The organism is Thermogemmata fonticola (assembly GCF_013694095.1).
In the GTDB taxonomy this organism is placed as follows: Bacteria; Planctomycetota; Planctomycetia; order Gemmatales; family Gemmataceae; genus Thermogemmata; species Thermogemmata fonticola.
This window is the reverse complement of record NZ_JACEFB010000005.1, coordinates 1-57,671: the sequence shown is the minus strand read 5'-3', so window position 1 is coordinate 57,671 and position 57,671 is coordinate 1. Positions and strand designations below refer to the sequence as shown.

Sequence of the window (57,671 nt, the reverse complement as noted above, 5' to 3'; positions counted from 1 at the left end):
AGGACACGGTGCAAAACATCCTCGTCTTTCGCTTTGCCAACACCCTCTTTGAGCCGCTGTGGAATTACCAGTACATTGATCACGTGCAGATCACCGTGGCGGAACGGGGGACGGTAGGCCGCCGGGGCGCCTATTACGACAAAGCCGGTGTTCTCCGGGACATGATGCAAAATCACATGCTGCAAATCCTGACGATGGTCGCCATTGAAGATCCGACCCGCTTTACCGCCGAGAACTTGCGCAACGAGAAGATGAAGGTCCTCGAAGCGATTGCTCCCTGGAGCGAGGCGAGGCTTTCCCAAGCCGTCGCTTTGGGCCAGTACCGGGGGTATCGCTGTGAACACGGTGTCCGTCCTGACAGCCGAACGCCCACCTACGCCGCGCTCCGGTTGGAGATCGAGAACCGGCGCTGGCGCGGGGTGCCCTTTTATCTGCGCTCCGGCAAAGGCCTCAAGAGCCGTTACAGCGAAGTGGTCATTCAATTCCGTTGCCCCTCGCACCTGATGTTTTCGCTGCCGCCGGGGGAAAAACTCCAGTGCAATCGGATTACCCTGGTGATTCAACCGAACGAGGGGATTCGCCTCAATTTTCAAACCAAAGTGCCGGATGTGGAAGGGGTGCGATTGCAACCGCGGGACTTGGCCTTCGACTATCGCCAAGCCTATGCCGATCGCACCATTCCGGAGGCCTACGAGCGATTGCTGCTCGATGCGTTGCAAGGGGATGCGGCCCTGTTCATGCGGGCGGATGAGATCGAACGGGCGTGGGAAATCCTGGACCCGATCATTGCCGCCGCGGAAGACCCCGAAGCGCCGCCGCCCGAAGAGTATCCCATCGGCTCGCAAGGTCCGACGGGGGCTGAGGCCCTTTTGCGGGCCGAAGGCCGGGAATGGACGCCGATTCCTTAGAGGGCCGTTTGACGCCGATCCTTGAGGAGGCGGTTCTCAGGGAGCGCCGATCTCCCGGAGCGGCGGCAGAGGAAAGGCGAAAGCGGCCTAACTCCGGCTTTTGCGCGCGCGGGAATCCGGCTTTCGCCCCGTGGTGTTTTGCACGCCTGTGGGGCAATCGCCGCGGAGGGGGCAGTGGCTGCATTGCGGATGATTTTCTACGCACCACTCGTGGGCCAGCAGGCTGATCAGGTCGGTGAACTCCGGCCCGCGCGCCTTGGTCACCACGTGTTCGACGGTGCCGCGGAGCGATTCCATTTGTTCGGGGTCGATCTCCTCTTCGAGGATGCCCAGCCGCTGAAGAACGCGCAGCGTGGCATCGTCCAGCGGGATGGCGTGGCCGTTGAGGAAGCGTTGAATCGCCCAGGCCACGGTATAGTCCGTCACGTCATTCTTGTAACGGGAGAGTTGCTTGGCGGCCTGTTTCAGCCCCTTTTTCTCCAGGTCTTCCAGGGAGAAGCTGTAGCGTTCCTCAAAGACTTTCTGCAACAGGCCGATGATCCGCCGTGCTCGGACTCCCGCCGCTGGCAAGGGATGCAGGGCTTCTGCCACTTCCGAGACTGTGCTGACGCGGACCTCGTTCCAGTCGATGAAAGATTTGACCAGCCGCTCGTAAGCGGCGGACGCTGCCGCGGGCGTCGTGTTTTCCCGGCAAATGGCATAAATCAGCTCTTCCAGCAAAGGCCGGCCCGACGGGCATTTCTCCACGGCGCTGGCAAACTTCTTGCGCAGAACGTTTTGGACATGCTGGAGCATCTGCTGTTTGTTTGTGATCACCGGCATGATGCACTCTCTCCCTTCCTCTGGGTATCATCCGTGCTTCCTGGGGTCGGACGGTCCGTGATTTTCTAGGCGGCGGCGTTGTCTTCGGCGTTCCCCCCTGGGGTTCGCTCCCGGTGGTGCAGCAGCGCTGGACAGTTAGCCTCTTGCCGCGGCGGAAGCCTCCCATGCGTCGGCACGGGTCCGGGATAAGGGACGGCGCGCATCAGGACGCTGGCGGGGGCAGCCGATCGGTGGCATCGCGTTCGGCCTTCGGTTCGTGGATTTCCTCGCGGGCTTCGAGGTCGTCGGGGGTCAGGGCTTCCTCATCGTTGGGGGCGGGCGGTTCCCCCTCTTGGCGCCGTTGACGTTCGGCTTGGAGCAACTGGGAGACGGCAATGCTGCGTTTGACTCCTTGGTCGAGGACGAAGTTGATCCGCGGAACATAGCGGGTGGTGAGTTGCTGGGCGACGCGGCTTTGGATGAAGCCGGTGGCGCTTTTGAGGCCGTGCATGGTCAGTTTCTGTTCCTTTTCGCTGCCCATGATGGAGACGTAGATTTTGGCGTGCTGGAGGTCGGCGGAGACTTCCACGCGTGTGACGGTGACATTTTTGACCCGTGGGTCTTTGAGTTCAAAGAGAATGGCTTTGGCAGCGGCTTCTCGGATGACTTCAGCGACGCGAGCGAGGCGGAAGGTTTTCATGGGTGCGGTCCTCCGCGGGAGGTCAGACGATCTCCGAGCCGACGCGGCTTTCCCCGCCGAGGTACTCTGCGACGGGATGGCGGCGGAGGGCTTCGGAAATTTGTTGCAGAACATGTTGCACTGCGGCCATGTCGAAGCCCACGGTGGCGAAGGCCAGGGTGGCGACTTTGACATCGTCGTGGGTGTCCACCTCGGCAGCGGAGACATTGAAGCCGTCCCGCAGGCGATCGAGGATGCTGCGCACCACTCGCCGCTTGTCCTTGAGAGTGCGAGATTCCCGGACCAGCAACCGCGCCTTGAGCGAACCGATAACCATAGCCGTGGCAAACCGAGGGAAGAGGCCCTGCCGCGGTGCTCGTGCCGTTTAGAGACTGCGTTGGCGGACCTCCACTTTGTAGGCTTCGATGACATCATCCACTTTGACGTCGTCGTAGCCGCTGATTTTCAAGCCGCATTCGAACCCTTCGCGGACTTCGCGCACATCGTCTTTGAACCGTTTGAGGCTTTCGAGGGTGGCGACTTTGTCGCTGGGGGGATAGACCACGACGCCATTGCGGATCACGCGGACGCGGGCATTGCGTTCGATCACGCCACTGGTGACGTAGCAGCCGGCCACGGTGCCGACTTTGCCCAGTTTGAACACTTGCCGGACCACGGCTCGGCCCAGGTGCACGATTTCTTCCACGGGCTTGAGGCGGCCTTCCAGAGCGGCTTTGACATCCTCGGTGAGCTTGTAGATGATGTCGTATTCGCGCAGGGCAATGCCGCGCTCTTCGGCGAGCTTGAGGGCGGCATCGTCGGCGGTGACGTTGAAGCCCAGCACCAGGGTATCGTGCGGGCTGGTCAGGGCCAGTTGCACATCGGTTTCGGTGATGGCGCCCACCGCGGCATGCAGGATGCGGACGCGGGCTTCTTCGTGCACCAGTTTTTCCAGTTCCTTGCGGATGGCTTCGATGGAGCCGCGGGCGTCGGCCTTCAAGATGACTTTCAGTTCGGTGATCTGGGCTTTGCTTTGGGCGGCGGTCAGTTCGCTCAGGTCTTTGGGGGCGACGAAGCGTGTCAAAGAGGCTTCGCGTTCTTTCTGTTCGCGGGCTTCGGCGATTTCGCGGGCTTCGGAGAGGTCTTCGGTGACGTAGAAGGGGTCATCGGCATTGGGCACGCGGTTGAGGCCGGTAATGCGGACGGGCATGCTGGGGCCGGCTTGCTGGATCGGCTGGCCCAGGTCGTTGTACATGGCACGGACCCGGCCGTAGGCGCTGCCGCAGAGCACAATGTCCCCGCGGTGGAGGGTCCCCTGTTGGATCAAGAGCGTGGCGAGGACTCCTTCATCGGCGCTCATGCAGGCTTCCAGGCAGGTCCCCGCTGCGGGCCGGTCCGGGTCCGCTTTCCACTCCTCGACCTCGGCCACGAGGATGATGGCATCGAGCAGGTCGCTGATGCCCTGGCCTGTGACGGCGCTGGTTTCGACGAAGATGACGTCGCCGCCCATGTTGTCAGGCACAAGCCCTTCCTGATAGAGTTGTCGGCGTGTGCGTTCCACATTGGCATTCGGCAGGTCGATCTTGTTGATCGCCACGATGATTTTGACGTTGGCGGCGCGCGCGTGGCTAATGGCTTCCTGGGTTTGCGGCATGACGCCATCGGTGGCGGCCACGACAATCACGGCGATGTCGGTGACATTGGCGCCGCGCGCCCGCATCTTGGTGAAGGCTTCGTGGCCCGGCGTATCCAGGAAGGTGATGTACCGCTCCTCTATGACCTCCTGGCCGTCTTTTTCGGTCAAGACTTCGCGTTTGACGGACCAGGCGCGCAGCACCTGGGTGATGCCGCCGGCTTCGCTCGCCGCCACGTCGGATTGCAGGCCGAACATCTGGCGGATCTTGTCCAGGAGGGTGGTTTTGCCGTGGTCCACGTGCCCCATGATGGTGACGATCGGCGGGCGGGGCTTGAGGCGGGCGGGATCGACGTTCTCCAGCATCTCCCGGTAGCGGCGGAGAAGCTGGTCTTCCTTGGTTTCCGGCTGTTTGGCGATGAGTTCAATATTCTTTTCCAGGGCGATGAGAGCCGCCGTATCGAAGTCCACAACAGCATTGGCGGCGTAAAGCCGTCCCGTTTCTTTGAGCAGGCGCTGGATCACCTCGTTGAGCTTCATTCCGATGGCTTCGGAGAAGCTGCGGACAGTGAGCGGCAGGGTGACTTCGACGGGTCCTTCGATTTTGCGCTGTTCTTGTTCACGGCGGGCTTTGAGAAGTCGGGCAGCCCGTGGACCGCGGCGCGACCCCCATCGTTCCTCGATGATGTCCACCTTGCCGCCGGGACCGACAATGATGGCGTGTTCGTCGATGTCGTGGCTGCGGTCTCCGCGGCCTTTCTGTCGGGCTTCCCGTCCGATGAGGCCGCCCGCTTTTTTGCGGCTGCGTTCCTCCTCGTCCTCATCCAGAAGAGCGGGTCCGCGGCCGCTGGGCCGGGAGGGCAGCCGGCCTGGCTCCGGGCGAGTCGGGGGTGCGGCGGGTTGCTGGCGGGCTAGCTCTTGCAGATTGACGCGCTGGCCGCGCGCGCTGGCCTCGCGCAGGCGGCGGATCATCTCCTCCGTCAGCTTCATCGGTTGGCCGGGACTCGGCTTGGGAGGCGCTGGAGGCCGGGACGTTCCAGGTCCGCTCCCTTTGCCCGCTGGCGGCGCAGCACCGGGTGTGCGCTGAGGGGCGATGATCTTCGGCGGCGGCGGTTGCGGGGGCCGGTTGAGCACTTCAGCCCGCCGGCTGGCTGGGGTGGTTCCCGAATCGGCTGTCGCCGGCGGGGAGGAAGTCGGCGAGACTCCCGGTGGTGCCGATTTCGGACCGCTCGGCGGCGCGGAAGAAGCGGGGGGCGAAACCGGCGGGGGAGCAGAGGGTGTGGGTCGCGGCGCTCCTGCTGGCCCACGTGTCTCCGGACCGCTGGGGGGTGCTCCTGAGTCGGTTCGTGCCGCGGACGGCCGGGGCGGGTGGAGGGTCGGAGGGCGCCCGCCGAGGGGCACATTCAGGTTGCGAATACCGCCGCTGGAAACAGAGAGGGGCGGAACCACGTTCGCCGGTATCTGTCCTGCGGCGGGCGGGGGTGTTGTGGCAACCGCTGGAGGTGGACTTGCCGTCTCACTGCCGCCGGTCGCCGAGGGGATTGAGCTGGCGGCGGGTGTGGGGCTGGGGGCGGCCGAAGCTCCCGGAGGGGAGCTGACACTGCTGGCCGCGGTCGTGGAAGCTGCCGGAGCGGAAATCTCGGAGGGGGCGGACGGCGGAGTCGTGGGGGCGGCTACGCTTCCTGCCACGGCTGCCGGAGGGGCCGGGGCTTGCCCTGCCGCCGCCGGAGCAGCCGCCGGTGCTTTCGGTGCTCCCGGAGCCGCGGGGGAAGGAGTTACGCCTCCGGGCGGAGCCGTCGCAGGAGCGGCCGTTGGAGGGGCGGCCGTGGAAGTTGCGGGAGGAGCTGAGGCGGCGGATGGACTCGGTACGGAGGGAGCTGCTGGAGCGGCGGGCGGCGCAGCCTGAGTGGAGGGAGTCGGCGGTTTCGGCCGCCGCAGCGTTGCGACTTTACCGCCTACCGGGGGGACTGTCGGAGGGATGGCCGGTTTCGGAGCCGCTGCGGGTGTGGGGATGGCGCTCGACGGGCGCTTCGGACCTTTTTTGACCCGTTCGCGCAAGGCTTCCGCCTGCTGAGGTTCCAAACCGCTCAATTGGTTCGTGATGCTCGTAAAGCCTAACTCGTGGCAAAAATCCAGCAAAGTCTTCGACTCCACGCCCAACTCCTTGGCGAGAGTGAAGACCCGAATCTTCGTCGTCTTTTCTTTGGCTTCTTTGGTGCCTTTGGTGTCTTTCTCTTTCGTTGGCGGGTTGGACAAGCGCATCTCCTTCGGGATCGAGAACCGGACGACCCCTTTTCCCTATTGTACCAGTTCCCTGTGTCCGGGTGGACACGGGTGCGTCGCCTCACACATGACAGCTTGGTAAGTGTGTAGTATTGTAATCGACCGTGCATCCTTGAAAAGGCCGGTTTGGACGGGGCGGCTCCGTTTTTACCCCGCCGCCCTCTTTTAGGAAGCCGGGAAGGCTCAGGATGCCGGTGGGGCTTCCGCCTCCTTCCGGGAAGTAACGGGTTCGGGGAGGTGGAACTCAGAGGAAACCGGCGGCCCGGTTTCACCCCCGCTGTCGCCATCTGAACCCGGAGAGGGTCCTCCGATTTCCGCATCGCTAGCCTGGGTCCGGGCGGAATCTGCCGCCGAGAGGAGGGAATCTGCCGCTTCCGCGAAGGTCTGCTCATCGGCTTCGGCCACACTCGGCGGGGTTGCCGTTTCCCCAACCGCGTATTCCCCCTCCTGCCCGGCCTCCTCTCCGGGGAGTGCAGGCGTCTCTTCGGCGTAGGATGGTGTTTCCTCAGATGTCACGGAGTCGTCAGCGGTATCGGCAGAGACCGTCGCAGGGGCGGATTGCTGTCCGTCAAGCGACACTTCCAGCGATGCGCTCGCTGGAGCTGGGAGTTGGCTTTCTCCGCCGGCGGACTCGACCGACACCGTCTCCTCCGCCCCTGCCGAGGCATAGGCCTGTTGTTCGGCGGCTTCTGTGGCGGCCCGCCGTTCCTCATCGACGCTACGCTCCATTTCCTCGGCGTACTCTTCCGCATACAGGACGACGTCTTCCGCTTGTTCGAGCGTCAGGCCGGTAAACTCGGCTAGCTCCTGGGCATCGATCAAGCTGATGTCGTTGTACGAGAGGAAGCCTTCCTCGATCAAAGCGGTGGTCAGTTCGGGGCTGGCGTGGGGGAGTTGGCCGAACCAGCGTTCGGCTCGTTCGAGGGTCTCGGCCAGTTCATCATGGGTCAGGATTTCGATGTCCCAGCCGACGAGTTTGGAAGCCAGGCGGACGTTCTGGCCGCGGCGCCCGATGGCCAGGGAAAGTTGGTCATCGGTGACCAGGACAATGGCCCGGCCCAAGCGGGGGTAGGTGAACACCTCCGAAATTTGCGCCGGTTGCAGTGCGTTGGGGATGAGGATTTGCAGCGATTCATTCCAGCGGACGATGTCGATCCGCTCGCCGTTGAGTTCATCGGTGATGTTCTTGATCCGGCTGCCGCGAACTCCAACACACGCCCCGACGCAGTCCACTTTCTGGTCGATGCTGACCACGGCCACTTTGGTGCGGTATCCTGCCTCGCGGGCAATTGCCTTGATGTCGATGATCCGTTCCTCAATCTCCGGGATTTCTTCGGTGAACAGGGCGCGGACGAAGTCCGGATGGGTGCGCGACAGGACGATTTTGACCCGCTGGCCTTGCTTGCGGACTTCCAGGATGACCGCTTTGATCCGTTCCCCCACGTGGTGGGTCTCGCCGGGGATCTGCTCGCTGCGGGGGAGGATCGCTTCCTGCTTGCCCAGGTTGACAATCGCGGTCCCGTCGTCGATCCGGGCGATTTGGCCGACCACCAGTTCCCCCTTTTTCATGGAGAATTCCTGGTAGATGGTGTCGGATTCCGCCTCCCGGATTTTCTGGATGATCATCTGCTTGGCCGATTGGGCAGCGATCCGGCCCAGGGTTTCGGGGTCGATCTCCTGGTCGCCTAAGCGCGCGATCAATTGGCCCGTGGCGGGATCGATTTGAACCAGGACGCCCTCTTCCACGCCGAAGTGGCGTTCGGCGGCCACTTGAATGGCGTGGCTGATGGCGTTGAGAATGGTCTCGCGGGGCACCTTGCGCTCGTCGTGAAGTTTCTCCACGAGTTCCAAAATTTCCCGCCCTGTGTCCCGGCGTTTGTTGGTCGTTGCCATGGGGAATGACCCTTTTTCTCGACTCGGCGGCCTTTCGGAGAACGATACTCCAACTCGTTCGCGGTATGGAAACAACAACCGGCCTGTTGACCCGCCACGCCTCGGCGTCTGGAAGCCTCCAGGGCTGGGGGGAAGCCGATTCCTCCGAGCCGCGGAAGCCTCCCGACATCCCGACGCGGCGGCGCACAGGCCGGAGCATCGTTCGGTCGTGGTGGTCTCTGAGGGTATTGTGGCTTCCCCTCGGAGAAAAAGCAAGAGGGCGCGGCTGCGCCCCCTGGAATCGCGCCTGGCGGACCGCGCAGAACCGGAACAGTTCCCCGGCGCTATCGTTTCGGCGGAGGAAGGCACGGGCTGGGCCAGCGTGCTCCTGCGCAGGGGACCGGCTCGGCCAGATTCTCCCTGCGGAGGAGGGGTGCGCCAAAGTCAATGGGCGGAGGCGGAGAAATGATCGGGAGGGCAGGGGCAGAACCGCTGCACCTGCGGAGCAGGACCTGCGGAGCAGGAAGCGGCCGCCGAGCGGTCCCACCCCGCAGAGCGAGCGATGACCAGCAGGTCTGGCGCTTGAGTTCAGGACGGGAAGTGGATGATCCGCCCGCTGGCCTGGCTTTCGTAGATGGCACAGATCAACTCGACGGAGCGTTTCCCTTCGCGCCCGTCCACCAAAGGCCGCTGCCCCTTGCGGACGGCTTCGATGAAGTCCGCCAACTGCCGCCGGTGCCCTTCGTGGCTGATGGCCTTCGGATCGGCGGCTCCGCCGCTGGCGCCGACTTTGACCGCAAAGCGGGCCTTGATCTGCCGGTCTTCCTCCGTCTCCGGGGTGAAATCCCAGCGCAACACATCATCCTGTTCGATGACGGCGGAGCCTCGGTCGCCGTGGATGGCGATCGTCTTCGGATAGCCCGGATGGACGCTGGTCGTGGCCTGGATGACCCCCAAAGCGCCGTTGCGGAAGCGGAGGATGGCCACCGCCGTGTCTTCCACTTCGATCCGCTCATGGGCCAAGGTCGCCGTGAAGCCGCAGACGCTTTCCACCGGTCCCATCAGCCACAGCAGCAGGTCGACATTGTGAATGGCTTGGTTCATCAAGGCGCCTCCGCCATCCCAGCGGCGGGTGCCTTTCCAGCCCCCCTCGTCATAGTACTGCTGCGAACGCCACCACTTGCAGGTGGTCTCCGCCAGAGTCAGGCGGCCAAATTTCTGCCTCTCCACCGCTTGCTTGAGCGCTCGATTGGCATCCCCGAAACGGGAAGGGAAGATGGTGCAGAGTTGCACCCCCGCTTGATCGCAGGCGTCGATGATCTGCTGGCAACGTTCCGGGGTAATTTCCAGCGGTTTTTCCACCACGACGTGCTTGCGGGCCTTAGCGGCACACACCGCCGGTTCCAAATGCGCGCCGCTGGCCGTGGTGACGATGACGGCATCGATCGGCTCCCGGGCGATCGCCTCTTCTAAATGGCTGTAAATCGGGCAGGGGGGAATCCCCGTCTCGGCGATCAACCGCTCCGCATTGCTGTGCTGCCGGCTCACCAGGGCGCTGATGCGGGTCTGCGGAATCTCCTGCAATGCACGAGTATGGAAGCGAGCAATCATTCCGCATCCGACAATGCAAAAGTTCATCACCTCGGACATGGCCTCCCTCCGCACAAGCTGATCGTGGTTCCGAACCGAGTCTCCATCACGCTACACACGGCGAACACCTCAGACAAGCAGGCCGCGGGGGTATTCCTCTTCCCGACAGTGCCGTTTCTCCCACTGTTGAGTCCCCGTCGGTTGCGTCAGTTGGTCTCGCTGCGCTGTTCCCGTCCCAGTCAGTCTGCCACCGGCGTCATCCGTCGTGGTTCAGGAGGCAGGGTTGCGGGTTTCCTTTGGGATTTGGGAGATACGGGGGTTTTAGCCGCCGGTTTTTCGGGGCGATTCTGGGGCGGGATCGACAGCCGAGTGGAGGGAGCAAGAGGAGTCCTGGGCGGCAGCCGAGATCGGCGGCAGGGGCTGGCGGGAGGTCACGACGGCCAAGCGTTGCCGGGTCGCAAGCGGCAGCAGTTCCTGGAGCCAGGCTTCGGCGGCGGCGCGATCCCATCCCCCATCGGCTCGGAAGGTCAACGCGGCGGTGTAAAAGGTGTGCCCGTCGAAGAGGCACCATTCCTGCACGCCGTTGCCCCAATCGATGCTCTCGCTGCGGTGGGCACTGGCCGCTTGCTCCACGACAGGCCAGCAGACCCGGATGTCGCCCGCAGGAGTGGTATGCCACTGGGCCGGCCCGCACGGCAGTGGCCGGTAATGCTCCAATTGTTGGGCCACAAAGGCGCGGGCAGCAAAGCCCCAAGACAGGGGAAAGGCAATTTCGACCAATTCGGTTTCCCGGTCAGAAGTATCCCGGAAGCGAAGAAGAACTTCGGGACGATCGACGAGCGGCTCCTGACGCAGAGCGAAACGTTGCTCTGGGGGAACGAGGCGGAGGCGAGCAATGAGGAACTCTCCCTCCACCACCCACAGGCGCTGATCCAACCGGGAACCCAGCAGGGCGGGCCAGGGGGTTGCCTCCGGGAGCCGACAGAGGCCTGGAACCGCTCCGTTCCCTTCCCAACAGCGAGAGGGAGGGGGGAGGATGTTCCCGATCAACAAATGGCGGCCCGGCAGGCTCATCGCCGGCCTCATCACGCTGTCTGGAATTTGCTCGCAGCTTTCGTAGATGAACCGATCCACACCTCCCGCCAGGCGGCGGAGTTGCTCCATATCTGGCCCCTCGCGGGCGGGGATCAGGAAGATCTGCACTTGCTCAAGCCGGTGCTGAAGGTGTTCCGCGGCCAGAGAGTCCGCCTCCCGCAACTGCCGCTGGACGTGGGCCAATTCCTGTTCCAGGTCAGGTCCCTCCGCCTGCGCCAGGGACAGATGCCGAATCAGGCGCTCGCGCTGGAGATGCAGGCGTTCATGCTCGGCGCGTTGACCGGCGAGCTGGTCTTGGATCACCTGGCGGCGACGGGACAGTTCCCGTTCCAGAAGCTGTTGGTATTCGGCCTGCCAAAGGGCGCGCAATTCCGCAAGCTCCTTCTCGGTGGCCTGCAATTCATCTTGCAAGGATGAGAAGCCGGTGGAGGCAGTCGCAAGAGGCGGGTGAGAGGGAGAAGGGGAGGCCTGGCCGGCGGAGGAAGAGGAGGAGGGGGAAGAGGAGCGGCCTAGCAGCCACTTTTTCAGCCGCGCGAACCAGCTTGTCTCCGGTCGGGGTGTGTTGGGATCAGCGGGATCCGAAGTTGCCAGGGATTGCTCCAGGCGGAGCTTCTCCTGAAGCTGGCACCGCCGCGCCTCGCACTCCTGGAGCCGTTGTTGGAGGGAGGTCAATTGGTCGTGGATCGTCTGGTACAGGGCGGAATGCTCATCCTCGGCTTCCGCTTGCAGGGTATGTTCCAGCGTGTCCAGGGTCGCGGCGAGTTCGGCCTGAAGGGTGTCGCATTGAACCAATTGCAAAGTGATCGCTTGCAGGTGCCGGAGCGATTGGAGCCGCTCTTGCAACGGGGCGCGTACTTGGGCGGTGATTTGGTTTTGTAATTCGCCCAAGGTTAGGATGTCGGGTGGGTTTTCCGCGGCTGGGGTCTGCCAGGCGTGGGTCCAGAGGAGGGGCCGCGGGGCGGACTTGGGCCATGCCCGGCCCAGTTCTAGAGCGCGGCGGAGGTCGGGCACGATGAGCCACCAGCGTTCCTGAGAACACCAGACGGCCAGGCGGCTGAGCAATTCCAGGCGCTGCGCGGCATCAGGGGCATGAATGGCGAAGACATCGGGACAGGGCCGAGCATGGCTGAAAGCGTAATAGACATCGGGCGGGAGCACCCACTCCTGCGGTAAGGGGTCAGGGGTGAAAGCCGGCCAATCGTCACCCAGCGGGTGCGAGGCGGTCTCGGAGCCGTGGCCGCCGTCTGCGCCAGCCTGAAAGGCCTCCGCGTTGTCAGGGGATGCCACGTCCGCCATCCGGATAGGGGCCAAGGATGGGGCAGACCGAGGCAGGGTCTCCATCGCATCCGCCGTTGGAGACTCCGGGACAAACGGGGGGGAATCGCTGCCATCCCAGGCCGGGGACTCCGGCTTGCGTGCGCTCATACCGGAACCCGCCGTAATTCCCCACTGGCCCAAAAACAATTCGGCTGCACGTCGCGGCGAATCGTTCCTGACCCTGCTTGAGGATCAACACCTCGGTCGGTTGGTCGGCTCATGGTGTGTTCTCACAGTCCTCGCGCGGTTGGCCCATCTCCTATGTCCAGCTTCCCGCCACCATCCTGACCAAATCCATCCCTCCTGGCTCAGTCCTGAATCCTTGACATGTAAATCATCTGTGTGGGTGTATGCCCTCGATCACGTGAACCCCTCTGCACGTCTTACAAGCTTGTGCCTGCCTCTCGTGTGGCGGCGTGTCCGCGCCCGGGCCGGAAGGGTTGGGATACCGAAACGCCCTGGTTATCCGGCACGGACCGCTCTCTTGCTGGAAAGATAACGGCTGGGGGAAACCTCCCTTGCGCGGTCCTGGCAAACAATCGGTTCACTCCTACCACTATAAACCTCGTAGAAGCCGTTTGCTATCTCTGTTGGCATTTTCCGCAAATTTTTCACAAGGGAATCGTCATTCATCCTAGCATGCAGAAGGAGTCTGTGGAGGCGGGAAGTTCGAGCCGTGGCGCGACAGGCGTCAGGGAGGGCGTGCCGAAGGGGGCGGGACTCTTGCCGGTGTAGAACTCTTCACGGCGGGGGCTTTGTCCGAGCGGCCATCCTTCAGGGGCGGACGCGCAGGATTTCCACCGCCGGGCGTGCGGTCAGAACGCGCAGGACGGGGAGCAAAGGGGCAAAGGACTTTTCCTCATGCCAGCTATCGTGGGTGATTTTGATGTGGCCGGGGCCGATCCCGCCTTCGCCTCGCGTGGCATCGAGAGGCACCCATTGCCCGGACACGTACACTTCAAACCACATGTGGTAGGCCAGGACCGGGTGTCCCTTTTTATCCGTGGCATAGATCACTCCCATGGCGGTGCGGGACGGAATGCCGACAGCGCGGCACATGGCCGCGGCCAGCATGGCGTATTCCGTGCAGTCGCCGGTCAAGTCTTTGGCGACATGGTCCGCGGTCGCCAGGGCCTGGGACAACTCGAACGCCTTCATGTTCTGGTGGACCCAACGCTCGATGGCACAGGCTTTGGTCCAAGCCTCGGCTTGGGCAGGAAGGCCGGCGGTGGCCTGAGCGGCTCGGCGCTTGACGTCGGCGTTATCCCAATTGAGGAAGAAGTTGCTTTCCAGGTATTCCTTCCCCGGCGGCGGTTCCTGGAGGTTCTCCTGCGGGCCGCGCCGCGCTTGAACGCGTAACTCAAAACTCTTCGTGACCGGATCGTAATTCTGGACCTGCTGGCGGCTGTCGCTCACAAACAGTGTTTCGGGTTCTTCCTCGCGCGGCACCTTGACCCGATAGACGATTTCCGCTTGCCCGTGCGGGTGGGGAACCGCCCGGTTCAGGGGAATGGACTGGAAGGCGAAAATTTCCACCGGCTGGGTGACGGGGGCCGTCGCCGCTTCGCGGGTGGTGCGGAGAAAGGTCAGGCGCCCGCCAAAAGCGGGGAAGTCGGTTTCCACCAGCAGGGGTTCTCGCGTCTGCGCATCGACCCAGGTGATGGACAGCGGCAATCGCACCTTGCCCAGCGGTTCCGGCTTGCTGACATAGCGGAGCAGGCGGCGCGGCGGGGTATTGGGCCAAAGGGCGCGGCTTTCTTCCCCTTCGAGAGTCACGGTGATGGTAACGACGCGGTTGACCGCCGGCAGATAACTCAGGTAACGGTGGGATTGGCCGGGCTGCAAGGAGAGGCGGCGGAATTGTTGCACTTCCCCCGCGATTCCGACGACGCCTTCCGGCCAGGGGGTATCCGTGGCACCGGCAGCCATTCCCGTGCCGCGCACTTTCAATGTCTTGCCTTCGACTGTTCCGCTGAGTGTCAGGGCCTGGTCCTTCCCCAGTCCTTGCCGCATCGAGGTCACCAGCACCTGGCCTTCCGGGGTTTCCACGCTGGATTCCTCACTCCACTGGGTCACCGTCTGGCCGAAGCGCGCGACCGTCAGCCGCAGATAGCGAGTGCCGATCAGAAATTCCTTCCCCTTGTGTTGCTGCCGTTGGACGGACCAATGAACATACCCCGCCCGTTGGCCCTCGATGGCCACCACAAACCAGTAATCCACGGGCCCGCTGTCGGCTTGAGCGGCGGTAGGGGGAGTTTGAACTGCACTGTCCTTCGGCGGAGCGGACGCGCCGGAAAGCCCGGCGGTTCCCGATGGCCGTGCTCCTGCCCCTGGGTCGGCCCCGGCTGTCTTCAGCGTGGCATTTCCCTTGTGCGGACGAATGATGATGAAGTCGCCGGGATTGAGAGACGGAGGCAGGGAAGGATCGGCCTTGGCTCCGCGACCGCCGGGAGAAATGATCAGTTTCCCTTCCACCGCGGGGGGAGCAGTCGGCACGCCAGAGGCGGGGGGAGATTGGCCCGGTGCGGGGCGGGGTGATGGACCGCCTGGTAAAGTTTGCCCGCCGGCCTCCGCGAGCCAGCAGGCCAGCCACAGACACAGCCCGCAACCTGTTATTCGGATCCCATGCGGTATCATGGCGGAGTTCCCTGCGAAGCAAGCAGCGGAGCGGCGAAATTCGCATGGCCCTGCCGACTTCTTCTCCCAGCTCCACGCAAAAAGCCGCAGCGCTATTGCTCCTCAATCCCGGCGCTCTCGTGCCGTCTTCCTCCCTTGACCATATCGGCCGCGCTACGGCTTCCACAAGAGCAACCTGGCCCGACGGCAGAGAAAAGTTCCCTCCCGGAAAAGATAGGAATGTATAAGGTAGGGATGTAGAAAGCTGGAGAGATGTAGAAGGCCTCCAAGATGCATCCCACAACCGAAGATACGTTGGGAAATGGCAAGGCGGTGAGCGACGGGCAGTAATGGTTCCTCCCTGGGGCCGAACGCCGGGGCGGCCCCCGCATGATTTCGGGAATCGCCGCTACATCGGAAAAACATCGGAACAATGCGAAAGGCAAGCGGCAGGCGAGGGTTTCGACGCCAGGCTGCCAGGAACCAGATTCGTCTGTAAGCTGGCCAGAGATTGTCCGGGGAACAATTCGGAGGTCCCACCATGACGGCGACGGACATCATTTCCCGGCTGGAGTCGGTTTTTGGACAGGCCATCATTGAGAAGAAGCTGGATGCGCTCGACCCGTATGTTGTGGTGGAGAGCCAGCACCTGGAGGCGGTGGCCCGCTATTTGCGGGATGATCCGGAGCTGCGGTTCGAGATGCTCAACGACATCACTGGGGTAGATTATCTGGAGCCAGATGCCAAGAAGGCGGCCAAGGCGGGTTTTGAGCCGCACATCGAGGTGGTCTACCATCTTTCCAGTTTTTCCTTCCCCGGCCGGCGTTTCACGCTCAAGGTGAAGCTGCCGCGTTGGAAGGACAACGTTCCCGGCCGGCTTCCTGAAGTGCCTAGCTTATGCCGCGTCTGGGCCACTGCTGACTGGCAGGAACGTGAAGTGTACGACCTCCTGGGCGTCCGCTTCCTGGGGCATCCGAACTTGTGCCGCATTCTGCTCGCGGAGGACTGGGTGGGACACCCCTTGCGCAAGGATTACGAGTACCCGTTGGAGTATCACGACATCCGCGGACGCTGACTGCTGGAAGAAACCCTTGCGATGGGTCCAGGATTATTGACCTATCATTGCCATTATCGCTGGATCAGGGGCAGATGATGCAGTCGGAAGGAGGGGCGGCACGACCCCAGGGCTTGAGCCTGGCTCCTGATTCTGGGCCGTGAGTGGCTATGATGGAGTCCTGACCGGGCAAAGCCGGGATCGGCCTGGTTCCGAGGCTAGGTTCCGAGGGGCAGAGCAGGGGGCGGTTTTTTTCCTCCAGTTCTCGCGGGAGCTTCCCATTCACATTTGGGGAAGAAACGGAGTTTACTCCTCGGCAGGGCTAGGGGTGATTCCTTGGCGCTGCCGCGGCATTACTTCCAGTCCTGGAGAGGGTGCTTGCGGTTTTTCAGGGGGAGTTCCACGAGTTGTTGGCGGCGGTGGGATTCGTAGACGGCCATGATCATTTCCAGGGCAGCACGGCCGTCGCGCAGGCTGTCTTTGGGGGGCCGGTCCTGTTCAATGGCGGCGATCAAGTCCTGGATGATCAGGATGTTGCCGTTTTCCAGGTCTTTGGTGGGGAAGGTTTCGGGCCGTCCGATGCCGTTGGTGCTGATGGGCGTCCACTTGGCCTTGGGGTGGCCGAAGATGCCGCTGGGGTCGTCGCAGAAGTAGGCGAAGGGCATGATGCCGTAACCCATGTGGATGGTGCCTTTGCTGCCGCGGATTTCCATCCAGTAGCGGGAGCCGACGCCATGCTGGGCGACGTGGGTGTAAAACTGGCCGACGGTGGGGGCCGAAAAGCCGAAGGTGGCGGTGATCTGGTCTCCGACGATTGGTCCCACCGGTTCGGTGCCCTGGCGGACATCGGCGGGGAGGGCTTTCCGCCCCTTCTGCTGAATGTAGGCAAAGGCCCAACGGGCCTCTCCGGCCAGGTGGCGCATCAGGTCGCAGGCGTGAGTGCCCAGAACCATCAGGTCCTCTCCTCCGCCGCGATGATCTTCCCGGCCATGACTGCGTAAGTACAGAATGTCTCCCAGTTGCCCCGAACGGATGAGGTCCTGGATGACCTGGAGTTTGGGGCTGTAAGCGGTCTGGTGGGCGACCGCCACATGGACGTGATGCTGGTCGCAGGCGGCGACCATCTCATCCGCTTGTTGCAAGTCTTGAGCCACCGGCTTTTCCAGGAACACATGGGCGCCGAAGCGAGCGCAAGCGATGACCATGTCCCGGTGGCAATCCGGCCAGCGCGGCGCGACGCTGACGATGTCCGGCCGCTCTTTCTCCAGCATCTGGCGGTAGTCCGCATAGGCGTTGCGCACCCGGAGGCGTTGAGCCGCGGCGGCCCGCCCCTGGTCATCCTCATCCGCCACGGCCACGATCTCCGCGCGCTCACACTTCAACCACGCCGTGTCCAGCGCGTGGCCGTAGTTGCCTTTGCCCGTCCGGCCAATGACGGCAACGCGATACTTCTTCATCGAATAGGCTCCTCTGCATCTGGGGAAAGCGGACCTGTTTCGGAAGGGAGTGCCCTGTCGATTATCGACTCTGTGCAACCGCCGGGCAAGCCATGATGACCGAACAAGCTATGAGAATCGAACAAGCTATGATGATCGAGGAAGCTATGATGAGATGAAGCTATGGTGAGATGACAGGAGGCAGCCGGAATCCGCGCCCACGACGGATCGCGGGCGGGGAGGGAGGAAGGCGGCGGTGTCGATTTCTACCTTGCGCTTACTCGTCGGGATATTTTTCCTCCTAGCGAGCGCTTTTCTGGCCCTGCGGTCCTGGATCGCCCCGGAATGGGCGGCCCGATATGATCCGCTGCGGATGAACCTGGGAGCGGCGTTTGCCCTGGTGTTTGGCTTGTTGAACCTCACGCGGTGGTATCTGAGTTGGTCCCAAAGGCGGATGCAGGCGATGCCCGTGCGCACTCCGTTGCAGCCGGACCCGTCGCTGGTGCGTCCCGAACTGCGACCGGAATTCGACTTCTCGCTCCCGCCATCCCAGACCGAGCCGCCGGATGCCGGAGACGGTCCCGATCCCACGCTGACACATCCCGCTCAGGTATCGGGACGTGCGGGGGATGCGATCAGTAACCCAGGAGGTGCCTCAGGGATCGCGGCGGATGCGGCGGATAGTACGGTGGACACATCAGCCAGACCTCGGGATGCGGCGGAGAAGCCGAAACCGACACCGGAGTCCTGATGAGCCGGGACGGCATAGGATTCCGGGGGCGATTTGACATGTTGCCCAGGGGGCGGCTTTTGGCGCTTACTGCTTGGCAGAGCCAGGGTTTGGGAAGTCAAACGGCGGTGGTCCGAGAATGAGGGCCAGGCGCGCCCCCGCCGCCGGTTCGATCTCCACCGCTTGGCCGGGTGTATGCACGCCCCAGCGGACATAGCCCAGGGCCAGGGGGGCTTGCAAGCGGGGGGAAAAGGTGCTGGACGTGAGGATGCCCACTTCCCGCTGCTGCTGAAGCAGGCGCGTGCCGGGCATCGGCGGCCCGCCTTGCAGCACCTTCACGCCCACGAACGTGCGGACCGGATGACCGGTGCGGTCCCGCGCCATGACAATCGGCTCCTGGCCGGGAAAGCAGCCTTTGGCATAACTGACCGCCTGCTCGAAATGGGGCAGGTCCAGCACGCTGCGCTCCCGGTCGTAATCGACGCCCCAGAGGGGAAACCCCGCTTCGATCCGCAGCGTCTCGAAAGCGGAAGAGGTGCCGGGTGCGGCGCCGAGGGTCTCCAGATAGCGCCGGACGGCCGCCTGGTGCTCCTGCAAGACGACGATGTCGTAGCCGGGGAATCCGAGCCGATCGAAGCGGCGGATGTGGACAGTGACGGAGCCGAGGGTCCGTTCCATGTGTCCCCACGGGGGCAAGGGCGGCACCTCGGCAGCGATGGCGGCGGCGAGAAGCGCCGTCGCTTGCGAGCCGGCCAGGTGGAATTGGGCAAAGCGGTGGGAAACATCCTGCATCTCGACCTGCTCGGCGATGAGGTAGCGATCGAGATGAGCGAGCAATTCCGGGGCGCAGCGGGGGGCGGTTTCCAGCCACAGGGCATGGCGGCCATCGCCTAAGCGGAGGTGATAAATCCACAGCGGAAAAAGGACCTTGGCGCGGGGATCGCACAAGTACGCCGGGCATCCCGCTCCCAAGGGCAAGTCCGCGACGGCATTGGTGCAGAGATTGTGCACGAATTGCGGGGCGTCGGGACCAGTCAGGAGCAATTTGCCCACAGTCGAGAGATCGAAAAGGGCCGCGTGGGACAAGACGGCGGTGTATGCGGGGTCGCCAGTTTCGGACATAAGCCGGGTCATCCTGTTCAAGTGCCGAGGCTCAAGTCTGCGAGCTAACCGTTACCATCAGTTTATGAGCGTCGGGAAGGAAGAGCACTTGGCCGCCGGCGTCCAGGAGGCGCTGGAGTTGCACAGGGGAATGCAAGGGCGTGGCGAAGAGTTCCTCGACGACCGCATCGGGGTATTGACTGGCCAGGAAGAGGCTGCAATGGAAGGCGGCCTGGGCCCAGAGTCGGCAGGCCGCCCAATCGTCGGGGCGGAGGCGTTCCAGTTGGCGTGGGGCCTGTTGGGGATCGTCGAGCGTCCGCAGGAGGCTGGCTCCCGCTCCGAGGTCCGGTGCCGCCTGAGTGAGGATGGCGATCCGTCCGCCTTTGCGGGCGACCCGCGCTGCGCTGGCCGCCGCCAGGGCCAGATCGGCGAATCGCAGCCGGCCCGTGGAACCTGTCACCGTGGCCACCACGGTATCCGCCTCCTCGGCGACGGCCGCACGCCACCGGGCATCCTGGCGGGCGATGCCTTCCTGGCAGCTTTCGGCCAAGCCCGCGATGACTTCCTGCACCTGATCGCCTTCGCCCTCGATCACCTGCACAAACAGGGGCAGGCCGAGCAGACCGACGACTTCCGCGGCTTCACTCCGCAGGGAGTCGGCTTCGGGCCGCGGCGCACTGGAACGGAAACGGCCGGCAAACGCGGAGCGGGTCTCGGCATCGGCTAAATCGGGGAAGATCGCCGTCTCGGCCCCCGCGTAGCCGGTCCGGGGATCGTAGCGCCGCCCGCTCAAAACGATCACGAAGTCGGCATCGATCAGCGTGCGGTTGAGATAGAGCCGCCGACCTCCCGCGGTGCTCGCCAAGTACGCCAGGCGGGAGCGATCCCCCGGATCATGCTGCTCCCGCTGGACCAAGCGGCAGCATTCCGGCAGGTCAGTCTGCCAATGAGTGGATGCCTGCGGCGGCGTCAGGATGGTGATCGCTTCCGAGGCGATCCCCGCCGAGTGTAAATGGCGGATCACCTCTTCCAGCAATTCCCCAATGGCGGGCAGGTCCGGGTCCAGCACGATGGCAATCCGGTCCCCCGGAGTTACGGCCTGGCGCAGAGGCACGAAGCGGCGCGGCTGCTCCAGAGCGGCGCGGATGAGTTCCGCAGGGGAACCGGCCGGCGGTGAGGGAATGGCCCGGCGCAACGGCACGCACCGCTCCGCGGCGATCTCCACACGCCAGAGCTGCTCCCCAATCCGCAATTCCACCGGCTGCCTTCCTTCGACCATGCCGCTTGCGCTCGCTGTTGCTTTCCCCCTCGGTTCGCCGATTGGGCGGGCGGAGGATCACTTGCCGTCATTATACGTATGCCTCCCGACGCCTGCGGCCCTCTTCTTTCTCTGAAGTTGTTTTGAGGACGAGGTCGGCGGCCCTCTTTTTCCCGCGATATTGTCTCATCAAGGGGCAAGGCCGCATCGGCGGCCGGACTTCGCGAGCATCGGCGAGAGCAAGCGGCCCCATTCAGGAAAAGCAGCCGTGGGGTAGAATGGAACAACCGGCGCTGGGTCAGGCGTTGTCCGGGTGAAAAGGTGCCGGTCGGGGAGGAAATAGCCATGGCGATGCTGCTACCACCGATTCATGGCAGGCTGTCGATTGCCGGGGAGTGGTCGCCGCCGCGGGACGATTTCGAGAGTCTCTCACCGGCAGATACGGCCCAGGTCGTGGGGCGCTTTCCGCAAGCCACGCCGGAGGAGGTGTCCGCCGCAGTCGCCGCGGCCCGTCAAGCCTATCCCGCCTGGCGCCGGACTAGCCGCATCCTCCGCGCCGAGTGCTTCGACCGCCTCGCTCAGCTCATCAAGCGGGACCAGGAGGCCATCGCCGAACTGATGGCCCGCGAATGCGGCAAAAACATCACGGAATGCCGGGCGGAAGTGATCGAAGGCTTGCACATGGTCCAGTACGTCTTCGGGGTCGGCCGACAAGGCATCTACGGGGATGTCGTCGCCAGTGAAATCGCAGAGAAGGATTCCTTCGTCCGCCGCAAACCCTGGGGGGTGGTCGCGGTGATCACGCCCTGGAACTTCCCCTTCGCCGTGCCGCTGTGGATGCTGGGTCCCAGCCTGCTCGAAGGGAACACGGCGGTGTTCAAGCCGAGCGAGGACACGCCCGCCGTCGGTCAGAAACTGGTGGAGTTGTTCCACGAGGCGGGCTTCCCTCCTGGTACGATCAATCTGGTCCACGGCGATGGCACGGTGGGCGAATTGCTGGTCAAAGACCCGCGCGTGCAGGTAGTCCTCTTCACAGGCAGCTACGAGGTCGGGCGGCGCATTCAGGAGCTGTCCGCGCCGCTGCCGGACCGGATCGTCGCCGCGGAAATGGGCGGCAAAAATGCCGTCATCGTCTGCCTGGATGCCCGCTTTGATCTGGCGGTCAATGCCGGGATTCTCAGCGCTTTCAAGACGACGGGGCAGCGCTGCGTGTCGGCCAGCCGCATCCTCGTTCACGAAAAACTGCTGGACCATTACGCCGAGGCTTTCGTCAGCACTGCCCGCCGCTTGCGCTTCGGCGATCCGCTCGATGAAAAAAACTTTGCCGGACCCGTCATCCATCGCGCCGCCCTGGAAAAAATCGAACGCTACAACGCGCAGGTCCGCAACACTCCCGGCGTGGAGGTCCTCCTCGACGGCGGCCCCGTCTCGCCCGCGCAAACCCCCGGATGCTACATGACCCCCTTCATCTACCGTACCCCCTGGCGCAGCGATCTCCCGGCCTTGCGGGAGGAAGTCTTCGGCCCCCATGTCGCCCTCATTCCTTTCCGCGATGACGAAGAAGCCGTCCGCATCCACAACGACGTCGAATACGGCTTGTCCCTGGCGGTCATCTCGGAAGATTACCGCCGCATCCGCTACTTCCGGGAAGAGTGTGAATACGGCATGGGGTACGTGAATCTTCCCTGCATCGGGGCGGAAGTCCATCTGCCCTTCGGCGGGGTCAAACGCAGCGGCAACGGCCATCCCTCCGCCGCCGGCTTGATCGAAGTCGTTACCCATAAAACCGCCTGGACGGTCAATCACGGCACGGAAATCAAAATGGCTCAGGGTTTATCCGCGGCCATTGAGTGAGCGGAAGTCTCAGCCGGTCTTGCTGGCTCAGCCGGTCCTGCTAGCTCCAGGGGGACGATTTGTGCCAGGGGGTTTGCCGCTCAGGCCTGACCCAGTCCGCGCCCTGCTGTCAAGCCGCCTGCACTGGCACTGGCGAGAGCCACAGGGAGCGCAAGCCCCCGAAGGGCGGTAGCAGGCCAAGCAACACCCAAGCGAGGAGTGCAGCATCATGTGGTTGTTCGATGGCCGAACGGTGCCGGATATTCAGGTGGAGCCGCCTGGTCCCAAAGCCCAGGAGTGGCTGCGGCGGGATGCGGCCAGGGTGTCGCCCTCTTACACGCGGGTTTATCCTCTGGTGGTGGAGCGGGCGAGCGGCTGCGTCGTCCAGGATGTCGATGGCAACCTGTTTTTGGACCTGACAGCGGGGATCGCCGTGACGGCGACCGGGCATTGCCATCCTCAGATCGTGGCGTCGATCCAGCGGCAGTCGGAACGGCTCATCCACATGAGCGGCACCGATTTCTACTATCCGCAGCAGGCGGAACTCGCAGAGCGTCTGGCCCGCGGGGCGCCCGGAAGCGGTCCGAAAAAAGTCTTCTTTTGCAACAGCGGGGCGGAAGCGATCGAAGCGGCGCTGAAACTGGCCCGGTGGCACACCCGCCGTCCCCGCGTGATCGCCTTGCTCGGCGCCTTCCACGGCCGGACCTACGGAGCCATGTCTCTGTCTGCGTCCAAGGCGGTCCATCGCCGCGGTTTTGCTCCCCTGGTGCCGGAAATTCACCACGTCCCCTTTCCCCGGACCTGCCCGGAGGAAGGGGGATGCAGCCGGGGCTGCCGCTGGGCCGAGGAGCTGGAGAGGACCCTCCTGCGCCGCCTGGCCCCGCCGGATGAAGTGGCCGCCATCTTCATCGAACCCATCCAGGGGGAAGGAGGATATTACCCCTGGCCGCCGGGATGCCTGCCGGCGCTGCGCCAGTGGTGCGACCGACATGGCATTCTCCTGGTGGCGGATGAAGTGCAAAGCGGCATGGGGCGCACAGGCCGGCTGTTCGCCATCGAGCATTATGGGGTGGCCCCCGACATTCTCTGCCTGGCCAAGGGGATTGCCAGCGGCCTGCCCTTGGGGGCGGTGGTGGCACGGGCCGAGATCATGGATTGGCCGCCGGGCAGTCATGCCAGCACCTTCGGAGGCAATCCCGTCGCGTGCGCCGCCGCCCTGGCCACGCTGGATTTGCTGGAGCGGGAATACCTGGCCAATGCCGCCGCACGGGGGGAACAGCTCCGCGCCGGCTTGCACGACCTCGCCTTGCGCCATCCGATTCTCCGCGAAGTCCGGGGGCTGGGCCTGATGGTGGCGGCGGACCTGCCCTCGCCGGAACTGCGCGATCGCCTCTTAGGTCTCGCTTTCCGCCGCGGACTGCTGCTGCTCGGCTGCGGAGAGGCCGCCCTGCGCTTCTGCCCGCCGCTGTGCATCACTGCCGAGCAGATCGCTACCGCCCTGCGCCTCCTCGATGAGCTGCTGCCGCAACTGGCGTGAAGTTTCCCCCCGCTGCGGTGAAGCGATCCGGTCGGGTCAGGGGGGGACCGGCATTGCCACAAGCTGCTCCAGGGGAGCGCCAGCCGCTGTTGGCAAACTCCTCTTCCTGTGCTAGTCTGCCTGTCTCTGCTTGACGCTCTCAGTCCTACACTAAAGGATCACACACTCACACGGATGGAGAGGGACGCATGACTCTGGTCCTCGTCACCGGCGGCTGCGGTTTCATCGGTTCCAATCTGATCCACTACCTGCTGGAAGTCGAGCCGGACATCCACATCCTCAACTTCGACGCCCTGACCTATGCCGGGAACCTGGCGAACCTGGCGGATGTCGAGCGCCACCCGCGCTATCAGTTCCTCCGCGGGGACATCACGCAACGGGAGCAAGTGTGGGAAGCGATGCGCCGGGGAGTGACGGATATCTTCCACCTGGCGGCGGAAAGCCATGTTGATCGCAGCATCCTGGATGCGTCCCCGTTCGTGCGGACGAATGTGCTGGGCACCCAGGTCCTGCTCGATGCCGCCCGCGCCTTTGCCATCCGCCGTTTCGTGCACGTTTCCACGGATGAGGTGTACGGCTCGCTCGGTCCGACCGGGGCATTCACGGAAGAGTCCCCCTTGCAGCCGAATAGCCCCTATGCCGCGAGTAAAGCCGCCGCCGATCTGCTGGTCCGCGCCTATCACCATACCTTCGGCGTGCCCGCCATCATCACCCGCTGCTCGAACAACTACGGCCCGTACCAGTTCCCGGAAAAGATCATTCCCCTGTTCATCACCAATCTGCTGCGTGACGAGCCGGTGCCGGTTTATGGCGATGGCTTGCAGGTTCGGGATTGGATTCATGTCCGCGATCACTGCCGCGGGTTGCATCGGGCCTGGAAACACGGACAAGTCGGGGAGGTGTACAACTTCGGCGGCCGCTGCGAACTGACCAATCTGGAACTGACCCGCCGCATCCTCCAGGCGCTGGGGAAGCCGGAGTCCCTGATCCGTTTCGTCCCCGACCGCCCCGGCCATGATCGGCGCTATGCTCTGGACTGCACGAAGGCGGAGCGCACCTTGGGCTGGTCCCCGCAAATCCCCTTCGACGACGGGCTGGCCCAGACCATCCGCTGGTATAGCGACCATGCCGAGTGGGTCGCCGCCGTGCGCAATCAGGACTACATGAATTACTATCAACGGCAATACGGTACGCAGGGTCCTGCCGCGAACTCAGCCGGTACGCAGGGTCCTGCCGCGAACTCAGCCGGCTCGCTGCTGTCCCACTAAAAACTTCTGCCGAGGCTGCCATGTCCCTCCGTGGTGTCATTCTGGCGGGCGGTAAAGGCACGCGCATGGGTGAACTCACCAAAGTCACCAACAAACACCTTCTGCCCGTGGGACCCTGGCCGATGGTGTATTATCCGCTCAAAAAGCTGACCGGGGCCGGTATCGAGGAAATCCTCCTGGTCTCCGGCACGGAGCACATGGGGGACTTTGTCGAACTGCTCGGTTCGGGCCGCCATCACGGCTGCCGCCTCACCTATCGGGTCCAGGATGAAGCGGGCGGAATCGCCCAGGCTCTGGGACTGGCCGAGCACTTCTGCATCGGCAGCCGGGCCTGCGTGCTCTTGGGCGACAACATCTTCCGCGATCCCCTCGTGCCGATTCTGGAACTGGCCAACTCTCGGCCGGATTGGGCATGGATCGGCCTCAAGGAAGTGCCGGACCCCCAGCGCTACGGCGTCGCCACGGTGCGCAACGACCGCATTGTGGCCATTGAGGAAAAACCTCCCCAGCCGGCCAGCCCCTACGCCGTCGTCGGCATCTACATCTACCCCCCGGATGTCTTCGGCATCATCAAAACGCTCAAACCCAGCGCACGGGGCGAATTGGAAATCACGGATGTCAATAACCACTATCTCCGCCAGGGACGCCTGGGACACTTCTTCCTCGAAGGCTATTGGACCGACGCGGGCACGCTCGACTCCCTGGATTACGCCAATCATCTGGTGCGTGCCGAGCCGCCCCGTTTCTGAAAACCCCTGCGCCGCTTCTTCTGAAAACCCCTGCGCCCCTTCCGCTGCGCTTCGGACGATGCCGCCCTCCGCGGAGGGCGAGGCGTTTCACCGCCGCCTTTCTGCCTCCGCCCGCAAAGATGGCTCCGAAAGATGACGCCGGCGCGGGTCTGGTTTCTGTCTGGCTCTCAGCCCGGCCCTGCCCGAAAGAGCGCTTCGCGGCGTGACTCAGGTTCCGCCGAACGCGGGAAAAGAGGAGGGAGGGGGTCAAGGTTGGCCCACGCCGGAGGAAGGTTTCCCCCGGAGAGCCGCCGACACCGGCAGCACGCGCCGTTTCTGCCGGCTGTGCCGTCCTGGAGCGTCGTTCCGTGCTCCTCGGTACGGATACAAGGGTTCAGCTCTGGATCAAGAGGTGCAGCGGTGTGGTATAATGGGGACAAAAGAGCGCAGAGGAAAAAGCTCGGAGGGGTCTTGACGGCCAGGCGGAGAGGAAGGATACTGACCAATCCCTCGCCCCTGGTCCAAGATGGCGAACGAAGGGATGCAGGGAATGCGTCCTATGGAGTAGAGGGTAAGCGGGAGTGCATCCTATGTGAGGCACGTTATTGGGCAAACGGTTGGCGACGGCGTGGGCCGCCGAATCTGGAACCTCGGGGAGGGTCACATGATGCCCGAGATGCATTTCGACGAGGAGCAGCCCGACATTCCGGAAGGGCAACGGCGGCGGCCCACCGGGGTTGCCGCACCAGCCGTGATCCGTTCGGGGCGCGAAGTCATTTCCGCCGAGCTGGCCTTGACCATTTACCGGCAAATGGTCCGCACTCGTGCCCTGGAAGAGCGCAGCATCAAGATGTCCAAGTCCGGCGAGGCCTATTTCTGGATCGGCGGGCCGGGGGAAGAAGTCGTCAATGTCTGTCTGGGGCTTCAGGTCCACAAAGGGGAAGGCCCCGCCTACGATTACCTGCATTTGCACTACCGCAACGCGGGCGTGATGCTGGCCATGGGAATGCCCATGATCGACCACGTGCGGCAACTGGCCATGCGCTGGACCGATCCGCATTCCCGGGGCCGCAACTTCGTCGGCCATTACGCCGTCAAGAAATGGAACGTGGTGCCGGTGACCAGTGTCATCGAGGTGCAATTTGCGATGGCGCCCGGCACGGCCCTGATGCAAAAACGGCACGGCCTGAAATATCCCCAGGAGAATGAGGGCATCACCATCGTTGTCGGCGGCGAAGCGGGAACTGCCGAGGGTGACTTCGAGACTTGCCTCAACTGGAGCAGCCGTCCCGGCAACGAGCTGCCGGTCCTGATGATCGTCACCAATAACCGCTTCGGAATCTCCACGGACTTTACCCTGGTGTGCGCAGAAAAGCGGGTGGCGGATCGCGCCCTTCCCTATGGCATCCGCGCCGAGACGGTGGATGGGAACGATCCGGTGCTGGTCTGGAACGCGCTCGACCGGGCGATGCGTTACTGCCGCCGGGAACGCAAGCCTTACCTGTTGGAAACTCTGGTTTCCCGTTTGCATGGGCATTCCTCCTCCAGCGGAGCGCAGCGGGACTGGAAACAACCCGATCCGCTGCAAATGTTCGAGGAGAAACTTCTGGCGGCGGGGGCGATGGATGCCAACACAGTCGAGACCCTGTGGGCGGACGCCCGCGCTGAAGCCGAGGCGGCCGTGGCAGCCGCCATGCGGGAACCGGAACCCCGCCCCGAAGATGTCTATCGCTTCACCTATGCTCCCAGTCCCGTGGATGTGGTCTATCCGCAAGACTACACCGGCTTGCCCGGACAGAAGGACGCACCGGAGGGGGCCGGCTAGTTCCTCCTGCACCAGCAGACGCACCGGCAAGGAAACATCCTCATGGCGACGATGGCCCAGGCCGTGCGATTGGCCTTACATTACGGCGAAGAACATCTCGGAGTGACCGACGTTTTCGGCGAAGATGTCGGCCCGCCCCTCGGCGGCGTCTTCACCGTGACGCAAGGACTGAAAACCGCCTGGAACACGCCGCTGGATGAACGCGGCATCATCGGCACCGCCATGGGGATCGCCTACGCGGGCGGACGGCCCGTCTGCGAAATCCAGTTTTGCGATTATGCCTTCAACGTCCTCGACCTGCTCAAAATCGCCGGCAACCAGCGCTGGGCGAGCGGCGGCGAATACGACATGCCCATTGTCGTCATGACCCCCACCGGCGCCGGCATCCGCGGCAGCATCTACCATTCGCACTCCTTCGACAGTTGGGCCACACGCCTGCCGGGATGGAAAATCGTCATGCCCTCCAATCCCCTGGATGCCTACGGACTCATGCTGGCCGCCATCCTCGATCCCAATCCCGTCCTCTACCTGCTCCCCAAGGCCTTGCTCCGGGTCCGCGGCGAACGCTTGATCCCCGGAGAACCGGACGACCCCGAACAGCTCTCCCGCATGATCGACGCCCCGATCGGAGACCGCACCCATTGGACTCCGCAGTGGCCGCCCGTGCAGGAATACATCGTCCCCATCGGCCGGGCCGAATTGGTGCGCCAAGGCAGTGAGGCGACCATCATCAGCTACGGCCGGCACCTGCCGATGTGCATCCAGGCGGCGGATGAATTGACGCGCCAGGAGGGGATTCACTGTGATGTCATCGACTTACGCAGTCTGTTCCCCTACGACTGGGAATTGATCTCGCAGAGCGTGAGGAAAACGGGCCGGGTGTTGATTGTCAATGAAGACACGGAAGTCACCAACTTCGCCGAGCATCTGCTGCGCCGGATCGTGGAGGAGCACTTTTACGATCTGCTGGTGCGTCCGCGTGCCCTCATGGGCAAGCACGTGCCCGGCATCGGCATGAACCAGGTGTACGAACGCAACAGCGTGCCCCAACTGGAAGATGTCCGTGCGGCCATTCGGGAATTGCTGGCGGAGCCGGCCTGACTGCTTATGGGAACGCCGCCTGGTACGGCTCGCTGCGGAGGGGAAGGACGCCAGGCTCAGTCTTGTCCTCCGGAAGGTGCCTCATGACTGACTTTGTGTTGCCGCCTGTCGGGGAAGGGTTGATCGAGGTGGAGCTGCTGCGCTGGTTGGTGCAACCGGGGGACCAGGTCCGTCCCGGTCAGGGCTTGGCCGAAGTCATGTCCGACAAAGCCACGATGGAGGTTCCCGCGCCGTTTGCCGGGCAGATTGTGGAGCTGTACGCTGTGCCGGGCCGGAAAGTCCGCGTGGGGGAGCGGCTTCTCCGTTACGCACCCGCCGAGTCCGCCGCGGGGGTCCCCGCTGAGGGGACGACGGCAACGGCCGCTTCCCCTGCCGCCGAGTCCTCCTCGGTGCCGCCGATGTCCCCTCGGTCCTCGACCACGCCGGCTTTTGAGCCGCTCCAAACTTCCTCCGAAGGAAATGGGAGCCGAGGCCCCGCCTTGGCTGCCGCGGCGCGTGCGACGTCCGTCGCACCTCCCGCGGCACCCTCCGTGCGCCTTTTGGCCCGCCAGCTCGGCCTGGACCTGTCGCGGATTCGCGGCTCCGGACCGGGCGGCCGCATCCTCCTCGAAGACCTCGCCCCCTTTCTCCGGCGCCCTTCCGAAGCGGCCCCTTCCTCCGGAGAACATCGTCCCCCCCATCCCCCGCCGGCCGACACGGAGATTTTCGACCTGGGAACTCCCGGCACACGTCTCCCCCTCACCGGCTTACGCAAACGCATCGCGGAGCACCTGACCACCGCCAAACGGCTCATCCCGCATTACTCCTACATGGATGAATGCGACGTAACGGACCTGGTGCGGCTGCGCGAACAACTGAAAGAGGCGGCGGCCCAAGCGGGCATCAAGCTGACCTATCTCCCCTTTCTGGTCAAAGCGGTGGTCGCTGCCCTGCGCGAAGTACCGCTGGTCAACAGCACGTTCGACGAAGCCGCGGCGGAAATCATCCTCCACGACCATTACCACATCGGCATCGCGGTCGCCACCGCAGCAGGCTTGATTGTCCCGGTGATCAAGGACGCCGACAAAAAAGACATCTGGACGATCGCCCAGGACATCGAGCGCCTCAGCCAGCAAGCCCGCAGCGGCCGTATTCACTGGAACGATCTGCAAGGGGGAACGTTTACCATCACCTCCATCGGGAACATCGGCGGCCTGATGGCCACTCCCATCGTCAACCACCCGCAGGTCGGCATCCTGGGCGTGGGCAAGATCGTCAAACGGCCGGTCTATGATGAGCACGAGCGCTTGCGACCGGCCCACCTGGTTTACTTGTCGTTCTCCTTCGATCACCGCGTGGTGGACGGCGCCGTGGGGGTGGTCTTCGGCAATGCGGTGCGCCGGCACTTGCAAAAGCCTGCCGCCCTCCTGCTTTCCCCGCCTCCTGCGGTCTCGCCCACTTCCCGCTAGGTGGGGGTTGAGCCAGCTCTCCCACGGTCCGCTCCGCGGTCCTCCGCCAGTCCGAAGAACGGACGCCCAGACGCTACCGGCATGACTCCGCCGCCCCTTCTGCATCCGTGGCGGACCTTCTGCATCCGTGGCGGAATCAGCCGCGCTCCGCCAACGGCCGGACCGGTCGCGGGGGTGGCCCTTTGTACCAAGCGCGGGGGCGGATCAAGCGATTGTTGTCCATCTGTTCGATGATGTGGGCGGCCCATCCGGCCACGCGCGCCATGGCGAAGATGGGCGTGTACAACGGCACGTCCAGACGCATGGCGTGATACAGTCGGCCGGCGGGCCAGTCGAGATTGGGGTACATGTTCTTCTGCTGGGCCATGACCTGCTCGATGACTTCCGCCGTTTCCTCCCAATGGAGATCGCCGGACTTTTCCGCCATCTGCCGGGCATACTTTTTGAGAATCTGGGCCCGCACGTCGCCGCTTTTGTACACCCGATGGCCGAACCCCATGATCCGTTCCTTGCGAGCTAAGGCGGCCTGGACCCAGGCGGCTGCCGTGTCCGGTCCTCCCGCGGCCCGGAGCAGGTCCATCACTTTTTCGTTGGCCCCGCCGTGGAGCGGCCCCTTCAGTGCTCCGATGGCCCCGGTGATCCCCGCATGCATGTCCGCCCACGTCGAGACAATGACCCGGGCCGTGAACGTGCTGGCGTTGAATTCGTGCTCGGCGTAAAGAATCAGGGACACGTCCAGGGCTTTGACTTCGTCGGGGTCCGGTTCGCTCCCGCGGAGCATGTAGAGAAAGTTGGCGGCTTGGCCGAGGTCCTGACGCGCGGGCACCGGCAAGAGTCCTTGGGCCAGGCGATAATGGTCCACGATCGCCACGGGGATTTGCCCCAGGAGCCGTTCGGCTTTCCACAAGTTGGCATCGTGGGAATTGTCGGCCACGTCCTGGTCAAAGTGGCTCAAGGCAGAGACCGCGGTGCGCAGCGCATCGAGAGGGGGGGTCCACTTCGGCAGGGCGGCGAGGAAATCCCGCAGCGGCAAGGGCAGGCGGCGGGCCGCCGCTATACGCGTCTGAAATGCCTGCAATTGAGCCGCGGTGGGCAGCTCCCCGTAGAGCAACAAATACGCCACTTCCTCGTAGGTGCAGTGCTCCGCTAGCTCGGCGACGGAGTAACCCCGATACCGCAGGCCGTCGTCCACCGAACAGATCGTCGTTTCCCCGGCGATCACGCCTTCCAAACCCGGCGAATAGTGACTCCCGTCGCTGCTCATGAGCCTGCTCCTCTGGCAAGGGGCGCGGCGGCAAATCTCCTGCCGGCTCGCCTTCCTTTCCCGCGCCGCTTTGTCCTGGCTGTTCTCTCCTTACTTATTTATGACTCGGCCCAACGGCTGAGGAGAAAGTCATTCCCGGCCTGGCCCTAAACCAAAATACCGCCGGTCGCGTTCCTCGTAACCCTTATAGTCCAGCAGATCGTAAAGCTCAGCGCGGGTGTACATCTGGGGGAGCAACTCCCGTTGATGGTCCGCGGTGAGCAAATGGCGCAAGGCCGCTTCCGCCGCCCGTAAGGCCAGCCGCAGCGCTGTGAGCGGATAGAGGACCAGACGGTAACCCCATTGGGCCAAACGGCTCCGCTCCAGCAACGGGCTACGGCCGAACTCCGTCATGTTCGCCAAGAGCGGACCTCCGACTTCCCGCGCGAAGACAGCGAATTCCTCCGCACTTTCGAGAGCCTCCGGGAAGATCACGTCCGCTCCCGCTTGCTTGTAGAGTCTGGCCCGACGGATGGCTTCCTCCAGTCCCTGCACTCCGCGGGCATCCGTCCGGGCGATGATCACCAGGTTGGGGTCCCGCCGCGCTGCCACCGCCGCCTGAATCTTGGCCGCCATCTCCTCCGCGGAAATGAGCGTCTTGCCCGATAAATGTCCGCAGCGCTTGGGCAATTCCTGGTCTTCCAAATGCAGCCCCGCCACTCCCGCCGCTTCCAACTGGCGCACCGTTCGCTCCACGTTCACGCTGCTGCCAAAGCCCGTATCCGCGTCGCAAATCAGAGGTAACGCCGTCGCCTGGCAGATCGCCTGCGCCTGGTGCACCACTTCGGTCAAGGTGATCAAGCCAATATCCGGTAAACCCAGACTGGCCGACAGTCCGCCCCCCGACAGATACACCGCCGGAAATCCCAGCCGTTCGGCCATCTTTGCCACCAGGGGGCAAAAGACCCCCGGAATCGCCAAAACGTTAGCCTCCCAAGCCCGACGCAACCGTTGCCCCGGCGTGGGGGAACCGCTCATGACCAACCCCTCCCTTCGGCGAAACCAGGACCGTTGGGTTCCTTCCCGAATGGTACAAACTCTTCCGCCCTCTCGCTCCGAAACTTTCCCCGACCCTGTCCATCATCTTAGCCGAGCGAATCGCCTGCGTATCTCTGCCTTGACTTCTGGGGATGGACCTCTACAATCTACACTGCCTGTACGCCGTGGGCGGCTGCGGGCTGCGTCGAGGGAACTCCACTCCCTGGGCGACAGATAGGATCCCACCTCTGCGCGTATAGCTCAGTTGGCTAGAGCGCAGCTCTGATAAAGCTGAGGTCCCTGGTTCGAGTCCAGGTACGCGCACATACGGGTCAGTCCGCCGGGTGGGTCACAAGCGCGGGGGAAGTAGCTCAACTGGTAGAGCGCCTGCTTTGCAAGCAGGAGGTCAGGGGTTCGAGTCCCCTCTTCTCCACCAACTCCGAGCTTACCCATCCGCCCACTATCCGCAGTACATCACGACATCGCGGCTGCGCCCCCACCTTCCCACAGCCAAAACTTCGGGCAGTGTCTTGTCATCCCGGGCAGCTTTGCTCGCTATCCTGCTGGGCTGCAAAGTGTGCAGCCGGTGTGCCGCTTTCTGTGCCGCCTTGCGCGGCTAAGCGGAAGTGCTCCGCTGTAATCTGCGCATAGTGCTTCAGGTTGATCTTGAGATCGTGTTCCAGCCGCTGAACCACCCCATGCCTAGGAAAATTGCTCCAGTAGCTCCGTCCCCCGACTGGAACGCAGATTGTGGAACGGCTGAGGCACGGCTCCTTTGGATTGCCCGAAAACGGTTTCCCACGCGGTGAGTCGCAAGCGATTCGGTGGGGGAGTTGGCAGCGGAAAGGGGGAGATACGTGGAAGGGAAGAGTACACCCGGCAGGAGTCGAACCTGCAACCTTCGGTTCCGTAGACCGATGCTCTATCCAGTTGAGCTACGGGTGCACGCGCCGGATTGGCGTTATTAATGCTATGCCTGTCGGTTGGCCACGTCAACGGCTGGTGCCGCCAATATGCAGGAAGAACACAGGCGTGAGGGCGGAAGATCGCTGGGGCATGCGGTCCGAGTTTCCCCCCCTCGCGCCGTCCCGACGTCACCTCCAGCCCGGCTAGCTTACACCACCCGGATCGCCCGTGAGATGACCTGCAAGCCGTTGCCGAGGCGGGCCACCAGGCGGTAGCGCCCCGGTGCTGACAGCACCAGGTCACCAAACGTCGCTAGGCCGTAGATGCTCGTTTGCTTGACCAGCGTCCCGCTCAGCCCGCTGCCGGATTGCAAGACGATCCGCACCGCCACATTCGCTAGCCGTATTGCGTTCCCATACTGGTCCCGTAATTGCACCTGGACGCGAAAGGGTTGGCCTGCGTTGACTTCCAGCGGCGGCTGAAGTCGGAAAACCACCTGGGCCAATGATCCGGCCACATTGTGCAAGTTAAACTGAACTAAGTGGCTTCCGGTTGTCACCACCACTTGGTAGCTCCCCGCCACCACGTTGGCTTGGGCCTGAACTTGGGCGTACCCATCATTGTCGGTGGTCACCGTGATCGCGTTAATCCCGCCAAACAACGCCCCTGGACCCCCCGTGGGGGCTGTAAATGTCACACTGGCATCGCCCACACCATTGCCATACTGATCCACCAACCGCACCACGAGTGGATTGCTAAAAGGCGTACCTACCGTCGTGGACTGGTGATTTCCGCTCACAATTTGCAAACCTGCGGCGGCCGCTGGCGTGTTCGTCAAATCGAAGTGCACGGCGGTGAGGGAACCGGAGGTCGCCTGGACCTGATAGCTCCCTGCCACGGTGTTGGCACTGAGGGCACCGCTCGACGACTGCCCATTGCTCCCCGTCGTCACCGTGATCGTGTTGCTGTCGTTACTGAAGGTCGCACTGGCCCCGCTGATTGGAGCGGTGAAGGTCACGGGCACATCTTCCATCGGCTCGTCGAATTGATCCAACACCTGGACTACCAAGGGACTGCTAAAGGCGGTGCCAACCGTCGTGCTTTGATTGTCGCCACTGATGATGGTCAGTGTGGTGGCGACGACCGTCCGCCATAGCTCCACCCCCTGGGAGCCATCATCGGCCGCGAAAAACAGAGTATTGTTGGCGTTGGCGAGCCGGATAGGATTGGAATTGCCAATGCCGTCCCGAATATCACGCACCAGAACTGTCCCGCTGGTTGTCCCATCGGACCTCCACAATTCGATGCCGTGGGTATCATCTTCCGCCACAAAGAACAAGGTGCCATTGACATTGGTCAAGTACATGATCCCCGCACTGCCGGAGGAGTTGATGTCTTTGACCAAAACGGTCCCGTTCGATGTCCCGTTGCTCATCCACAATTCCCGGCCATGCGTACCGTCATTTGCCACGAAAAATAACATATTGTTCACCGGGGTCAACCAAGCCGGATAAGAACCATCGCTGCCATGAATATCTTGGACCATGCTGGCGGTGGTTCCGTCGAACTTCCACAATTCCCGGCCATGACTTCCATCGTTGGCACTGAAGAACAACATCCCGTTGACGTTCGTCAAGTTCTGGGGACTGGAGGAACTCGAACCTGGGAGAATATCCTCAACAAGGACGGTGCCTTCTTCCGTGCCGTTACTCTTCCACAATTCCCGGCCATGACTCCCGTCCTCCGCCGTGAAGAACAGAGTTCCCCCTACCACTGTCAACCAATCCGGTGCGGAACTCTGAATCGTGCTGTTGATATCCTTGACCACCTGGGTGCCAGTGTCCGTCCCGTCGCTTTTCCACAACTCCCGGCCTAAGCCTCCATCGTCTGCCGAGAAAAACAATGTCCCATTCAGATTGATCAGGTACCGGGGATCGGAACTGGCACCCTCCCGGATGTCTTTCACCCGAACGGTGTTGGTCTCTGTACCGTCACTCTTCCAGAGTTCCCGGCCACTTGTCCCATCATCCGCGGTGAAAAACAAGGTGCCATTCACGTTAACTAACCAACGCGGATCAGAGCCACCACCGTTACGAATATCTTTGACCATGCTGACGGTGGTTCCGTCGAACTTCCACAATTCCCGGCCACTCGTCCCATTATCGGCGCTGAAAAACAGTGTGCCGTTCACATTCGTCAAATTTATAGGATTGGAACTGCCATTAGAGTTGATGTCCGCCACGCGGTAGGTGCCCGCCGTGGTGCCATCCGTTCGCCACAGCTCCCGGTCGCCGCTGCTATCCGTGGCCGCAAAGTACACGACGCCGTTGACCTCGGTGAAATAGGCCGGATTGGAAGCGGTCGAACCGGTGGCGATGTCCTGGATCATCTTCACCCCCACCACCGACGGCGTGGTGCGGTCCTCTAGGGCCTCCACCTGCAAGGCGGGAGAGCGGCGAATGGTGCGAGCGGAGCGGGCAGAAAACAACCAGCGTACCCAGGAGCGAAGCAGATACCTCATGTCGGGCCTCCGCGGGGTTGCAGACGAGCGATTCGCTATGCGTCTACGAATGAGAGTCTGATGTGGGAATCTCGATGCAATTTAGAACAAGGTTCTAGACAGTCAAGCGGAAAAAGAAAACTTCGCGATGGCGGAAGTGCGGTGAATCTGGCACATCCGGAACTGGAATTGTGGTCAGGTGTTTGTTGCAGACGCCGAGGTGTCATGCGCAGCGTTTGCTCTGGCTTGGACCCAGCCCGACGCCGGACGGCGCGCTGACCGCTACCAGGATTGCTTGCGGTGTGAGCCGAGGGATCAATGCTCAGCCGAGTTGCTAGAGGATTGCCAAAAAGCAGGCCCCGGATGGCTTGCCACCACCCGAGGCCAGGCTGACACCGAGGTGACCTTCCGCTCCCCGTGCCGAAGGAGGGAGTTGTACCTCAACTCAGAGGCGCCTTAGATTACCGTAATCGCCCGTGAGATGACCTGCAGGCCGTTGCCGAGGCGGGCCACCAGGCGGTAGCGCCCCGGTGTTGACAGCACCAGGTCACCAAACGTCGCCAGGCCGTAGATGCTCGTCCGCTCGACCAGCGTCCCGCTCAGCCCGCTGCCCGCCCGCAAGCTCAGGCGGATCGCCACATTCGGCAGCCGCACCGCATTCCCAAACTGGTCTCGCAACTGCACCTGCACGCGGAAGGGTTGGCCTGCATTGACTTCCAGCGGCGGCTGAAGCCGGAAAACCACCTGGGCCATTGACCCTGCCGTATTGTGCAAGTCAAAATGAATCGTGTGACTTCCAGTTGTCACCGTCACCTGGTAGTTGCCCGCCACGACGTTAGCCTGAGCCAGAACTTGGGCGTACCCATTATTGTCGGTGGTCACAGTGATCGCGTTGATCCCGCCAAACAGCGCCCCTGGCCCCCCCGTGGGTGCTGTAAATGTCACACTTGCATTGTCCACCCCATTGCCATACTGATCGACCAACCGCACCACCAACGGATTGCTGAAAGGCGTGCCCACCGTCGTGGACTGGTGATTTCCGCTCACAATCTGCAAACCCGCCGATGCCGCCGGAGAGTTCGTCAAATTGAATTGCACGCCGGTCAGGGAACCGGCGGTCGCCTGGACCTGGTAGCTTCCCGCCACGGTATTGGCCGTTGCCGTCACTTGAGCGTGACCATTGACATCCGTGGTTTCTGTGCTGCTGCTCAAGGTCGCGCTCGCCCCACTGCTGGGAGCGGTGAAGGCCACCGGTACGCCTTCCATCGGCTCAGCGAACTGATCCAACACCTGGACTTGCAGGGGACTGCTAAAGGCGGTGCCGACTGTCGTGCTTTGATTATTGCCGCTGGTGATGGTGAGCGAGGTCGCTACCGCCGTTCGCCACAGCTCCACACCCTGGGAGCCATCATCTGCCGCAAAAAACAGGGTACCGCCGGCAGGGGTGAGCCGGACAGGATTGGAATTCCCGATGTCCTCACGAATATCACTCACCAGGGCCGTCCCGCTGGTTGTCCCATCGGACATCCACAATTCGATGCCGTGGGTGTCATCTTCCGCCACAAAGAACAAGGTACCATTGACATTGCTCAAGTACATGAGACCAGCATTGCCGGTGGAGTTGATGTCTTTCACTAGAACAGTCCCGTCAGATGCACCGTTGCTTCTCCACAATTCCCGGCCATGCGTGCCGTCATCCGCCACGAAAAACAACATGCCGTTCACCTGGGTCAACCAGGCTGGATAAGAACCACCGTTACCATGAATGTCTTTGACCAGGCTGGCGGTGGTGCCGTCAAACTTCCATAACTCCCGGCCGTTGGTCCCGTCACTGGCACTGAAGAACAACGTCCCATTCACGTTGGTCAAGCCCTGGGGACTGGAAGCACTCGGACCTATGAGAATGTCCCCAACGAGGACGGTACCCCCTTCCGTGCCGTCGCTCTTCCACAATTCCCGGCCATGACTGCCGTCCTCCGCCGTGAAGAACAAAGTTCCACCTACCACCGTCAACCAATCCGGCGCGGAACTCTGAATTGTGCTGTTGATGTCCTTGACCACCTTGGTTCCATCTTCTGTGCCATCGCTTCTCCACAACTCCCGGCCAAGGCCTCCATTGTCTGCCGAGAAAAACAATGTCCCATTCAGATTGACCAGGTAGCGGGGATCGGAACTGCCGCCTGCACGGATGTCTTCCACCAGAACGGTGTTGGTCCCGTCGCTCTTCCAGAGTTCCCGGCCACTCGTCCCATCCTCCGCGGTGAAAAACAAGGTGCCGTTCACATCAACTAACCAGCGAGGATCAGAGCTGCCGTTGCCATGAATGTCTTTGACCAGGCTGGCGGTGGTGCCGTCAAACTTCCACAACTCACGGCCATTTGTTCCATCGTTGGCGCTGAAGTAGAGCGTCCCGTTGACGTTGGTCAAGTATCGGGGATTGGAGCTACCGCTGGGGTTGATGTCGGCCACGCGGTAAGTGCCCGCCGTGGTGCCGTCCGTGCGCCACAGCTCCCGGTCGCCACTGGCATCCGTGGCTGCGAAGTACACGACGCCGTTGACCTCGGTGAAATGGGCCGGATTGGATGCTCCCGCACCTGGAGCAATGTCCTGGATCATCTTCACCCCGACCACCGACGGCGTGGTGCGATCCTCCAGAGCCTCCACCTGCAAGGCTGGAGAGCGGCGAATGGTGCGAGCGGAACCCGTCGAGAACAAACGGCGTACCCACGAGCGAATCATGAACTTCATGGAAGACCCCTCAGTAGTAGTGAATGACTCGCTGTTTCACACCCTTGCGTGATGTTGGAGGCATTCATCGAATTTACCTAGGGGTTACGGGAGGTCAAGCGAGTAGTAAAGAAAAATTCACAATATCGGGGCTATGGGCAAACTGGAAAATCCGGAACTGGTTTTGCGGGCGAGGAGGTAAGGGTGGATGGACGAGGGACGGGGGGAGCGTTGCGCAACGGCGGTCCAGGAGGGGGCATTCCGACCGCCGTCCGGGGCGATTTTCGCGGGGTGAGTCCTTGTGCTGCTGGGAAAGGGAGGGTATACTCCACTGTTGTCCCACCGAGTGGCCGGAATGTCCGGTGTTTTCCTTCCCAGAACGAATTCTCCCACCGTTGCAGAGCCTCTTCGCGGGAGTACGATCATGAGACCTGAGAGTATCGGAGACATCCGTTGGTCACCCAGCGATGGGGGAAGCGGAGCGAGCCGACGCGGTGATACTGTGGGGCAGAGGGCGGGGTTGGACCGTTCACCGGGCGGTTGTGCTGGTCCGTCGCGGCGGCAGGCGTTGCTGGTGGGATCGCTGGGGGTGGCGGGTTTGAGCCTGCCGATGTGGTTGCGGCTGCAAGCGGCCCAGACGCCGGAGCGCCGCCGCCCCAAGGCGTGCATCGTCCTGTTTCTCCTGGGAGGTCCGCCGCAGCAGGAGACGTGGGACCCCAAGCCGGAATCGGCGGCGGAGTATCGGGGCGACCTGGGGGTGATTCGCACGGCCACCCCGGGACTGATCATCGGAGAAACAATGGTGCGCACGGCGCGGTGGACTTCACACATTGCCGTGTTGCGTGCCTGTCAGACCTATGACAATGCCCATTCCTCGTCCGGGTATTACATGACGACGGGCCGGCCGCATATTCCTAAGCAGGTGGAAAATGTCAAACCGGGCGCGCCGAACGATTGGCCGTGCCTGGGAGCGGTCGTGCGGCAGGTGTTTCCGAAGCGGAGTGCGTTGCCTTCGGCGATCACTTTGCCGGAGCAAGCCGCCAACGACGGCAACCTGACCTGGCCGGGGCAAGACGCCGGCTTTTTGGGCCGTGCCTTTGACCCCTGGCTTGTGACGGGCGATCCCAGCGCCGGACGCTTCGAGATCGAGGGGCTGGAGCTGCCCGCGGAGGTGCCCTGGGAGCGCTTCGACCGCCGCCGCCGACTCCTGGAAGCGCTGGCCGAGCAGGAACGCGACCCACACCGCCAGCAGGCCTTTGCCCTCCTGGCTTCCCCCGCTGCCCGCCGCGCCCTCGATCTGTCCCAGGAACCCCGCAAACTCCGCGAACGCTATGGACTGACACGCTTCGGTCAGTCCTGCCTCCTGGCCCGGCGCTTCGTCGAAGCGGGCGTTCCCCTGGTGCGCGTCAACTGGACCCGCGTCCCCGGCGCGCCTAACAACGGCCACTGGGACACCCATACCCAGAACAGCCGCAGCGTCAAAACCCTCATGCCTATCCTGGATGCCGCTTATTCCGCCCTGCTCGAAGACCTCGACGCCCGCGGCCTGCTGCAAGATACCCTCGTGGTCTGGATGGCGGAGTTTGGCCGCACGCCCAAAATCAACGGCAGCGCCGGCCGGGACCACTGGGGGCAAGTCTTCTCCGTCGCTCTGGCCGGGGGCGGCATCCGCGGCGGCATCATCTACGGAGCCAGCGACAAAATCGCCGCCTATGCCAAGGACAACCCGGTGACACCCGAAGACCTCCACGCCACCATCTACCACTGCCTGAACATCCCCCTGGATACCCACATCCGGGACCTTCAGGGCCGACCCTTGCTCGCCTGCACCGGCCGACCCATCCGCGCCATCCTGAGTTGAGCAGTGCTTTCGACCCCGCCTCGCTTCGCCTTGACTTCCTGCAACCGCTTCCAATCCCCCGCAGGGAGCGCCCTGCCGATCCAGGGCCTTCCCGTTAGGGCGCTTTGGCCTTGGGCTTGCGGAACGTGGCCACGCTGCTGTCCAGAAGCGAGAGCCGCGCCTCCTACAAACAAGTGATGACAAGCTAGGACTAACAAAAGTAAACCTGAATAAAAACCACCCGCCGACCTGAGAGCGAGCGGTCAGAGGCGGCGCCGGCGGATTGTCAAGGACGGTAGCATGTCACTCCAGAGGTCCCGCCTAGCGCGCTTCAGGCGTCGGTTCTGGGCGCGGGGGAATCGGAATGATTTCGAGCGAGTCGTGGTTTTGCCCGCCTCCTGCGCCGCCGAGAAGCAGCACGGCGTGCTCGTCCCAGGGAAGCAAGCGGGCGACCTGCCGTTTCCGGCTCGCCTGGCCGACTTTCTCCCACTCTTTTCCCTCCGGAAGCAAGCGGTAAAGGACGCCCTCGTTGGTCGCCACGATCAACTGGCCGTTGAGAACACAAGCCGCGGGAGCAAACGCCGCCCGTTCCTTGCCGGGCAAATCGGGACCACGCGACCACTGCCGGCGGGCGAGATCGAGAATGTCCAGGCGCGGTTCGGGACCATCCGGTGACAGTCCGCCGACAACGTACACCTTCTGCCCGATGGCTGCTGCGGCAAGCGCCCGACGGCGGAACGGCTGGGGGATCGCTTGCCACTTCCACGGCTGCTCCTTGAGGTCCGCCACCAGCGTGCTCTCATGCCACAGAGGCATGTGGCTGCGCCCCCGCAGTTGCCAGCCGCCGACGACCACGAGCAAGTCCCTGGCTACCACCACGTCATGGGACGAGCGACCCGCGGGAAGGGGCGGCAGCTCCTCCCATTGCCGCTTGACAGGATCAAACCGGGCCGCCTCCGCCAGCGAGTGATTATCCGCTGCTTCCCCCGGTGCATTGCGCGGCTGCATCCCGCCCACGCGGTACACCTTCCCCTTGTGGCTCACCAGGTTCAAACCCTGGGCGATGGGACCGCCAGGCAGTTCCTCCCATCTCTCCGGCGCGGACAGCTTCAACCGATGGAAACTGCCCAGCACACTCCGGGTGTCGTAGCTATGCGTTTTCCCCGCGTGCCCGCCGTAAACGTACAGGTAACCGTCGCACACCGTCGCTCCAAAACTGGAGACCGCCTGAGGCAGCGCCGGCAGTTGCGGCTCCGCTGTCCCGACAGCACTGGCAGTCAGAACCGCCATAATTCCCGTTGCTAAAATTGCTTTGTCCAATCGCAGAATTTTTGGGAAAATCATAGGTCCAACTCCTATCACCTGATTATGGAATGCCAAAGAAGGAAGCTTTTTCGTTCCATCATGGCCGTCGCGGCGTCTTCCGGTATTTCTCCGCTGCCGTAGCAGGGTCGAATTCCACCTCCGGCGGCACGGAAGACGCGGTCGGGGCGGGATTTTGGGGCGCCGAGGTGGGTTTCGGCTGGGTGCTGCACCCCCCCAGGACCACCACGAGCGCCGCTCCCGCTAGCATCATCACCAGGGTCTCCACAAATGCGGCGGACATGGGAGTTCTCCGGGGCGAGGTTTCAGAAATCATTGCTCACAATCTCCCCGCCATCCCGCGTTCCCAAAGCTTGGTACACGGGCAGGCTGAGTCGGCCATTGGAAATGAAGCGCACCGAACCGTCCCCGAAAAGAAAATTGGCGCCGTTGGGATGGTCGCTGCGGAAGGCCCCAAGCCGTGCCGTCCGGTCCGCCGCTGTGCCCACCACCGTGTTGAACATGACCCCCGTGCTGCCGAAGGAATAGGAGGCATAGCCCCACACCCATTGCGTGTTGCCCCCGCGCTGAAGCCCCGCATACGGACCGGAGGTGAAAAAGTAGTCCTTGAGCTGAAACCCCATCTCGCCAGCCAAAATGGTGTTGGACGTGCCGTCCGGCACCTGAGCTAGAGTGACACCGCGTTGTCCCGTCACACCGCCTGAACCGCCGCCCGTCTGCCGCACGATCAGACCGTTGTCATACGCCGGGTTCCCATTTGCGCCCGGTGCGAAAAACGGATTCGGCTGATTACCGATGCACACCGCGTAACTGGACCACCCAGGAAAAGCATCAGGCACCGGCGGCGGCTGCATGCTGGGACAGCGATAGGTCTTCAACTCGCTCTGCCCCAACGTCAAATTGCTGAAACCATCCCCATCTGGGTCGGAAGGGTCCGTCGGCGTCAAGGACGGATTATAACGCCGACCGATATTCTCCTGTTCCAAATAAGGCAGAATGTGCGTGAACGCCGAATTGAAAGTCGGAGAATTCGCCGTAGGAAAGCGCCCCATAGCATCATGATAATTATGAAGCGCTAAACCAATTTGCTTGAGATTATTCTGGCAACTGGTTCGTGCCGCCGCCTCGCGGACCTTCTGCACCGCCGGTAACAACAGCCCGATCAAAATGGCGATGATCGCAATCACCACCAGTAGCTCGATCAGGGTAAACCCCAGCTTTTGTCGGAACACAGCACGCATGGCACTCGACCTCCTCAACTCAGAGTTATGAGGTTCCCAAGGCCGGTGCCTCGCTTACGGAAGTGGACGCTGCCACGGCGCTAGCCTAGCACTCCAGCCGCTCCCTTTCGTGATACTGCGATTCAGTATCAATAAGCATCCTAGCCCCGCCTCCCCTTTCCGTCAACAATCTGTCGCAAAAAAAATGCGGACCGCCGCTCGGTCTCGTTCCTCGATGTGCGGCCTAACGCCCCCGCCTCATCCCCATATGGCCGTGACGAGCTTGAGTTGACATCGCTGCCAATACGGCGAGTTCCTCAGCCTCTCCCCTCCCGCCGCGCCCATTGGGTTGAGTCCCAAAATCAACGCGGTCAGGTAGCTGAGAAAGCAAAAAGCTGCCGGACGCGGGAGACTATGGACTCGTGTCAGAGTATACAGATGGGGAGGGGGCAGTCAGTTCCGAGGCCATCTCGCCCTCTCCCCAAGCTGCGGGTCCGGCCAATCCCTTCGCGTGGGATTCGTACCAACCGCAGGCTACCAACCCTGCTTACCCACTCCAACCTGCCAGTGCAATGGAAACCGATGAACAAGCTGCTGAACAACTGCTCGCCGAAGCACGAGCCTTCTCCCAAGCTAAACGCCGTCAGGAAGCCATTGACCGCCTGATCGAGATTGTCCAGCGCTATCCCCGGACTCAAGCTGCCCAGCGAGCACGCCATACCTTGCAAAAAGCGGGAATCTCGATCTAATCACCTCGCACAGACTCCTCGCCTTTCTGGGCATCCCCTCCCTAATTCCTCATGCCCTCGCTCATCGCCGCCTGAGCTTCGGCAAAGAATCTGCCCCTTTCCGCGGCTCCCTCAACCGTTACGCTTCGTCGAAGTGTTCCCCGGAACACCCAAGAGTCCCCACAGTCAGCCACTCCTCTTTCTCTTTCCATTCACCCATTCGCTATTCGCCATTTTCGCCGCTCGCTATTTTCCCCTGCTTTTTCCAGGAAAAAACCACTTTTTGGAAAAATTTTGCCATTTTCATTTGACAGGACCAATTTTAGGGTGCATATTTATACTGAAACACCTGAACACTTGAAGTAAAAAATGTCAAATACCGCTGTGGAGGGGAATGCTGCTCACCCCGCGTATCCCGCCACCAGCGACACCAGGAGCAAGCCATGAGGACGCCGCATTGCACCCGCACCCCCTGGAGCTTCACCCCGCCTCCCGACCTCTTCTGGGACCGGGACGCCCACCGCGTTCTGCAACAGTTGCGGCTGCAACTCGCCCCCTCGGTGCTTCTCGGCCGTTCCCTCCGGCCCCGCCGCCGCTATGCCTCCCCTGGCCTTCTCCTCTGGTGCCGCCAACTTCCCGGCTGGCAGCGAGCCAACCTCCTCCACCGCTGGGTTCTCCCGCTCTGCGGCACCCTCCTGTGGTACCTGAAAAGCATGCTGACTCAACCCTGTCAGCGGCGAAAGGCGGAACAGACTCCCACCCAACACCAGAAGCGACAACGTTCGGAGACAATGCGGCGTCACTCCCCAGCTTCCCCCGGCCCCGACACACCGGCCCTGCCTCTGAGCCTGGAGAGCATCCCCGCTCCTCCTCCCCCGCCCCGACCGGCGCCCGCACCATCTGTCGAAGCAAAACATGATCTTTTCTACCAATATCAACGTCGAACAAATCGTTCTGTATCCAGTGCGAAATCGGCAAGTCGATCGCGGAAGCGGAGCGTGCCCTTCATCGTCGAGGCGAAGCCCATCCCAATGGTGGCTCGGCGAGCAGTTCCCCGAAGTGAAGAGCCTTCCCCAAGTGGCCGGACCCACCAACGCGGCGGTGGCCTCAAAATGCGGACTAAAACGGCAGAAGAGCCGGGGCGTTGCCCTCCCGCGGCAGAGTCTTCCACCCCAGAAGTACCAGTGACAGCCCGCCGCCAGCGTCGGCAGGGAGCGACCCACGGCGAGGCTTCCCCCATTCGGCCCCAGCGGCGAGGGGAGCCAACCTCGGTTCGCTCCCAGCGTGCCGCGGCAGGGTCTTCTCGGATTTCCTCCGAATTGTCAAGTAAACATGATGAACCCAGGAAACGGAAAAAGTCCGTGGAATCCGGTCATCATCCCATCTCGACAGCAGAAAAGATGCAAATGCGATTGTATAAATTGATTTGTCAATCCATAAGTGGTAATCGGCGAAGTCGTGATCAATTGATACGGTCGCTAGCATCTTTGGATCAGCGAGCCAGGCCCTCGCGTCGCTCAGGCCGTCGGTCGGAAAAGAAGCGGGAAAGTTGGGAGGTTCTCGCGGAGTTGCCCCGTCGTCCGAAGTTGACAAAGCCGTCGCAATGCTCACCTGGAGCTGAACCATCCCGCCGCTCGAAGTTGACAAACTCACCCTCGCGGGACGGCAGGGTCGTCCAACCGGCTGCGGTTCGGCAGGAAGTCTCGGTTCAGCGTCCAGTTGTTCCCCCTGCGGTTTTCAGGGAAGCCGATTCTCGTGGTGTTGAGGGGAAGAGGGTTTGCGGTTCTTCTGCATGGAGGGTAGAAGCCAACGGAGCTGGGCGCACCTTGGGTTCCAGTTTACAAGTAATGGAACAAGACGAGAGGAGCGGGAGCGGCGATTATGGAAGGAGCAGAGCAAGTGCAGGCGTGCTTTGCGACGTTGGGCAGCGGCAGCAGCGGCAACACCGCTTACATCGAGGCGGCGGGCCGCGGGCTGCTGTTGGACTGCGGTCTGGAAGCGGGCGAGTTGGCGCGGCGGCTACGCAGTCTGGGGCGCACCTGGAAGGCGGTTCAGGCCGTGGTGTTGACACACGTGCATTCGGACCATTGGCACGAGAGCGTGCTCGCCGAGCTGTTCGTCCGCCGCATACCGCTGTGGCTTCACAGCCGTCACCTGGTCGATTTGCGCAGCCGTTCGGAGTATCTGCCCCTGTTGGAGAAGAACCAGCTTTTGCGGGAGTATCGAGGGGGGCGATGGTTTACGCCGGTCGAGAATTGTCGTTTCCTACCTATCGAGGTCCTCCACGACAGTCGGCCGACATTCGCCTTCCGGGCGGTGTTGCTTGGGCCGGGCGAGGTGCAGGCGTCGCTGGGATACGTGGCGGATTTGGGATGCGGGAGCGTCCAACTGGCGGAGGCGTTGGCCAACCTGGACCTGCTGGCGGTGGAGTTCAATCACGATCCGCAGATGCAGCGCCAGAGCGGCCGGCCGTGGTATCTGATCCGCCGCGTGTTGAGCGATCAGGGGCATCTGTCCAACACTCAGGCGGCGGCGCTGGTGGAGCAGATTCTGGCGCGTTCCCAGCGGATGCCGCGGTATCTGGTGCAACTCCATCTAAGCGAGGAGTGCAACCGCCCGGAGCTGGCGGCGGAGAGCGTGCAGCCGATCCTGAAGCGGTATTGTCCTGCGGTGAAGCTGATCACCGCTCCGCGGCACGAGGCAAGCGGTATCCTGCCGCTGGTATGCGAAGCAACGGGCGACCTGCCGGAGTAGCCTGCGGGACAGGAAGTGCCGGTTTTCCCCCAGGCCGCCAGCATGGGAAAGATGGCGAGGCTGTGCGGCTTGTGCCGGGAAGGGGCACGCTTGGCTTGGCCGTTCTGAGCAATTCTGCCGTCTGCAAGGATTGCGTGGAGTCGATGAGGAAAAGGCAGGGTTGGGTGCGGGCGGAACGCTGGGAAGACTGCGGTGTACGGCCCGTTTCCGATCGCCTGAGTTCAGGAGCACAGAGCATGGGGATACGGCATAGTGGAGTGCTGGGGGTGGCGTTGTTGTCTGGTGTGGCAGCGGGGGCAGCCGAACCGCGTCCTTTGCCGACGACTCCACAAGTGCCGCCGCTGACTCTGACGGCGGAGCCGCCGGGCCGAGGTTCGAGCGTGCCGTATGGTAGCCGTATTCATGTGCCGCCTGGGGAGCGGCCCGCCCTCGCCCTGCGGGAACAGGCGGAGATGGCAGTCCACCCAGGGGTAGGTGATAGTCCGATGTCACTTCAGGGGATCGGCCGCTCTTCTCCTTCTAGCGTGCGCTCGATCATCCCTGGCTCCCCGATCAAGGCCTGGCTGTTCTTCTATCCCACCACGGGCAAGGCGCTGCCGTGCTTCCAACCCCGGCCGTATGTCGGCCCAATCACCGGCACCTTCCCGTGTACTTCCGCCCCTGCACTGAGCAGTGGTGTGGGCCGCCCCCACTCCGCGGGCTGTTGCAGTGCTCACGCTTCCCTGCCGCTCAGTCGCGGCGCTCGCAGCAGTTCCACCGTCTCCGGGAGAACCCTTCCCGCGATCTCGGACGGAATGGAATCCCCCGCCGGCTATCGCTTCGCCCAGGCGGAAAGCCAAAAACTCTTGGAGCAGTTGCTCCTGCCCGCGCGGTCCGGTTACGCTCCGCCGCCGAAGGGTTTCTGGAACACGCCGGCCCCGCGTGTGTTAGCGGTTCCGCCTTCTATGGGGCAGACCCAGGGCGCGAAGTAGTAATGGAGTACCGTCCGCGAAACCAAGGGGTTGGAAACGTAGGAGGTGCGGTGCACGGAAGAGTACACAGAAGCGGAGATCGCAGTCAGGGTTTGGGAGGCGTCGCGTTCTGGCCAGCCGGCGCACTGGGAACTCCCGGCGGGCGGATGTGCTCCCCGGAGCCGGGCCAAGGCAGCTCTTCACCGCTTGGCGGCGGGGCCGTGGGAGGCGGCGGCGTACTCCCGGTGGGCAGAGCGGGAGTGGATGGCATCGGCGGGCAGGGAACCGGTTGGCCTGTGACTGCGTCATAGCAGCCCTCGCTCAAGCGACCTTGACTCATGAGCTGGCCGGCCTGAGGCGACCGCAGGCGGGAAGAAAACCATCCCGGCCGGGAATCACAGCGATCCCGCTCGCACAACCGGCACCCCGCACCGAGAGACAACAATATGACACTAATGCATGCCAGTTGACTTCCGCGCACCATAGAAACTTTCCTCAGTCTCGTTCTGCGGTTTCTCGCTGAGATCGGGTAGCGAACGGTACACTGGCATTTTGACTGGAGGAAAAAGGCAAAACAATGCGACTCCGCGGGAAAACCAAGCAGCAGAACCTTCCCAAGCCGGTGCAATCCCTAAGCCAGGCTTAGCAGGTAGAATCGTGCGTCTTTGCCTAGCTTGCCATCGGCTGATCCGAAAGCACTCCGCAGAGCCTCGGCTGCTCGTACTTTGAGGATTCTCGGAGGGAGCACCGGGATCAAGACGCGTGGAGGTTGGCCATGTTCCCGATCTATCAGTCCCGTCATATTCGCGTGGACCTGGAGCGGCACATCGCCACCCTGACTTTTGCCTTCTCGCCGTTGGAGCAGCAGGGTTGGGATGGGAACGCTCTGGAGGAATGGGAACGAGCCATCGCCTGGCTCTACACTTCCTGCCCGGTGGGGATTTTGGTGATCCGGTCTGGGACGAAGGACAGTTTCTGCCGGGGTCTGCATCCGTTGGTGCTGCGGGAGCTGCGCCGCCCGGCGGATCGCGCCGCCTTTGCCTGGAGAGGGCAGCAACTGATCCAAAAGCTGGCCCACTGGCCCGGCGTGAGCATCGCATCCATCGATGGCCTTTGCCGTGGGGTGGGCTGGGAATTGGCCCTGGCCTGCGATTACCGCCTGGCTGTGCAACGGGCGGCCACGCGGATCGAACTGCCCCAAGGCTTGACCTGCTTCGGCGGGTCGGTTCTGCTCCAAAGCCGCCACAGCCCCCAGGCACGGCACCGCTTGGCCTCCGGCATCCCTCTGTCGGCCCGCGAAGCCTTCCAGCTCCAGCTTGTGGACCATCTCAGCTATCCCTCTGACGGTGACAATGCCCTGTCCCGACTCCGCGAACAATTCGGACATTCCCTGGCCAAACGCCCCTTGCCCGCTGCTTGGCTCGGCTTGGCTAGCGAACGCCGCCGTTTTGCCGCCTGGAACCCTCCGCTGCCTCCCAATGTCATTTCTGACTTAGCGGCCGATGGGGCACCTCTGCCATTTCCCCATGTTATCGGCGTGTGGGGGGATATACCGGCGATCGAAGATTGGCTCCTCGAAGCCTTGCTCAAGGGGGCTTTGGTCCTCGTCCATTCCCCACAGCAACGCTATCGACAACGCCTTGATCAACTAGAACAGCGGGGCTTTTGCACCTCCCAGGAGAAATTGCTTCTTCTGGAACGCCTGCGTCCTGTGGATCATCCCGATGACTTGGCAGCCGCGGAATTGATTGTTCTCGCGCCGCAGTATCATCCGGGGGAACTGTGCCGCCGGCTTGACCCTGCCTCCCTGCTGGTGTGGGTTCAGCCCGCGGGGCACGCCCCATTGCCCCCGATTTCCCAGGCGTACAATACCATAGTAAGGCCCCAACGTGTCGTGCGATTATCGTTCCTTCACTCCCGTCATGTCGCCGTGGTTCCAGAAGAGGCGGTGGATGAACTATCCGTGCAGCGCCTGGTGTCCTGGTTCCAACAAGGCGATTATGGGGTGGTGGTCTTTCCTGCGGATGCACGAATTCTGGCGAGTGCGGCTTAAATTGTCCAACGTTGCAACCTGTTGATCTGATAAAATAATGAATCAGTCTATCCGCCCGGTGCCGGATGTTTCTGATCCCCAGCCGCCTGGAGCCGGCCGCCCGCGCCGCCGCTTGCTCCCGGTCCGCGAACGTGCCGCGGCCATCAATCAGCGCCTGGCGCAAATCTACCCCCAGCCCTCCACAGCCCTGCGTCACGACAATCCCCTCCAACTGCTGATCGCCACCATTCTCTCGGCCCAATGTACCGATGAGCGGGTCAACCAGGTCACCCCCCGCCTGTTTGCCCGCTACCGCACGGCGGAAGATTTTGCCCGCGCCGATCTTCGAGAATTGGAGGCGATCATCCGGCCCACGGGCTACTACCGCAGCAAGGCTCGGCACATCCGCGACTGCTGCGCCCAATTGGTGGAGCGATTCGGCGGGCAGGTCCCGCGGACCCTGGAGGAACTCGTCACCTTGCCGGGAATCGGCCGGAAAACCGCCAATGTGGTCTTAGGCGATGCCTTCGGTGTTCCGGGGATCACCGTCGATACTCATGTCAAAAGATTGTCACAACGGCTCGGCCTGACACGCCATACGGACCCAAACAAGATTGAGCAGGCTCTGATGAAGCTGCTGCCCCCTGCCGAATGGACCGCGTTCAGCCATCGCCTCATCTTGCACGGGCGGCAGGTTTGCCAGGCTCGCAAACCTCGCTGTGATTCCTGTATCCTGGCCGATCTGTGTCCCAAAATAGGAGTATCCTTGAAAAAACCTGTCAAAAGTAGAACTCGAAAATCCCAAAGAAAAGAATGAATTTGATATTGATTCTGGTGGATTAATATATTTTCGATGAACCTTGATAAACATCGCAATAGACCATGAAGAAATATGATACATCGACGTTGCTAGAACGGTTCCTGCGTTATGTGCGGATCGATACGCAAGCCAATGAGAAAGCGGGGACGTATCCCAGCACGCCAGGCCAGCGGGAACTCGGACGCCTGCTCTGCGAAGAGCTGCGCGCCATGGGGGTGCAGAACGTGGAGCAGGATGAACATGGGCTGGTCTTCGCCACGATCGCGGCGACGGTGCCCGGTGCGCCCACGATCGCATTTACGGCTCATCTCGACACCAGTCCGGAAACCAGCGGACGGAATGTTCAGCCGCAGGTCATCCGCAACTATCCCGGCGGCGACATCCCCCTGCCCGGCGATCCGCGCCAGGTCATCCGCGTGGCCGACAATCCCGAACTGAACCAGCTTGTCGGCAAAACCCTCATCACCACCGATGGCACAACTTTGTTAGGAGCCGATGATAAAGCCGGCGTAGCTGTCATTATGGAAGCATGTCGGATTATGTGTGAAAATCCTGATATACCACATGGACAGATTCGCATTGTATTTACATGTGATGAAGAAATTGGAAAAGGTGTTTTATATCTAGAGCCAGATCGTATTGGTGCCGTGGTGGCTTATACATTGGATGGCACAGGTGTAGGGGAGATCGAAGCGGAAACCTTTTCTGCGGACCTGGCGCTCATCACTATCACAGGGGCCAACATCCACCCGGCGATTGCTAAAGGGCGGATGATCAACGCCGTGCGCCTGGCTGGGAAATTCCTGGAGCGCCTCCCGCAGCATCACTACAGTCCGGAGACGACCAGCGACCGCGAGGGGTTCATCCATCCGTATGTCATCGAAGGCGGAGTGGCCCAAGTGACAATCCGCTGTCTGCTCCGGGACTTCGAGACGCCGCAATTGGCGGAATACGCCGCCTGGTTGCGGGAGATCGGGCGGCAGATCGAACGGGATCATCCTGGCGCGCGGGTCCAGGTGGCCGTCCAGCCGCAGTATCGCAACATGCGGGAGGGAATTGCACGCGAGCCGCGGGCTGTGGCTTATGCCGTCGAGGCTGTCCGGCGGGCCGGTTTGGAACCGAAGCTCAAGAGCATCCGCGGCGGCACCGACGGCGCTCTCCTCACGGCTAAAGGATTGCCCACCCCTAACCTCTCCTGTGGTGAGCACAACTTCCACTCACCTTTGGAATGGACATGTTTGGAAGAATTGGAGTCCGCAGTCCACGTCGTATTGGAATTGTGCCAAGTGTGGGCAGGACATTGAGAATTATATCCACTCTGACTTGAAGGTATATTATCGAATCACACCCAATTCTCGCCCGACTTCTGTGAAGGCGGCCACGGCACGATCGATCTGCTCGTCGGTGTGAGCGGCGGAGACCTGCAAGCGGATTCGGGCCTGCCCCTGGGGGACAACGGGATAGCTGAAGCCGATGACGTAAATGCCGCGTTCCAGCAACGCGTCCGCCATGCGCGTCGCTAAAGCGGCTTCTCCTAACATTACAGGCAAGATAGGAGTAGGTCCCGGTTTAATCGTGAAGCCAGCATTTTCTAAACCGTGGCGCATCTTAGCAGTATTAGCCTTAAGTTTGGCGCGTAAATCCGCAGCTTCATCAATGAGTGAGAAAGATTCGATAGCCGCGGCGACTAATGCTGGCGGCACACTGTTGGAAAACAGGTAGGGGCGGGAGCGATTGCGCAGCCAATCCACGATTTCCGCACTGGAGGCGGTGAAGCCGCCGCTGGCCCCGCCGAGGGTCTTCCCCAACGTGCCGGTGATGATGTCAATGCGGTCGAGCACGCCCAATTCCTCTGCCGCCCCGCGTCCCGTCGGACCCAAATGCCCCGTCCCGTGGCAGTCGTCGATGCCTACCACGGCGTCATATCGGTCCGCCAACTCGCAAATCACTGGCAAGTTCGCTAGATCGCCATCCATTGAGAATACAGAATCCGTAAATATCATCTTGAAACGATATTTCCGAGCAGATTCCAGTTGGTTCCTTAAATCATCCATGTCATTGTGGCGGTAACGGAATCGTTGGGCTTTACAGAGCCGGATACCATCAATGATCGAGGCATGATTCAATTCATCGGAAAACACCGCGTCTTGTTCTGTCAAGAGGGGTTCAAACAGGCCGCCATTGGCATCGAAGCAGGAGGTATAGAGAAGGGAATCCTGTTTGTGGAAGAATTGGGCGATCCGTTGTTCTAGTTGCTTATGAATGGTTTGCGTGCCACAGATGAACCGCACACTGGATAAACCGTAGCCCCAGCGGCGGAGTCCCTCCTCGGCAGCGGCGACGATTCGCGGGTGATTGGCCAGGCCCAAGTAATTGTTAGCACAGAAGTTGATGACTTTGCGGCCTTGGACGACGATTTCGGGACTTTGCGGGGTTTCAATCCAACGTTCCGCTTTGTATAGACCCTGGGATTTTAGATGGGAGATTTGTTCACGTAAATACGCATTCATTGTGTTGGCGGGCATGGTGTTCCTCCGCAGTAGATGTTTTGGGTTGCCAGTGCGGTTTTCAAAGCACGGCGTTTTTGCCACCATTTTATTAATAATGGAAGTATGGATATGAAGACGACAGTGATGACAACTTTATCAATATGTCGAGCGATCTGGAATTGATCACCGAAGAGAGGCCGGAGCAAGGGGTCCAGCCACATGTGGAGTGTATAGCCGAGGAGTATCATGCTCACAATCCAACCGATCCCGCCGAAAATGTTGTAAGCCAAGAAGCGGCGATAGGGCATTTGGGCGGCGCCGGCGACGACCGGGGCAAAGGTCCGGATGATCGGCACGAAGCGAGCGATGATGATTGTTTTGCCACCATGCCGATCGTAGAAGGCCTGGGCAGCCAGGAGGTGCTCGCGGCGGAAGAAGCGGCTGTTCGGCTTGCGATAGAGCGCCGGCCCGGCGCTGTGGCCGATCCAGTAACCGACCGTATCGCCGACGATCGCGGACAAGCACAAAGTGAGGATGAGCCAGTGCACGGGCCAGCCGACGGAGTGGGCGACGATGCCCGCAGTGACCAGGAGGGAATCCCCCGGTAGAAAAAAGCCGATGAGCAGGCCGGTTTCCGTGAAGACGATCAGGTTGAGCACCAAAAAGGCCGCCACCACGACGCCCGGCGCACTGAGGGCTTCCCGCCAAGCGTCGGGATTGGTCAGATTACTGAGCACTTGCAAGAGAATGGTACCGGCTTGGCTCAGGGTTTCTTCCATAGCATGCTCCGGGGGACGGCTTTGTTCTGGTCGTCGAAATCCTCCACTCGCCCACGGCCCGCTTACCTCTGGAACCAGCCTAACGTACAACACACCCCGGCGGGAAGGCCAATCCCGGCTGCGGCTCGGTATCTCCCTCCGCCTGGGTGATAGCTGGCGGCGTCGTGCTGATGCCTTCGGGTTCTGCCTCGCAGGGGGAAATAGACGGCGGTGAACGAGAAGAAGCGGCAGGGGCCGAACGGCTCAGGAGGTAACGGGAACAGCGCGGGAGGGGGATGCACATTGCCGGTGGGGCAGTTTCCTAGCGAGGACAGGCGGGCGATGATGCCGCTGTCGTGGGAGGAAAGCTACTTTTCGCGGCGGAGGCGGATGAGGATGGCCTCCCCTTCCGGTTTGAAGTCCTTGGGCCGTTCGCCTTTTTCCGTCATGACGATGGTCACTTCGTCTTTGTCGATTTTGTAGATGCCGGGGAAGGTTTTGCCCTTGTAGTCGCCATCGAGGGGGAAAATGTCGATGGCGGGAGGAACTTTTTCCGGGTCGAGTTTGAACTGGGCGTTCTTCTCTTCTTCGTTGGCAAGTTTGACTGTGAGTTTGTTTCCCTTGAAGATGAAGGAGAGGTTTTCGATGACCTCTTTAGGGGCCGGGCCGGTCGCTTTCTCCATGATGAGGACTTTGTAGCGTCCTTCGAGGCGTTTGAGGTCTGCGGGCTGAGCTAAAGCGAGGGCGAGGGTGCTGGCCGCCAAGATGAGAACCGCTCCAAGGAAGCGTGCGTGCATGGCCATCTCCTGAGTTTCCGGGAGGAAATCCTGATTGCGGTATATCGAAAGCCTGAGTATTGACCAGAGGGGGAAGAGGGTCGGGGAGCCGCGAAGCGGTGCCGTCCGCAAGCCACCCCGGACGAAAGCCGGAGAGGCGGGAGGGGCGAGGCCCCAGGGAGTGGCAGGGAATTGTCAGTCCCTGGGCGAGGACGGCGGGGGTGCTTTCACGGGGGGAAGGGAATCGAAGAAAGCGAAGACATCGGGCAGGGCTTCGCGGACGATGGTCAGGTGTTCGAGACGGGGGTATTCGCGGAAGCGGTAATGGGGGAGTTTTTCGGCGGCGAGTTTTTTGTGGAGGGAGCGGGCGGCGGCGATGGCCAGGTCGTCTTGGCTCCCGGCGGCGAGGAAGAAGGGGAGGCGGCGGAGCAGTTGCGGATCGCTCAGGGGCGGGGCACCGCCGAGGGCAGCCACAGCAGCGAAGGACTCCGGGTGCCGCTGGGCGAGGGCGGCGGCCTGGGCAGCTCCCAGCGAGTGGCCGACGAGGAAGATGCGGCGGCGATCAAGGGGGTAGCGCTTGGCCAGAGCGTCGATCAGAGCTGGGACGGGGGCAGGGCCGAGCAGGCCGGCGCGGGGGGCCAGGAGCAGCCAGCCGCGGCTGTGGCATTCCCGGACGATCTGACCCGCGCCGTAACTGTCAAAAAACATGTTCTCATCCACACCGGCTCCGTGTAACGCAATGACCAGCGGCACGGGACGCTCCGGGTGCAGCCCTTTGGGCACAAAGAGGCGGCAGGGGGTGGCACCCTCGGCGCCGGTCGGAATGGACAGCCAATACTGGCCGTGCCGCTCGCAGGTGAAGAAGGGCTTATGGGCGGCCATGAGTTCGGCGTTGCGCAGCCATTCGGCGTAGGGGAAGTCAGTGATGGGGGCTTCGCCCCGCAAGGCGGCGCGGAAGGCAGCCAGCCGGGCGCGGAGAGTGGCCGTCTCGATGGCCAGGGCTTCGGGTCGGTCCTGGAGGGCCTGTGTCAACCTCTCCAGGCGCGATGACAGGCGGGCGACCTGGGAGATGCCGATGCGCACCGGCTGGAGGTTGTCCTGGGCATCCAAAAGGACGTAGAGGCGGCGGTCCAAGCCGTCGTGTTCGCCGAGGGGGGGCAGGGGAACGCGGACCGTCAGGGGCCAGGAGTCGAGCGGGACCGAGACCACCTCTTTTTCGATGAACCAGAGGCGCAGGCGGGCGCCTCGCGGCAGGGGAACCGCCGGCCGGTAAAATGGCTGCACCGTGACGACTAATTCGGTCTGCTGGTCATCCAGGAGCCGCTTCTGGGGCGTGATTTGCAAAGCGGCGGCCCATTGTCGGGCGGCGCTGGGTTCCCGTGGCGATTGCAAAGCGAAAGTGGCGTGATCCAGGGAGCGGGCGGCCTCGGCGAGGCGGAACGCAAAGAACTGCCGGGTGACGGGGCGGAGATGCTCCAGAGCGCGCTGCCGGGCGGTCTCGTCCTCCTGCTGTTCCCAGGCTGCCTCCATTTGCCGCAGGCGCCGCCCCAGTTCGTAACGTTCCTCTTGGGCGGAAGCGGCGGGGAGCAGGATCAGGAGCACCAGGGCAGGGACAAGGTTCCGCATGATACGATCTCCGCAGGGAGAGCAGAGGCGGCAGAGGATAGCCGATGAGACCAGCATTGCGGGAGCGGGCGGACAGTTCGGCGGAACGCGGAGAGCAGCGGGAGAAGGCTGGCCGCTCCAGGGACGCGCGCAGCTCTCCGAGCAGCTCTATAGGATGATAGACAGGGGACAGGCGTGTGTCCAAGTGCAGGCGTGTATCCCCCAGAGGCATAAGTGAGAGTGAGGATGGCTGGCGCGAGGAGAGAAGGCAGCGGCCTGCCGGTGGTGGCGATCGTAGGACGGCCCAATGTGGGCAAGTCGTCGCTGTTCAACTGGCTGGTGGGGCGGCGGATCAGCATTGTGGACCCGACGCCGGGAGTGACGCGGGATCGTGTCTCCGCCACGGTGGAGTATGCGGGCCGGTACTTCGAGTTGGTCGATACCGGCGGCGTGGGGGTCGTCGATCGGGCCGATTTGAGCACGGCGGTGGAGCGGCAGATCGAATACGCCCTGGCCTCGGCGGCGGTCGTGGTGTTCGTCGTGGATGTGCGTAGCGGCCTGGTGGGTCTCGATGAGGAGGTGGCGGAGCGGCTGCGCCGCTGGGGCAAGCCGGTGATCCTGGCAGCGAACAAGGCGGACACCGAGGTGCTGGCCTGCGCCGTCGGGGATTTTTACAAACTCGGCTTCGGGGCACCGCTCCCTGTGTCCGCGGAGCAAAAGCGGGGGAAGGAGGAATTGCTGGAGGCGATCTTGAGCCGGTTGCCGGCAGCGGAAGTAACGGCTCCGCCGGAAGCCGCCTTGAAATTGGCCGTCGTCGGCCGGCGCAACGCCGGGAAAAGCACCTTCATCAACAGCCTGGCTGGGGCGGAGCGGGTCATCGTCTCGGAAGTGCCGGGGACCACGCGGGACAGCATCGACGTGCGCATCGAACGAGATGGCCGGGTCTATCTGGTCATCGACACCGCCGGGGTGCGCAAGCGGTCCTCCCTGGCCGATAGCATCGAGTTTTACAGCTTGCACCGGGCAGAACGAGCCATCCGGCGGGCTGATGTCGTCCTCCATTTTCTCGACGCTCAGTTGCGCATCGGACGGGTGGACAAACAACTGGCGGATTACATCGTGCGGGAACACAAGCCGGCGATCTTCGTGGTCAACAAGTGGGATTTGGTGAAGGATCGGGTGACGACGGAGGCGATGGGGGAGTATCTGCGGCGGGTGTTTCCCATGCTGGAGCATGTGCCGATCGCTTTTATCAGTGCCAAGAGCGGGCGGAATGTGCTGCGGGTGGTGCATTTGGCGGCGGAGCTGCACAAGCAGGCCGGTGTGCGCGTCAATACCGGGGACCTCAACCGCGTCCTGCGGCAGGCGCTGGAAGCCTACAGCCCGCCCCTGCGGCACAACCGTGTGCCCAAGCTCTACTATGCCACGCAGGTCGCCGTCCATCCGCCGACCATTGTCCTGTTCACCAACGGGCCGGAGCTGTTCGACGCCGTCTATCTCCGCTACCTGAGCCGGGTCCTGCGGGACCATTTCCCCTTCCCCGAAGTGGCGCTCAAGCTGGTCCTGCGGGGGCGGAGCGGCGGCGGGAGCCGGGATGGCGATGACGGAGGAACCGCAGCGCAGGAAATGGCGGCGGAGCAACTCGCCGATCCGGAGACGGAACCGTTCTCCCTGGCGGAGGAGGAAACCCCGATGCCGCGGCGGGAACCCTCCATGCGCCGGAGCAAGACCGACAACCCGGACACGTGGAAGCTGTAAAACACGCCCCCTGAAGGCTCTGGGACATGCTCTCCCGACGGATGCCACGAAGCGGAAGGGGCCGGCCCTGGTCCTCCTGTCTCCCAGTCGT

General features: G+C 62.6%; 43 protein-coding genes and 3 tRNA genes (1 of these 46 running past the window's edge). 21 read left to right on the top strand and 25 right to left on the bottom strand.

Going from position 1 to position 57,671, the window contains the following annotated elements; translation table 11 throughout:
- Positions 1-908: the 3' portion of a glucose-6-phosphate dehydrogenase gene (zwf, locus tag H0921_RS08815; protein ID WP_194537702.1), read on the top strand. The gene continues 547 nt to the left of window position 1, outside the view; only the last 908 of its 1,455 coding nucleotides appear in the window; the start codon falls outside the window, past its left edge; its stop codon occupies positions 906-908.
- A gap of 87 nt (positions 909-995) precedes the next feature.
- Here zwf and H0921_RS08810 read toward each other — a convergent pair whose 3' ends face one another.
- The 5 genes from H0921_RS08810 to nusA all read right to left on the bottom strand — a co-directional run bounded on the left by H0921_RS08810 (position 996) and on the right by nusA (position 8,197).
- Entirely contained in the window at positions 996-1,730 is a 735-nt protein-coding gene (locus H0921_RS08810) for an endonuclease III domain-containing protein (protein ID WP_194537701.1), read from the bottom strand.
- Positions 1,731-1,932: 202 nt separating this feature from the next.
- Positions 1,933-2,409: a 30S ribosome-binding factor RbfA gene (rbfA, locus tag H0921_RS08805; RefSeq protein WP_194537700.1), complete on the bottom strand. Its 477-nt coding sequence runs from the start codon at positions 2,407-2,409 to the stop codon at positions 1,933-1,935.
- 22 nt (positions 2,410-2,431) lie between these two features.
- Complete coding sequence (locus tag H0921_RS08800) at positions 2,432-2,725, bottom strand: DUF503 domain-containing protein (protein WP_194537699.1); 294 nt, start codon at positions 2,723-2,725, stop codon at positions 2,432-2,434.
- 48 nt (positions 2,726-2,773) lie between these two features.
- On the bottom strand, positions 2,774-6,277 hold the full coding sequence (gene infB / locus H0921_RS08795; RefSeq protein WP_228499278.1) for a translation initiation factor IF-2: 3,504 nt from the start codon (positions 6,275-6,277) through the stop codon (positions 2,774-2,776).
- Between the two features lie 210 nt (positions 6,278-6,487).
- Positions 6,488-8,197, bottom strand: coding sequence for a transcription termination factor NusA (gene nusA / locus H0921_RS08790; RefSeq protein ID WP_194537697.1), 1,710 nt, complete (start codon positions 8,195-8,197; stop codon positions 6,488-6,490).
- Between the two features lie 208 nt (positions 8,198-8,405).
- Between nusA and H0921_RS08785 the strand changes: the two genes are divergently transcribed.
- Positions 8,406-8,645 carry a hypothetical protein gene (locus H0921_RS08785; protein ID WP_194537696.1) on the top strand — a complete coding sequence of 80 codons (240 nt, stop codon included), beginning with the start codon at positions 8,406-8,408 and terminating at the stop codon, positions 8,643-8,645.
- Positions 8,646-8,764: 119 nt separating this feature from the next.
- On the opposite strand, the gene H0921_RS08780 is transcribed toward H0921_RS08785, so the two are convergent.
- The 3 genes from H0921_RS08780 to H0921_RS08770 all read right to left on the bottom strand — a co-directional run bounded on the left by H0921_RS08780 (position 8,765) and on the right by H0921_RS08770 (position 14,815).
- Entirely contained in the window at positions 8,765-9,826 is a 1,062-nt protein-coding gene (locus tag H0921_RS08780; protein ID WP_194537695.1) for a Gfo/Idh/MocA family protein, read from the bottom strand.
- A gap of 261 nt (positions 9,827-10,087) precedes the next feature.
- Positions 10,088-12,286 carry a coiled-coil domain-containing protein gene (locus H0921_RS08775; RefSeq protein ID WP_194537694.1) on the bottom strand — a complete coding sequence of 733 codons (2,199 nt, stop codon included), beginning with the start codon at positions 12,284-12,286 and terminating at the stop codon, positions 10,088-10,090.
- A 666-nt stretch (positions 12,287-12,952) separates the two neighbouring features.
- Positions 12,953-14,815: a transglutaminase-like domain-containing protein gene (locus tag H0921_RS08770; RefSeq protein ID WP_228499276.1), complete on the bottom strand. Its 1,863-nt coding sequence runs from the start codon at positions 14,813-14,815 to the stop codon at positions 12,953-12,955.
- A gap of 520 nt (positions 14,816-15,335) precedes the next feature.
- Between H0921_RS08770 and H0921_RS08765 the strand changes: the two genes are divergently transcribed.
- Entirely contained in the window at positions 15,336-15,869 is a 534-nt protein-coding gene (locus tag H0921_RS08765; protein ID WP_194537693.1) for an NADH-quinone oxidoreductase subunit C, read from the top strand.
- A 332-nt stretch (positions 15,870-16,201) separates the two neighbouring features.
- Here H0921_RS08765 and H0921_RS08760 read toward each other — a convergent pair whose 3' ends face one another.
- Entirely contained in the window at positions 16,202-17,305 is a 1,104-nt protein-coding gene (locus H0921_RS08760; protein ID WP_194537692.1) for a Gfo/Idh/MocA family protein, read from the bottom strand.
- 235 nt (positions 17,306-17,540) lie between these two features.
- Here H0921_RS08760 and H0921_RS08755 point away from each other — a divergent pair, with 235 nt between their 5' ends.
- Positions 17,541-18,035, top strand: a complete 495-nt coding sequence (locus H0921_RS08755) for a hypothetical protein (RefSeq protein ID WP_194537691.1) — start codon at positions 17,541-17,543, stop codon at positions 18,033-18,035.
- Positions 18,036-18,101: 66 nt separating this feature from the next.
- Here H0921_RS08755 and H0921_RS08750 read toward each other — a convergent pair whose 3' ends face one another.
- Complete coding sequence (locus H0921_RS08750; RefSeq protein ID WP_194537690.1) at positions 18,102-19,136, bottom strand: aminomethyl transferase family protein; 1,035 nt, start codon at positions 19,134-19,136, stop codon at positions 18,102-18,104.
- Between the two features lie 31 nt (positions 19,137-19,167).
- Entirely contained in the window at positions 19,168-20,394 is a 1,227-nt protein-coding gene (locus tag H0921_RS08745; RefSeq protein WP_194537689.1) for a lactate racemase domain-containing protein, read from the bottom strand.
- 324 nt (positions 20,395-20,718) lie between these two features.
- On the opposite strand from H0921_RS08745, the gene H0921_RS08740 reads away from it, so the two are divergent.
- The 7 genes from H0921_RS08740 (at position 20,719) to H0921_RS08710 (ending at position 30,113) form a co-directional block, all read left to right on the top strand.
- Positions 20,719-22,227 carry an aldehyde dehydrogenase family protein gene (locus tag H0921_RS08740; RefSeq protein WP_228499274.1) on the top strand — a complete coding sequence of 503 codons (1,509 nt, stop codon included), beginning with the start codon at positions 20,719-20,721 and terminating at the stop codon, positions 22,225-22,227.
- Between the two features lie 208 nt (positions 22,228-22,435).
- Complete coding sequence (locus H0921_RS08735) at positions 22,436-23,743, top strand: acetyl ornithine aminotransferase family protein (protein ID WP_194537688.1); 1,308 nt, start codon at positions 22,436-22,438, stop codon at positions 23,741-23,743.
- A gap of 188 nt (positions 23,744-23,931) precedes the next feature.
- Complete coding sequence (rfbB, locus tag H0921_RS08730; protein WP_194537687.1) at positions 23,932-25,011, top strand: dTDP-glucose 4,6-dehydratase; 1,080 nt, start codon at positions 23,932-23,934, stop codon at positions 25,009-25,011.
- 20 nt (positions 25,012-25,031) lie between these two features.
- The gene (locus H0921_RS08725; protein ID WP_194537686.1) at positions 25,032-25,760 is read left to right on the top strand and encodes a sugar phosphate nucleotidyltransferase; all 729 of its coding nucleotides are present in this window, start codon (positions 25,032-25,034) and stop codon (positions 25,758-25,760) included.
- A 643-nt stretch (positions 25,761-26,403) separates the two neighbouring features.
- Positions 26,404-27,564, top strand: coding sequence for a thiamine pyrophosphate-dependent dehydrogenase E1 component subunit alpha (locus H0921_RS08720; RefSeq protein WP_228499272.1), 1,161 nt, complete (start codon positions 26,404-26,406; stop codon positions 27,562-27,564).
- Positions 27,565-27,606: 42 nt separating this feature from the next.
- The gene (locus H0921_RS08715) at positions 27,607-28,665 is read left to right on the top strand and encodes an alpha-ketoacid dehydrogenase subunit beta (protein ID WP_194537685.1); all 1,059 of its coding nucleotides are present in this window, start codon (positions 27,607-27,609) and stop codon (positions 28,663-28,665) included.
- An 83-nt stretch (positions 28,666-28,748) separates the two neighbouring features.
- Complete coding sequence (locus H0921_RS08710) at positions 28,749-30,113, top strand: dihydrolipoamide acetyltransferase family protein (RefSeq protein ID WP_194537684.1); 1,365 nt, start codon at positions 28,749-28,751, stop codon at positions 30,111-30,113.
- A 136-nt stretch (positions 30,114-30,249) separates the two neighbouring features.
- Here H0921_RS08710 and H0921_RS08705 read toward each other — a convergent pair whose 3' ends face one another.
- Positions 30,250-31,377, bottom strand: coding sequence for a citrate/2-methylcitrate synthase (locus tag H0921_RS08705; protein ID WP_194537683.1), 1,128 nt, complete (start codon positions 31,375-31,377; stop codon positions 30,250-30,252).
- A 129-nt stretch (positions 31,378-31,506) separates the two neighbouring features.
- Entirely contained in the window at positions 31,507-32,394 is an 888-nt protein-coding gene (prpB, locus tag H0921_RS08700; RefSeq protein WP_194537682.1) for a methylisocitrate lyase, read from the bottom strand.
- A 250-nt stretch (positions 32,395-32,644) separates the two neighbouring features.
- Between prpB and H0921_RS08695 the strand changes: the two genes are divergently transcribed.
- Both H0921_RS08695 and H0921_RS08690 read left to right on the top strand, forming a co-directional pair.
- Positions 32,645-32,718: transfer RNA gene (locus tag H0921_RS08695), tRNA-Ile, on the top strand.
- A 36-nt stretch (positions 32,719-32,754) separates the two neighbouring features.
- Positions 32,755-32,830: transfer RNA gene (locus H0921_RS08690), tRNA-Ala, on the top strand.
- A 435-nt stretch (positions 32,831-33,265) separates the two neighbouring features.
- Here the strand turns inward: H0921_RS08690 and H0921_RS08685 are convergent.
- The 3 genes from H0921_RS08685 to H0921_RS08675 form a co-directional block, all read right to left on the bottom strand.
- Positions 33,266-33,339 (bottom strand) — tRNA-Arg (locus tag H0921_RS08685).
- A 169-nt stretch (positions 33,340-33,508) separates the two neighbouring features.
- Positions 33,509-35,821, bottom strand: coding sequence for an ELWxxDGT repeat protein (locus H0921_RS08680; protein ID WP_194537681.1), 2,313 nt, complete (start codon positions 35,819-35,821; stop codon positions 33,509-33,511).
- Positions 35,822-36,256: 435 nt separating this feature from the next.
- Complete coding sequence (locus tag H0921_RS08675; RefSeq protein ID WP_194537680.1) at positions 36,257-38,548, bottom strand: ELWxxDGT repeat protein; 2,292 nt, start codon at positions 38,546-38,548, stop codon at positions 36,257-36,259.
- A 403-nt stretch (positions 38,549-38,951) separates the two neighbouring features.
- On the opposite strand from H0921_RS08675, the gene H0921_RS08670 reads away from it, so the two are divergent.
- Positions 38,952-40,388, top strand: coding sequence for a DUF1501 domain-containing protein (locus tag H0921_RS08670; protein ID WP_228499270.1), 1,437 nt, complete (start codon positions 38,952-38,954; stop codon positions 40,386-40,388).
- 300 nt (positions 40,389-40,688) lie between these two features.
- On the opposite strand, the gene H0921_RS08665 is transcribed toward H0921_RS08670, so the two are convergent.
- The 3 genes from H0921_RS08665 to H0921_RS08655 are packed head-to-tail and all read right to left on the bottom strand — an operon-like array spanning position 40,689 to position 42,931.
- Positions 40,689-41,711 (bottom strand): Kelch repeat-containing protein, encoded by a 1,023-nt coding sequence (locus H0921_RS08665; protein WP_194537679.1) that lies wholly within the window; start codon positions 41,709-41,711, stop codon positions 40,689-40,691.
- Positions 41,712-41,769: 58 nt separating this feature from the next.
- Positions 41,770-41,973 (bottom strand): hypothetical protein, encoded by a 204-nt coding sequence (locus H0921_RS08660; protein ID WP_194537678.1) that lies wholly within the window; start codon positions 41,971-41,973, stop codon positions 41,770-41,772.
- A gap of 22 nt (positions 41,974-41,995) precedes the next feature.
- Positions 41,996-42,931, bottom strand: a complete 936-nt coding sequence (locus H0921_RS08655) for a DUF1559 domain-containing protein (RefSeq protein WP_194537677.1) — start codon at positions 42,929-42,931, stop codon at positions 41,996-41,998.
- A gap of 401 nt (positions 42,932-43,332) precedes the next feature.
- On the opposite strand from H0921_RS08655, the gene H0921_RS08650 reads away from it, so the two are divergent.
- Positions 43,333-43,659: a tetratricopeptide repeat protein gene (locus H0921_RS08650; RefSeq protein WP_194537676.1), complete on the top strand. Its 327-nt coding sequence runs from the start codon at positions 43,333-43,335 to the stop codon at positions 43,657-43,659.
- 380 nt (positions 43,660-44,039) lie between these two features.
- Here the strand turns inward: H0921_RS08650 and H0921_RS08645 are convergent, their stop codons facing one another.
- Positions 44,040-44,441, bottom strand: coding sequence for a hypothetical protein (locus tag H0921_RS08645; protein ID WP_194537675.1), 402 nt, complete (start codon positions 44,439-44,441; stop codon positions 44,040-44,042).
- Between the two features lie 1,078 nt (positions 44,442-45,519).
- On the opposite strand from H0921_RS08645, the gene H0921_RS08640 reads away from it, so the two are divergent.
- Both H0921_RS08640 and H0921_RS08635 read left to right on the top strand, forming a co-directional pair.
- Complete coding sequence (locus tag H0921_RS08640) at positions 45,520-46,392, top strand: MBL fold metallo-hydrolase (RefSeq protein WP_194537674.1); 873 nt, start codon at positions 45,520-45,522, stop codon at positions 46,390-46,392.
- Between the two features lie 236 nt (positions 46,393-46,628).
- Entirely contained in the window at positions 46,629-47,363 is a 735-nt protein-coding gene (locus H0921_RS08635; protein ID WP_194537673.1) for a hypothetical protein, read from the top strand.
- Between the two features lie 85 nt (positions 47,364-47,448).
- Here the strand turns inward: H0921_RS08635 and H0921_RS08630 are convergent, their stop codons facing one another.
- Positions 47,449-47,826 carry a hypothetical protein gene (locus H0921_RS08630; RefSeq protein ID WP_194537672.1) on the bottom strand — a complete coding sequence of 126 codons (378 nt, stop codon included), beginning with the start codon at positions 47,824-47,826 and terminating at the stop codon, positions 47,449-47,451.
- A 291-nt stretch (positions 47,827-48,117) separates the two neighbouring features.
- On the opposite strand from H0921_RS08630, the gene H0921_RS08625 reads away from it, so the two are divergent.
- From H0921_RS08625 to pepT, 3 genes are all read left to right on the top strand, one after another.
- Entirely contained in the window at positions 48,118-49,395 is a 1,278-nt protein-coding gene (locus tag H0921_RS08625; protein WP_194537669.1) for an enoyl-CoA hydratase/isomerase family protein, read from the top strand.
- A gap of 37 nt (positions 49,396-49,432) precedes the next feature.
- Positions 49,433-50,191 (top strand): endonuclease III, encoded by a 759-nt coding sequence (gene nth, locus H0921_RS08620; protein ID WP_194537668.1) that lies wholly within the window; start codon positions 49,433-49,435, stop codon positions 50,189-50,191.
- Positions 50,192-50,256: 65 nt separating this feature from the next.
- Positions 50,257-51,498: a peptidase T gene (gene pepT / locus H0921_RS08615; RefSeq protein ID WP_194537667.1), complete on the top strand. Its 1,242-nt coding sequence runs from the start codon at positions 50,257-50,259 to the stop codon at positions 51,496-51,498.
- 30 nt (positions 51,499-51,528) lie between these two features.
- On the opposite strand, the gene kbl is transcribed toward pepT, so the two are convergent.
- The 4 genes from kbl to H0921_RS08595 form a co-directional block, all read right to left on the bottom strand.
- Positions 51,529-52,719: a glycine C-acetyltransferase gene (kbl, locus tag H0921_RS08610; protein WP_194537666.1), complete on the bottom strand. Its 1,191-nt coding sequence runs from the start codon at positions 52,717-52,719 to the stop codon at positions 51,529-51,531.
- On the bottom strand, positions 52,701-53,462 hold the full coding sequence (locus H0921_RS08605) for a DedA family protein (RefSeq protein WP_194537665.1): 762 nt from the start codon (positions 53,460-53,462) through the stop codon (positions 52,701-52,703). The genes kbl and H0921_RS08605 overlap by 19 nt, the downstream gene beginning before the upstream one ends.
- Positions 53,463-53,809: 347 nt before the next feature.
- Entirely contained in the window at positions 53,810-54,238 is a 429-nt protein-coding gene (locus H0921_RS08600; RefSeq protein WP_194537663.1) for a TIGR03067 domain-containing protein, read from the bottom strand.
- A gap of 174 nt (positions 54,239-54,412) precedes the next feature.
- Entirely contained in the window at positions 54,413-55,843 is a 1,431-nt protein-coding gene (locus H0921_RS08595; protein WP_194537662.1) for an alpha/beta fold hydrolase, read from the bottom strand.
- Positions 55,844-56,068: 225 nt separating this feature from the next.
- Here H0921_RS08595 and der point away from each other — a divergent pair, with 225 nt between their 5' ends.
- Positions 56,069-57,580 (top strand): ribosome biogenesis GTPase Der, encoded by a 1,512-nt coding sequence (gene der / locus H0921_RS08590; RefSeq protein WP_194537661.1) that lies wholly within the window; start codon positions 56,069-56,071, stop codon positions 57,578-57,580.
- Positions 57,581-57,671 lie beyond the last annotated feature (91 nt).

What these genes read in the sequence shown, in the direction of transcription:
- H0921_RS08625 (WP_194537669.1), top strand. Translation starts at nt 48,118, where the DNA reads ATGTTCCCGATCTATCAGTCCCGTCATATTCGCGTGGACCTGGAGCGG.
- H0921_RS08775 (WP_194537694.1), bottom strand. Translation starts at nt 12,286, where the DNA reads ATGAGCGCACGCAAGCCGGAGTCCCCGGCCTGGGATGGCAGCGATTCC.
- H0921_RS08635 (WP_194537673.1), top strand. Translation starts at nt 46,629, where the DNA reads ATGGGGATACGGCATAGTGGAGTGCTGGGGGTGGCGTTGTTGTCTGGT.
- H0921_RS08740 (WP_228499274.1), top strand. Translation starts at nt 20,719, where the DNA reads ATGGCGATGCTGCTACCACCGATTCATGGCAGGCTGTCGATTGCCGGG.
- kbl (WP_194537666.1), bottom strand. Translation starts at nt 52,719, where the DNA reads ATGCCCGCCAACACAATGAATGCGTATTTACGTGAACAAATCTCCCAT.
- nth (WP_194537668.1), top strand. Translation starts at nt 49,433, where the DNA reads ATGAATCAGTCTATCCGCCCGGTGCCGGATGTTTCTGATCCCCAGCCG.
- H0921_RS08640 (WP_194537674.1), top strand. Translation starts at nt 45,520, where the DNA reads ATGGAAGGAGCAGAGCAAGTGCAGGCGTGCTTTGCGACGTTGGGCAGC.
- H0921_RS08605 (WP_194537665.1), bottom strand. Translation starts at nt 53,462, where the DNA reads ATGGAAGAAACCCTGAGCCAAGCCGGTACCATTCTCTTGCAAGTGCTC.
- H0921_RS08630 (WP_194537672.1), bottom strand. Translation starts at nt 47,826, where the DNA reads ATGGTGCGCGGAAGTCAACTGGCATGCATTAGTGTCATATTGTTGTCT.
- H0921_RS08675 (WP_194537680.1), bottom strand. Translation starts at nt 38,548, where the DNA reads ATGAAGTTCATGATTCGCTCGTGGGTACGCCGTTTGTTCTCGACGGGT.
- H0921_RS08600 (WP_194537663.1), bottom strand. Translation starts at nt 54,238, where the DNA reads ATGCACGCACGCTTCCTTGGAGCGGTTCTCATCTTGGCGGCCAGCACC.
- H0921_RS08810 (WP_194537701.1), bottom strand. Translation starts at nt 1,730, where the DNA reads ATGCCGGTGATCACAAACAAACAGCAGATGCTCCAGCATGTCCAAAAC.
- H0921_RS08660 (WP_194537678.1), bottom strand. Translation starts at nt 41,973, where the DNA reads ATGTCCGCCGCATTTGTGGAGACCCTGGTGATGATGCTAGCGGGAGCG.
- H0921_RS08725 (WP_194537686.1), top strand. Translation starts at nt 25,032, where the DNA reads ATGTCCCTCCGTGGTGTCATTCTGGCGGGCGGTAAAGGCACGCGCATG.
- der (WP_194537661.1), top strand. Translation starts at nt 56,069, where the DNA reads ATGGCTGGCGCGAGGAGAGAAGGCAGCGGCCTGCCGGTGGTGGCGATC.
- H0921_RS08735 (WP_194537688.1), top strand. Translation starts at nt 22,436, where the DNA reads ATGTGGTTGTTCGATGGCCGAACGGTGCCGGATATTCAGGTGGAGCCG.
- H0921_RS08760 (WP_194537692.1), bottom strand. Translation starts at nt 17,305, where the DNA reads ATGAAGAAGTATCGCGTTGCCGTCATTGGCCGGACGGGCAAAGGCAAC.
- H0921_RS08710 (WP_194537684.1), top strand. Translation starts at nt 28,749, where the DNA reads ATGACTGACTTTGTGTTGCCGCCTGTCGGGGAAGGGTTGATCGAGGTG.
- H0921_RS08705 (WP_194537683.1), bottom strand. Translation starts at nt 31,377, where the DNA reads ATGAGCAGCGACGGGAGTCACTATTCGCCGGGTTTGGAAGGCGTGATC.
- H0921_RS08765 (WP_194537693.1), top strand. Translation starts at nt 15,336, where the DNA reads ATGACGGCGACGGACATCATTTCCCGGCTGGAGTCGGTTTTTGGACAG.
- rbfA (WP_194537700.1), bottom strand. Translation starts at nt 2,409, where the DNA reads ATGAAAACCTTCCGCCTCGCTCGCGTCGCTGAAGTCATCCGAGAAGCC.
- nusA (WP_194537697.1), bottom strand. Translation starts at nt 8,197, where the DNA reads ATGGCAACGACCAACAAACGCCGGGACACAGGGCGGGAAATTTTGGAA.
- H0921_RS08800 (WP_194537699.1), bottom strand. Translation starts at nt 2,725, where the DNA reads ATGGTTATCGGTTCGCTCAAGGCGCGGTTGCTGGTCCGGGAATCTCGC.
- H0921_RS08665 (WP_194537679.1), bottom strand. Translation starts at nt 41,711, where the DNA reads ATGATTTTCCCAAAAATTCTGCGATTGGACAAAGCAATTTTAGCAACG.
- H0921_RS08770 (WP_228499276.1), bottom strand. Translation starts at nt 14,815, where the DNA reads ATGATACCGCATGGGATCCGAATAACAGGTTGCGGGCTGTGTCTGTGG.
- prpB (WP_194537682.1), bottom strand. Translation starts at nt 32,394, where the DNA reads ATGAGCGGTTCCCCCACGCCGGGGCAACGGTTGCGTCGGGCTTGGGAG.
- H0921_RS08715 (WP_194537685.1), top strand. Translation starts at nt 27,607, where the DNA reads ATGGCGACGATGGCCCAGGCCGTGCGATTGGCCTTACATTACGGCGAA.
- H0921_RS08655 (WP_194537677.1), bottom strand. Translation starts at nt 42,931, where the DNA reads ATGCGTGCTGTGTTCCGACAAAAGCTGGGGTTTACCCTGATCGAGCTA.
- H0921_RS08745 (WP_194537689.1), bottom strand. Translation starts at nt 20,394, where the DNA reads ATGGTCGAAGGAAGGCAGCCGGTGGAATTGCGGATTGGGGAGCAGCTC.
- H0921_RS08670 (WP_228499270.1), top strand. Translation starts at nt 38,952, where the DNA reads ATGAGACCTGAGAGTATCGGAGACATCCGTTGGTCACCCAGCGATGGG.
- H0921_RS08750 (WP_194537690.1), bottom strand. Translation starts at nt 19,136, where the DNA reads ATGTCCGAAACTGGCGACCCCGCATACACCGCCGTCTTGTCCCACGCG.
- H0921_RS08595 (WP_194537662.1), bottom strand. Translation starts at nt 55,843, where the DNA reads ATGCGGAACCTTGTCCCTGCCCTGGTGCTCCTGATCCTGCTCCCCGCC.
- rfbB (WP_194537687.1), top strand. Translation starts at nt 23,932, where the DNA reads ATGACTCTGGTCCTCGTCACCGGCGGCTGCGGTTTCATCGGTTCCAAT.
- H0921_RS08780 (WP_194537695.1), bottom strand. Translation starts at nt 9,826, where the DNA reads ATGTCCGAGGTGATGAACTTTTGCATTGTCGGATGCGGAATGATTGCT.
- H0921_RS08680 (WP_194537681.1), bottom strand. Translation starts at nt 35,821, where the DNA reads ATGAGGTATCTGCTTCGCTCCTGGGTACGCTGGTTGTTTTCTGCCCGC.
- pepT (WP_194537667.1), top strand. Translation starts at nt 50,257, where the DNA reads ATGAAGAAATATGATACATCGACGTTGCTAGAACGGTTCCTGCGTTAT.
- H0921_RS08720 (WP_228499272.1), top strand. Translation starts at nt 26,404, where the DNA reads ATGATGCCCGAGATGCATTTCGACGAGGAGCAGCCCGACATTCCGGAA.